Here is a 56346-nt window from a genome sequence, read left to right on the forward strand (position 1 = left end):
CCGAGTGCCGTCAGCGCACCTAATGTAATGAGGCTACGCTCGCGAGGTGAAAGAGCGTTCCGCGTCCAGATATCCTCAAAGAGCACCCGGTTTGTCAGTTCGGCCAGCTTCGGCGCAATGTGTTCAAGCGTTTCACGATCAAGAGATGTATGCATAAGTGTTCTCCTTATTGACTGAAAAGTCAGAATAGAGAAATAATTCCATCCCGAAAATCAACTTATACGCGATCATTAATCCTTAAAGCCGGGACGATTATGGAAAGGAAATTACAGGCGCTCGATCTTGATGCGCTACGCGGCTTTGTTACTGGCATTGATTGCGGTAGTTTTGCGCTCGCGTCAGCCAGACTTTGTCGTTCAACCTCTGCAATAAGCGCACAACTGAAAAAACTGGAGCAGCAGTGTGGCTCTAAGCTGGTAACGAAAAGCGGGCGTCACCTGATACTGACGCATGAAGGTGAAATAATGATGGGCTACGCCCGCCGGTTACTGGCTTTGAATGATGAAGCGCAACGCGCGTTAAAAGGTGAACTCTTAAGTGGGGAAATCCGCATCGGGATGCAGGAGGATTTTGGGGAGTCCCTTATGCCCGGCATTCTGAGTGAATTCAAACACCATTATCCGGAGCTACGGATTATTGCCCGGGTGGCCCGCAATCAGGAACTGCTTAATGCGCTCGACAGCGGCGACCTCGATATGGCACTGCTATGGCGGCCGGAACATGTGCAGCGGAAAGCTGCACTTATCCGCCAGTTTCAACTGGAGTGGATACACCACCCGGAATTTGATATCAGCGCACTACTGAGGCTGGGGGAACCGCTGCCGCTTATCATGTTTGATAGCCCCTGCCTCATGCGTTCACGCGCCACTGACTGCCTGGACCGGGCGGGTATACCCTGGCGAATAGTCTTTATCAGCCATAGTCTTAGTGGTATTTGGGCCGCTGTTCAGGCCGGTCTGGGGGTTACCGTGCGCACGCGGATTGGAATGCCGCATAACCTCTGTGTAGCGGGAAGCATTCTGCCACAACCTGAATCGCTAGGCGTTACCCTGGAACAGGTAAGAAAAAATGAGGCAGAAAATGATGGGCTCGCAAGGCTGGGACAGTTGATGAAAAAAGCACTGCTCAGCATATAGTCGTTTCCATCGGTATAAGTACGCCTGGCGACAATCAATTTACTAAAAAATGTTTTATCGGATAACCATGTCCGCTTTTGGCACGGAGCGGACTGACACGCAAACCAAAGTCCGCTATGAGCGAAAAGCGGACGTGCCCGGTATACCTGGACGCGATTGAGAGCACAACTTTTAACAATCCTTTTAGAAGAAGTAAAAATTGCTAAAGAGATGGGGAGGTTTAATGTGGAAAGATAATTACATGGTTTTAACGATAGCCATAACGAAACCATCCCATCCCTTTTCACCCACGGTCTGTATTGCTGTGGCCTCAAGTCGTTTATCCTCAGAGATCATCTGAATAAATTCGCGTAGACCTTTTACGTTAGGATCTTCACTCTCAGAATCGAGCACACTACCGCCGCGCACTGTGTTATCACCTACGATAACAGTGCCCTGATGCGACAGTCTGATTGCCCATTCCAGATAATGAGGGTTATTCACTTTATCGGCATCGATAAAAATTAAGTCAAAAGGTGCTTCAAGTATGGGTAAGACATCAAGTGCAGCGCCTGTGTACAGCTTAACGCGATCAGTCAGCCCCGCATTTTTTATATTCTGGCGGGCAACCTCTGCATGATGCTCACTGAACTCAATGGTCGTCACAGTTCCATGTTGGGGCACAGCTTTGGCCATCCAGATAGTGCTGTAACCTCCAAGCGTGCCTATTTCAAGAACGCGCACAGCGCGCGACATTTGAATGAATAAGGACAGCATTTTCCCTTGCAAAGCAGACACATCGTGTGGTGGTAGTCCCTGCTCTGAGTTATTAGCAAGAGCGTAATTCAACTCAGGTTCTTCCGGAGCGAGCTTTTCAGAAAACCAGGCATCTACCTGCGCCCATTTATCAGAATCTTGCGAGGGATAATCAGGGATTCGCATATGAAATCTATTCTTCTTAAAAGACCATGTGAGAGTTTAAAAGCTATTTGTTACGGCTGTTATTATGTCCATCCTAGCCTGAAGATTGAAACTTGCAACGACCGCTTCTGGCACAAAGCAGACATTCGCATACAACACATGCAAAATCCCTTAAGGTAACGAGTGGCAACACACAGGCCACCATTCTCATTGAGCGCCCCGAGCCGCTGTGGGCGCTGTTCCAGCAATAAGGTGGCAGCATCCAGATGCCACCGTTGTCATAAATACACTATGCCGCCGTCGCTACGGTGATTGACGCATTACTCCCCCTCTTCCCCCGGCCCTTTCGGTTCCGCCCGTTGGGCGCAGAGCTGGTCGAGCATCCACTGCCCGGCCGGGCCGGGGGGGCGGGTGCGGTTCCAGACGGCATCCACGTTAATCTGCTGCGGCCAGCCGGCGACCGGCAGTTCCCGCAACAGATCATGGCCGAACTGTGCCACCAGCCAGCGCGGCAACTCCGCCCAGCCGAAGCCCTGTTCCGCCATCTCCAGTAACAGCAGGTAGGAAGGGGCAGACCAGACGCGCCCGGTGGCCTGCGGGCGGTCGTTATGCTGCCAGGTGTTGAGGCGCAACTGGCGCAGCGGCCTCAGGTCATTCAGGGTGACCTGCGCCCGCCCCGCCAGCGGGTGCGCATGATGCAGCCAGATGGCGATTTCAGGCTTTATCTGCAACCGCGACAGCGCAATCTCGCCCGGCAGCCGCGGCTGGCTGCGGATCACCCCGAGGTGCGCCCGCCCCTGTTGCAGCAGGGCGATCACATCCTCATCCTCGGCAATCATGCATTCGAACTCAATGTCCGGGAAGCGCTCGGAAAAACGGTTAAGCAGCTGCTCATGGTGGTCAGCCTGCCAGAAGTCCGAGATCGCCATGCTGAGTCGCGGCTCAACGTGGCTGGCGAGCCGTATCGCCAGTTCATCCAGCCGTTGGCTGGCCTGAAGGATCTCCTGCGCCTGCGCCAGTACCCGCTGGCCCGCCCCGGTGAGCCGGGGTTTATGGCCCGAGCGGTCAAACAGGCTGAGGCCGAGATCGATCTCCAGGTTGGCGATCGCCATGCTGATGGTGGACTGGCTTTTGCCCAGCGCCCGCGCCGCTGCAGAAAAGGAGCCGCTTTCAGCCGTTTGCACAAACGCCTGCAGCGCTTCAGGGGAGTAACGCATCGCTCTCTATCGCTTTTTTAGATGGATTCTCATTTTATTCTTGCATAAAAAACGATGAATATGGCCTTCAGATTGATTAACGAGGAAGAAGGGATGAAAACCCGTTCACTGAAAGAGCGCATTTTACACGCGGTAGGCTTTGAGCTGACCGCCATTGTCACCGTGTCGCCGCTGGCGGCCTGGGCGATGGACAAGCCGCTGTTCCATATGGGCGCGCTGGCGGTGGCACTCTCCACCGTCGCGATGCTGTGGAATATGATTTACAACAGCGTGTTTGACCGCTTCTTCCCGCCGGGCGCACCGCGCGGGCTGCTGCTGCGCGCCTGCCATGCGCTGGGGTTTGAGGGCGGTTTTATCGGCATCGGCCTGCCGGTTGCAGCCACCATGCTGTCGATACCACTGTGGGACGCCTTCCTGCTCGAAGTCGCCTTTTTCCTGTTTTTCCTGCCCTATACCATGGCCTGGAACTGGATGTGGGACAAACTGCGCGGTCGCTGGATCGCCAAAGCGCCGTGCCGCGCCTCCTGACAGCCTGCCGGGCGCACGCCCGGCGGGACGTGGCCTGTTCTGCCTGACCGCTTTTTCTGCGCCGGCCTGCCCTTTCTGCTATTACATAGAAACACGCTGCATTTTCAGGGAGTTTCTATGACCATCGCCTGTTTCCACACCGCCGCCAGCAATGTTGCCGTTTTTGATGAGGCAGCACACAGCCTTGCCCTTCCCGCCACCCGCCTCAGCCATCTGGTGATGCCGCACTGGCTGGCGGAGGCGGAGAAAAGCGGCGGCATGACCGCTGACCAGCAGGCGCGGCTGGCGCAACTGCTGCACAGCCTGACGCCCTTTTTTGAGGCGATCCTGATCACCTGTTCCACCCTGGGGCCGGTGGCGGAGGCGTTTTCCGGCAGCGCCTGCCCGGTGCTCAGGACGGATAAGATCGTGGCCGATGCCCTGCGGGCGCGGCCGGGGCGGTCGGTGGTGCTGTGTGCCGCCGAATCGACACTGGCCGCGACCACCGCCCTGTTCTGCCCGCCCGATCTGCCGCCGGAACAGCACCCGGCGGTGCAACTGATCCCCGGTGCCTGGGCGGCGTTTAAAGCGGGCAACCAGGCACGCTATCTCTCCCTGGTAACGGAAGCCGCCCAACAGGCCTATCAGCAGGGGGCGGAAAATGTAGCGCTGGCGCAGGTGTCGATGACGCCTGCGGTGCGCGGGTTCCCGCCCTCGCGCCGCCCGCTGACCAGCCCGCACCTCGCACTGCAACACTGCCTGAACCGCTGATCCCCCTGTTCCACAGAGAAAAAAGATAAGGGAATACCATGTCACTCTGGTTGCTTCATCCGCTGTTACTGCCCTCGCTGGTGGTCGGCCTGACGATCCTGCTGTGGGCGACCGCCCTGCTGCCGGAATTCATCACCGCGCTGCTGTTCTTCACCGTGGCGATGATCGCGAAAATCGCCCCGCCGGAGGTGATCTTCGGCGGCTTTGCCTCGTCCGCCTTCTGGCTGGTGTTCAGCGGCTTTGTGCTGGGCGTGGCGATCCGCAAAACCGGGCTGGCCGACCGGGTGGCGATGGCGCTCTCCGCCCGGCTCACCGGCTCCTGGCTGCGGATGGTGGGCGCGGTGGTGCTGCTGAGTTACGCACTGGCCTTTGTGATGCCCTCCAACATGGGGCGGATTGCGCTGCTGATGCCGGTGGTGGCGGCAATGGGCGCGCGTGCCGGTATCCAGGAGGGCACCCGCGCCTGGCACGGGCTGGCGCTGGCGGTGGGGTTCGGGACATTCCAGCTCTCTGCCACCATTCTGCCTGCCAATGTGCCTAACCTGGTGATGAGCGGCGCGGCAGAGGGGGCGTTCGGCATTCACCTTGAGTACCTCTCCTACCTGCTGCTGCACACGCCGGTGCTGGGTATCCTGAAAGGGCTGATCCTGATCGCGCTGATTTATTGGCTCTTCCCGGGGCAGCCGCAGCCGGTGCGCACCCCCGCCGCACCCACGCCGATGTCCGGCGAAGAGAAGCGGCTCGCCTGGCTGCTGGCCGCGGTGCTGGGCATGTGGGTGACGGAGAGCTGGCACGGCATCGGCCCGGCGTGGGCGGGGCTGGCGGCCGCCTGCATCACGCTGCTGCCGCGGGTCGGGTTTATCAGCGGCGAGGAGTTCTCCACCGGCGTGAATATGCGCACCTGTATTTATGTGGCGGGGATCCTGGGGCTGGCGGTCACGGTGACGCACACCGGCATCGGCAATGCGGTGGGTGAGGCGCTGCTGCACGCCCTGCCGCTCGACCCGGCGCGCCCGTTCACCAGCTTTGTGGCGTTGACAGGCATCACCAGCGCCCTGAATTTCATCATGACCGCCAACGGTGTGCCCGCGCTCTACACCACGCTGGCGCAGAGTTTCGCGGACGCCACCGGCTTCCCGCTGCTGTCGGTGATTATGATTCAGGTACTGGGCTACTCCACGCCGCTGCTGCCCTATCAGGCCTCGCCGATCGTGGTGGCGATGGCGCTGGGCAAAGTGCCGGTGCGCGCAGGCATGGTGCTCTGCCTGGCGCTGGCGGCGGTGACGTTCCTGCTGCTGCTGCCGCTGGACTACGCCTGGTTCCGCCTTTTGGGGCGGCTGTAGGCGGGCACGGCGTCATGAAAAGGCGTTAAGCAGGGCAAACAGGATCAAGGCCAGCCCGCCCCCGGTATCGATGATTTTTTTAAGGAGGCGGGTGTCCCTGTTTACGGCGGAATACAGCAGAAGCCTGCTGGCGGCACAGAGCCAGATCGTCATAATGACGATATGCACGGAGGCGAGGAGCAGATAGTGGCTGACCTCTCCCTGTTTCCCGGCGAATTGCGACACCACGGTCAGGTAGAGAAGAATGGCTTTGGGGTTCAGTACATTTGCCAGATAGGCCGCCTTCACCGACACCTCCGGGCCATTGCGGCCAAACGTGAGACTTCCGGCGTTCAGGCCACTCCTGATCAGTTGCCCTCCCAGCCAGAGCATATACAGCATTCCCGCGACCTTCAGCAGGCTGAAAAACCCGGGCGAGGCCACAAGCAGCGACGTGATGCCCAGCCCGATAAGCAGCGCATGCGTATAGATCCCGAGCGCAGTGCCGGTCAGGGTCGCCACCAGCCCCCGGCGGCCGCCAGAGAGCGCACTGTTCATGGCAAGCGTGAAACTGGCTCCCGGCGAGAGCACTACCGGCAGAATAGCAGGAATAAATCCCGGTAAATTTATGTCCATAACGCAGTCTGTCCCCGTTTGTCACGCTGATGTAGCGGGTGCAGGGAGTGTTGTTGACAGACGGCATGGCGTCAACGTACCGCCGGATAAAACACCCTGTCAGACGCTGAAATTAAAGGCGATGGAGATGCGCGGGCGGGTGGCGTTGACGCGGGTCACGGCGTGTTGCAGCCACGACGGGAACATCACCAGCGTGCCGCTTTTCGGGGTGATGGCGGTGGTCAGCCCGGCGCTCAGGCAGTCGGCGACGCGCATCCGCAGCTCCGGGTTATACATCGACGGCATTACGCCGCGCGGGTCGTGGAACTCCAGTTCGCCGCCGGTGGCCTCCTGCGCCTCGTCACTGTGGCCGTCATCCACCCAGTAAACGCCCGACCAGAACGCGCCGGGGTGGGCATGGAGGGCGTTGGCATCCCCGCTGTGGTTAACGTTCGCCCAGGCGTTGATTTTCCAGTCAAACTCCGGCAAGACCAGCCCGTGCGCCGGGTGCTGGACGGCCGTCAGCTCATAGGCCAGTTCGCGGGCAAACGCCGTCAGCGCCGTGGCCCCGGCCCCCGTCCATTCGGTGAAATCAGCGGCGGATTGCCAGCCGCCCAGGTTACTGTGGCGCACCCCAAGGTTGTCTTCCGTGCGGCGCTGGGCGATCTCCGCTTTCAGCGCCTCGTTGAGTTCCGCCGCGGCCGGGTGGTCAACCAGCGCCAGCGGCGTCACAAACAGGCGCTGGATACGGATATCCTGCGGATTCAGCAGCTTCGGGACAGATGGGGGGGTCACAGAGGACATAGCACAGCTCCAGGCAGGGTTTCAGCGCATAGGTTTAGCGCGTTTATCAGGCCGCGCCAGGCGGCATATTAGGAATAATCTTAGAGAGAATAACAAACTCTGTGTCGCAGGTCTTTGATTTATCGCGCAGGGGCGGAAAAGGCGGGCGCGCCTTGCTTACCGGCGGCGCCCGTTGAGGGGCGATCAGGGCCGGGCCGTGGCCCGGCGGGAGAGCACATACCCGGCCACGGCGCAGGCGGCGATCCCCCAGGGGATGAGCTGCACCTGCGGGGCATCGCTGCCGCTGAGCAGTTGCAGGTTCATGACCATCATGATGAGGGTCACGGACATCCCGATCAGGGCCAACAACGGTGCCCAGAAGGTGCGCCATGCGCTGCCGCCCTGCGCGCCGGTGCGGCGGAAGAAGAGGATCACTGCCGCCGAGACGCCCACCTGCAGCACCATGATGCAGAGGGTGGCGATGGCTGACCCGAAGGCGAAAATGTGCACCATCGGGTCCATATTGGCGCTGCCCATGCCCGCCAGCAGCAACAGCAGGATGACGCTGTGCAGGTGGCTGGCGTTATGCGGTGTGCCGTTGGTGGGGTGGGTGCGGCACAGCTCCTTCCAGATCAGGCCGTCGCGGCTGATGCTGAAAATGTAGCGCGAGATGTTGTTATGGAAAGCCAGCGCCGCGGCAAACAGGCTGGTGATCAGCAGCACGGTCATGGTCTCCACCGCCCACTGGCCGACATAGCGGCGGGTAATATCAAACACGAAATTGCCGGGGTCGCGGCGGGCGATCGCCACCAGATCATCAAAACTGTAGGCCTGCACCAGCGACCAGCTGGTAAAGCAGAAAAAGGCGGTGATGATCACCAGGGCGCAGACCGTGGCGCGCGGCACGGTTTTTTGCGGGTCGCGGCACTCTTCGGCATAGATCGCCGTGGACTCAAAGCCGATAAAGGCGGCAATGGCGAAGATAAAGGCGATCCCCAAATTGCCGTGCAGAAACACCGACGGCTCAAAGGAGGCGAAGGTCAGCGGCCCGCTCTTTTTCACCAGCAGCATGATGTCGGTCAGCAGCACAATCGCCACTTCGGCCAGCATCAGCACCCCCAGCAGTTTTCCGCCGACCTCTACCCGTTTAATCCCCAGCACCCAGGCGATCACCACAAACAGCATACTCATTGCCCACCAGGGCACCTGTGCGCCCAGGTGATTGGCCATAAACAGCGCGCTGAAGAAGCCCAGCATCGCCACTACCGCCGTCTGGATGGAGAAGTAGGCCAGCAGCGCCAGCACTGACGCCGGGCCGCCCCAGTGCTGCCCCAGGCCGGTGGCGATATAGGCGTAAAACGCTCCGGCGCTCTTCACATGGCGGCTCATGGCGATATAGCCCACCGAAAAGAGCATCAGGATCAAACAGGCGGCGATATAGACCACCGGGATGCCCCCGCCGTTGCCGGTAAACATCGCCACCGGCAGGCCGCCGACCACCCCGGTCAGGGGTGAGGCTGCCGCCACCACAAAGAACACCAGGGAGAAGAGGCCCAGGGTGTTTTTGCGTAAACCGCCGCCCGCCTGTGCGCTGCCCGGAACCGCTGCCTTGTCTGCATCAATCACATTGCTCATCGCCGGTGCCTTTTCAGTCAGTGAGAAAATATTCAGGGGCCGCGCCCCTGAGCCAGATCACTCACCGGCATCATTCATCAGCCCCCGCGGCCGGGATAGAAAAAATCGGACAGAAACAGGGTGCAGCGGCCGCACCCTTTTAGGGCGGTCAGTGGTAACAGAGGCGCTCCCGGTACGCCTCGTGGATGATGCGGCGCTGATAGTCCAGCGGCGTGGTGCTGACCAGCTTTTTGAACTCGCGCAGGAAGTGGGACTGGTCACTGAACCCCAGATCCAGCGCCAGATCGGAACAGGCAGGCGACGCCGGCTGGTGGAGGCAGCTCAGCGCCGACTGGCAGCGGATGATGCGGCTGAACGCCTTGGGCGAGAGGCCGGTGTCCTGCCGGAACTGGCGCTGGAGGGTGCGGCTGGTGTAGCCGGTCAGCGCGGCCAGTTGATCCACCCGGATGTTGCCCCGCTGCCCGCGGATGGCGCGCAGGCTCTGCGACGTCACCGCAGAGAGGGGGCGGGTCAGCCGTTGGGTGAAGTAGTGGTTAAACAGCGCCACCTGCCGGGAAAACAGCCCGTTCTCCACGATCTGGTCAAAAGCCGGGCGCGCGCCGGGGATCACGTCGAGAAAGCTGAACTCGCGGTCGGCCAGCTCTTCGGCCATCACATCCAGAAAATCGGGCATCACGCCCGGCGCGAACCGCACGCCAAAGTAGTGGTGGCCCTCTTTCAGCTCGGCGCTGCGTGCCTCCAGCGTGCCGCCGCAGACGCGCGCCATCGGCCGGGTGGTGTCGCAATCAAACAGGATGTCGACACAGCCGTCCGGGATCGCCAGCGTCATGCCGGCGTTGGGGGCCATATCAAACCGGTAGAAGTGGGAAATCGCCGGGTTCTCAGACGCCTTCACCGCATAGTGCCGGGCGGCACTGAGCACAAACCACGGCTGCTCAGGGTGGAGGGCGGGATCGCGGCGGGTCAGCGGGGCAGCAGGCATGGTGAACTCCTCGGGTGGCAGACGGGCACCCGGTAACCATGCAAGGCGGGTGCCACCCGCCGCAGGCCGTGTCGCAAATCTTCAATACAGCGGGTCACCGGCCGCGTTATTGATTACCCCATCGCCGCGCTGACCGGGCGCTGCCCATGACGCCATCCACTGAGAAACAGGGGTAACAGAGATGAAAGACGCTTCGCCTATCGATTTTATCTATCTTTCCGAACCGGACATGATCCGCGCCGGGGTCACCGATATGGCGGCCTGCGTGGACACCATGGAGGAGATGTTCGGCCTGCTCTACCGGGGGGACTACCGCATGGCCGGGCCGAACAATGATTCCCACGGGGCGATGGTGACCTTCCCGGCGCACTCCCCCTTCCCCACCATGCCGAAACCCACCGCCGACCGCCGCCTGATGGCGATGCCCGCCTACCTCGGCGGCAGCTTCTGCACCGCCGGGGTGAAGTGGTACGGCTCAAATATCGAGAACCGCCGGAAAGGGCTGCCGCGCTCGATCCTGATGTTTACCCTGAGTGACGCCGACACCGGCGCGCCGCTGGCCTTTATGTCCGCCAACCTGCTCTCCGCCTACCGTACCGGGGCGGTGCCGGGGGTGGGCGCACGCCACCTGGCGCGCCGGGATGCCAGAGTGATCGGCCTGCTGGGGCCGGGGGTGATGGGGAAAACGGCGGTGGCGGCGTTTATCGCGGTCTGCCCGGAGATCGACACCCTCCAGGTGAAGGGGCGCGGCAGCAAAAGCCTTGACCACTTCCTCTCCTGGGTCAGCCAGACCTACCCGCAGATCACCCGGGTGCGGGTGGTCGACACCCTGGAAGAGGTGGTGCGCGGCGCGGACATCGTCACCTATTGCAGCTCAGGCGAAGTGGGCGACCCGGCCACCTACCCGCTGGTCAGGCGCGAATGGGTGAAGCCGGGCGCGTTCCTTGCCATGCCGGCCCTGTGCAACATCGACGAGGGCATGGAGCAGCCCGACGTGCGCAAAGTGCTGGATAACACCGGCCTGTACCACGCCTGGTATGACGAAGTGCCGAAACCGGCGCACCACACCATCCCGGTGATCGGCGTGCGGTTTATGGACATGCTGGCCGAAGGGAAACTCACCGCGGACCAGCTGGAGGATATCGGCAAAATCGTGGCCGGTGACGCGCCGGGCCGCCAGAACGACGAGGAGATCATCCTGATGTCGGTGGGCGGGATGCCGGTCGAGGATGTGGCCTGGGGCACGGTGGTCTACCGCAATGCCCTGGCGCGGGGCATCGGCGTCACCCTCAATCTGTGGGAAACCCCGGCGTTGCGCTGAGCCTTCCCTTTTACCCGTTACGGCAGTGCGCGGCGCTGCCCTGTTCACTCACTGGAAAACAGCATGAATTCTATTACCAAAGTCACCACCGGCTCTGTGTTTGAGCAAAAAGCGAGCTACTCACGTCTGGTCAAAGTCGATAACTGGATCTACGTCTCCAACACTGCCGGGCGCAACCCCGAGACCAAAACCATCCCGGAGGCGGTCACCGACCAGACGCACCAGGTGTTCGCCAATATCGAAGCCGCGCTGGCGGCCGTGGGCGCCACCCTGGCCGATGTGATCGCCTCGCGGGTGTTTATTCAGGACCCGGCCGATGTGCCGGTGGTGATGGCAATTATCGGTGACAAATTCCACGGCATTAACCCGGCTTCCACCGTGACCTGCCCGCCGCTCGGCTCCACGGTCTACAAGGTGGAAATTGAGGTGACGGCTTACCACGGCGCGTCCCGGGCCAGGGTTGAGGCGATCACCCTGTAATGACCCTGCATCCGCTCCCGGCAACCCGATTTTAAGAGGTGTTTTATGGCTCCAGCAATTACCCCGGTCCGCACCGCTGCCGGGTTCCCCGCGTCCACCGGCGTGGTGGTGATTGGCGGCGGCATCGTCGGCCTGACTGCCGCCCTGACGCTGGCGGAACGCAATATCCCGGTGGTGGTACTGGAAAAAGGCCGCCTGGCGGGGGAGCAGTCCTCACGCAACCTCGGCTGGGTGCGTAAAACCAGCCGCCACGCCGGGGACATCCCCCTGGCGCTGGCCGCCGACCGGCTCTGGGCGGCGCTGCCGGCACGGGTGGGCCATGACATAGGCTACCGGCAGGCCGGGATCATGTTCGTGGCGCGCACACAGGCGCAGATGGCGATGCACGAAGGCTGGCTGAAATCGGTGGAGGCGCTGTCGCTCGATGCCCGTCTGCTCAGCCGGGCAGAGATCGCCGCCCGGGTGCCGGGCGGCCGGGGGCAGTGGGCGGGCGGGATCTATACCCCCTCCGACGGGCGGGCGGAACCGTCGCTGGCGGCCAGCGCCATTGCGGCGGCGGCTATGGCCAGAGGCGTGGTGATTGTGGAGAACTGCGCGGTGCGCACCCTCGCCACCGCGGGCGGGAAAGTCAGCGGTGTGGTCACGGAAAAGGGCGAGATCCGCTGTGAGCAGGTGCTGCTGGCGGGCGGGCTGTGGTCGCGGCGCTTCCTCGGCAACCTCGGCATCGCCCTGCCGACGCTGCCGCTGATCTGCTCCGTGCTGCGCACCAAACCCATGGCGGGGCCGACAGAGATTGCCGTCGGCGCGCCCGATTTCTCTTTCCGCAAGCACAAGGACGGCGGCTTTATCATCACCCAGCGGGGGGCGCTGGATGCCTCCCTGACGCTGGATCACCTGCTGCTGGGGCCGCGTTACCTGCCTCAGCTCCGCGCCCAGCGGGATTTTCTGCGCATTTCGATCGGCAAACCCTTCCTGAAAGATCTGGCGCTGCCGCGCCGCTGGAAGGGCGAAAAACCCTCGCCCTTCGAACGCATCCGCACCCTGGACCCGCAGGCCAACCCGGTGCTTAACCGGGAAGCGATGACCAACCTGATGGCCGCGTGGCCGGCGTTTGAGCGGGCAGAAATTGAAGAGGCGTGGGCCGGTGTGATTGACGTCACCCCAGACTCCAACCCGGTGATCGGCCCGGTCGCCGCCCTGCCCGGCCTGACCCTCGCCACCGGGTTTTCCGGCCACGGCTTCGGCACCTCTCCCGCCGCCGGGCAACTGGCCGCCGATATGCTCTCCGGCCGCCCGCCGCTGATTGACCCGGCGCTCTATCGGTTTGACCGCTTCTGACGCGGTACAGGCGATGCCCACCCCGATGGCCCCGGATGACGCCGCATGGCTGGCCGCATTACAGACGGCAGTGGGCGGGGTTGACAGCGAAACCTGGTTTGTCGGGCACAGCCTTGGTTGCATCACCACATTACGCTACCTGAGCCGGCAAGCGCCCGGTTGCCGCGCTGGCGGCATCATTATGGTGTCCGGCTTCAGTGAGCCGGTGCCTGCCCTGCCTGAGCTGGACGCCTTTACCCGCACCCCGCTGGACAGCGCACAGCTTATCGGCCTGGTGCCGCACCGGGTTGTGGTGGCCTCACTGAATGATGAGATTGTCCCGCCGGCGATCACCCTGCGCCTCAGCCAGCAGTTCCATGCCCCGTTTTACGGCCTGCCGGACAGCGGCCATTTCCTTGACCGGGACGGCTTCAAGACGTTGCCGCTGGTTGCCGGATTATTACGCCAGATGGCCGCACATTAGCGTGCCCCTTTTTTTGCCGACAGAGGTGCCTTGTCTACAGCCAACGGGAAGATAGGGCATCCTTAGCTGTTTTTAGGCACATAGTTTTACATTTTACCTCTTAATTCCCACATTATACCCTGTAGCGGATAAAGCTTGTTTTATCCGCTACAGGGGATAAACTAGGCATTATCCCCTGTAGCGGATAATGAGGCGATTTAATGCACATCACATCACCGGACATGCTGGCACAAGCCATGCAAAGCCAGCGTAAAACCAAAAACCTCAGCCAGCAGGCGACAGCGGCCAGTATCGGGGTAAAACAGGCCACGCTCTCTGCGTTTGAAAATCACCCTGACGGAACCCGGCTGGAGACGCTGTTTAAATTACTGGCTGCGTTGGATCTTGAGTTACACCTGCAACAGCGGGACAGCGGCGCAACTGCCCAATGGGATCAGGAATGGTAAGCCCTACTCTCACTGTGGCGCTTAATGGGCTGGTGGTCGGGCAGCTGGAAAAGCGCAACGGCATGACGTTCTGTTACGACGAAAGCTGGCTGGCGCGCCCAGGTGCGCGGGCTATTTCACTCTCATTGCCGTTGCAGGCTGACCGCTTTGAAGGGGATGTGGTATATAACTTTTTCGATAACCTGCTGCCCGACAATGAGCGTATCCGCAGCCGTATTCAGGCGCGTTTCCGCACGCCGACCCGCCAGCCTTTCGACCTGCTCAGCAGTATCGGCAGTGATTGTGTCGGTGCCATCCAGCTTTACCCTTCCGGCACGTCTATTAACCCAGTCACTGAGATTCATGCCGATCCGCTCAGTGAAACGGAGATTGCCGCGCTGCTGCGGGGTTACCAGAATGCACCGCTGGGCATGGAGGTGGAGAGTGATGACTTCCGTATCTCACTCGCCGGCGCACAGGAAAAGACCGCCTTGCTTTACTACCGGCAGCAATGGCACCGGCCACGCGGCAGCACCCCCACCAGCCACATTTTCAAATTGCCGGTAGGGTATATTGCGGCGAATAACATCGATCTGCGCGAAAGTTGTGAAAACGAGTGGCTCTGCCTGCAACTGGCACGGGCATTTGGTTTTCGCGTGCCCGATGCAGAGATTGCGTATTTCGGTGACCAGAAGGTGTTAATTGTGGAACGCTTTGATCGCCGCTGGTCGCAGGACGGCAGCTGGCTGATGCGCCTGCCACAGGAAGATTTCTGCCAGGCGCTCGGTGTGGCCCCGGCTCTGAAATACGAGGCTGACGGCGGGCCGGGGATTGCCGCAGGCATGAAGCTGCTGCTTGGCTCCCAGCAGGCGATCGCCGATCGCGAAACCTTTTTCCGCACTCAGATTTTGTTCTGGCTGTTGGCAGCCATCGACGGGCACGCCAAAAACTTCAGTATTTTCCTGGAGCCGGGCAGTGCCTATAGGATGACTCCGCTGTATGACATTCTTTCTGCCTACCCACTGATGGCCCCTGCCGGTATTGCCCCGCAAAAAGCGAAAATGGCGATGGCAGTCAGGGGCAAAAACCGCCATTTTCACTGGGCTAACATCCTGCCGCGGCACTATGAGGCGATGGCAAAAAGCGTGGGATTCTCAGCAACACGCGCCGCCGGGCTGCTTGCGGAGATGGCATCGCAGACTGATCAGGTTATTGCGCAGGTAGAAAGCCATCTGCCGGAAGGCTTTCCGGTGCTTATCAGCGACCCGATTTTCAGCGGCCTGAGAAAGCAGGCGCAAAAGATCCTCTGACCATGATCCTGCTTCAGGCTTACGGATCATGCTGGTGAAAACAGCGGGTAACACTCTGGTTATCAGCCTGTTATCTATCGCTAAAACGCCGCAGAACGCGTTTTAAGCCGTTTTGGGGGACGATCCTGTCTTGGGTTGAAAAGGATCGTCCGGCCACGCTGCGTGCGTTCCAGCGCGTTTTAAGAGGCTTTTTTGCGGGTACCGCGCTTTTTAATCTCTGCCTGCAGCTGTTTGATGTTGGCGTTGTCACCGGTGATCACATACCAGTCCAGCCATTTGCGCAGGTCAGCTAACGTGATTTTTTCTGAGGAATCAAAGGCTTCAAGCTTCTGGCGGTACTCTTTCATCAGGCTGATGCAGCGGCGCGCCCATTTCCCTTCCAGATCGGATCCGGCCACGGCATGGGGGCGGCGCGGCAGGCGCGGGCGCAGCGGTTTGGCCGCGCGCTGGCCCGACTCGATCACATAGAAAAATTTGATCGCCGTGACGGATCGCCCGACTTTGACCGGTTCCCAGCTCACAGAGATGTCCGTGTTGGCGTTGATCCGCTCTACCGCCGGCACCAGGACGTCGCGCTTGAAGAAGCGGTACTCTTCGTACTTGCCGACCAGCCCGGTGCGCTCTTTCATCCAGTCGATCTCGAAAGGATCGGTTTCGATGATCCCGTTCTGGCGGGAGTTACGCGCCAGGTTACGGAACTTCACCAGCCAGCTGTAGAGCCGGAACGCGAATGGCGTGTCCAGGCGGGAGACGTGTTCGAAGTCGACCTGCGTAAACTCTTTTTTCAGATCGTAGAGATAGGGCACTACATCGGGTGAGAAGCGGATCGTGACGTCCGCGGTATTGTCTGAGGCATCGTAACGAATCGAAGAAAACCAAAAGCGTTTGACCTTGTCGAGGCGCTTTTTTTTCTCATCCCATTCGTAAGTGATGATCGGTTTACTGCCCAGTGAGTCGGCCGCTTTCTTGAGCTGCTGGTGTGTATGGGAGGGGTGAACACCAAACATCTTTTCAAAATCAGCAGGATAGAGGGTGTAGAGACCATCCGGCTGTACTTTTTTGCTGTCAATCTGGACCAGGGCTAAGTAGAGCAGACGCATCTCATCGAGCGTGGCGCTGTAGGCACCTTCAAGTAACTTGTTATCCTGCGTAACATACAGTTTTTTAACGTCCAGCTTAGCCATGTGCTTTCCGACAGGTGATATTTTAGCAAAATATATCACCTTAAAAACCGAGTTATCAACAGATCCTCAGATCACGTTTAGCCGCAAATCTTATCACGTTTAACCGCAAATCTTATCACGTATGACCGCAAATCCTATCACGTTTAACCGCAAATCCTATCACGTATCGCTTTGCAACCTATTGAATATGCAAGCGAAAAATACCCCTAGAAACAAGAAACAATAGAAACAAGAAACAGAGAAAAAAACAAACTAACGCAGCTTCGCTTTGTTTTTTTAAATCTGAACATTGTGAGATCCATCAAGATCGTCATAATTGCAAAAACAGGCTATTTAGTAAGCATATATACGCTTTTTTATTGTTTTCTAATCAATAATTAGAAAAGTAAGACCGCAAATCTTATCACGTTTGGAAAAGCGGCTTCAGGATCTTCCCGGGCAGCAGGATCGCCATTTGGGTAAGAACACAGATCAGCGGGAGGAAAGGGGTGGAATAGGATTTCCTGCTTACGAACCGCAAAACTTATCACGTATCGGGGCGGCTGCCGCGCGCAGGGAAAAGAGCGACCGCAAAAGTTATCACGTTTCCCGGAAGGAATAGCTCTATTTAACTTATTGAATAGTAATGATTTATAAAGAAAGGCAGAATTTTACCGAAAAGCTATCACGTTTGAACGCCGGGCCATATTCTGCCTGCGCAGGCGTGAAGAAAAGGCACCGCAAATCTTATCACCTTAAGACTAAATCTGATGCTAAACGGATACCTTTTTGGTACTAAAACAACCACTAAACGGCGCTGTTTTCACACTGTTTTGATACCGCGTGCTTTTTCAGAAAAGATTCTGCCCGGGCTTCTGGGAAATCAGCATCCCTTCGTGGGTAAAAAGTTCTTAAAACGTGGCCGGAAAAGCGGCTCAGGCAGCCCCTCTTTACCGGGCATCTCCCGCGCCCGGCGCACGTTCGCCACTTCTGCCGGCAGGGCCGTGATAAAAGCAGCACTTTCCCATTTATTAGCCCCATTATGGGCACCGCAAAACGTATCACGTTTAGTGTGAATGGCCGGTGAAATTCTGGTGCTGGTTTGATGCCGTATCAGTGCTGTTACCATACGTAAAGTATGCCTTTTTAGTACCAGAACAGCACCAGTATGACTGCCTGCGGGTGAGCAGCGCCTTTTCTGTTTATAGAAGCAGGATCGCCCTGCCCTGCCCGCAGAGAACAGAGTTGAATTGTGTTCCGTTTTGATATTCAATTGGTACTAATTCAACACTTATTTAACTCCAGGAAGGTATCATGATCATACTCATCGGCAGCCAGAAAGGCGGGTGCGGGAAGTCAACCACGGCGGCTAACATCTGCGCAGAGCTGGCCCGCCAGGGCAAGGATGTGATTCTGGTCGATGCAGACCGCCAGGGCACCGCCTCTAATTGGGTGACCGATCGTAATGGGCAGGAAAACCTGCCGGTGGTCCACAGCATCCAGAAGTTTGACAATATCCGCGAAACGCTGCTCGACCTGGCGAAACGGTATGAGTATGTGGTGGTGGACTCCGCCGGGCGTGACAGCCGTGAACTGCGTACCGGCATGACGGCCGCCCATGTGTTGCTGGTGCCGTTCCGCCCGTCGCAGCCCGATCTCGATACCCTGCCGAAACTCAATGACATCATTACTCAGGCGCTGGACATCAATGAGTCGCTGCGCCCGTGCGCAATGCTGACCATGGCCCCGACCAACCCGGTGATCAATGAAACGCAGGAAGCCAAAGACTACCTGGCGGACTTCCCTATCCTTAACCTGCTGAATACGGTGATCCGCGATCGCAAAATCTACCGTGACTGCATGTCCGAGGGGAAAGGTGTAGTGGAAATGGATAACGGCAAAGCCAAAGCGGAAATCCAGTGCCTGGTACAGGAGCTGATCTCATGGTAAAACGCCGAGAAGCGCCGGCCATCCCGGTAGAGAAGAAAATCGAGGCTTTTGCCGCGCAGGCCGATCATGTGGCAACCGTGGATACCGCCCATGACAAAGACGCCAAGCGTGATTACAAAGCCATCCGCGTGCCTTTTAATGAATATGAGTTTGCACAGCTCGAAGCGCTGTGTGAAAAAACGCAGCGTTCCAAACTCAATATGATCCGCTACGCGCTGGCGTTTTATGCCGAGCATGGTCAGAACGAACTGACGTAATCTCAATCCGCCCGGATGCGTACCCAAAAAGCACCTGAACGGTGCTTTTTTTATGGGCGCGGCCAGCCTTTTCCGCCTGCCTGTGCACTGTGCACGTGCCCACATTACCCGGGCTGAAGCGGCGCAACAAAACCGGGCACCTGAACACCGGCCCGGCCCGGTTTGCGGGAAGCGGGCATCCTCCAGAAAACCTCCTGATAAAAAAGGCGCTATTCAGACGCCAAAACAACACCTTTTTAGTACCAATAAAGCACCTTTAAGGTGCCGTTTTTATCTGTTTTTAGCCCCTCAGGTTATCCTTTCCCCACCTCACCACCGGGGGGCAAGCCCAGGGTTATCCACAGAAACGGTGGATAACTTCGGGAGAAGCTCTGCTCAACCTACCAGTCGCGGCGCTTATCTCTGATAAAGTGAGCCGACACATTTATTCTGATGCATCAGTAACCCTGAAGGATGCCTGGATCGATAGGGCAGGATAAGCCCCCTGTATGGCCGTTTATCCCCCCTTTGACCCGGCGGGGAGGCGCTATGCTGATGCAGCAACACCGTTAATTTGACCGGAGGAAGTGCTTGGCTTTAATCCGCTTTAAATCGCCCGATCGCATCATGGCGATTTTCCTGCTTATCATTGCGGTTGCCGTGATCTTCGTGGTGGGCTGGTCAATGTGGCAATCCTGGCAGCATACCTTGCAGGATACTGAAAAACAGGCCCGGAACCAGTCGGTCTCTCTCTCCCGCCAGGCGGAAGATACCTTCCTGCAAGTGCAGATCACGCTGGAGGACATTGTGCGCCACAGCGATGACATCTTTGACCACCCGGCGCGCTACCTCGGGCCGCAGGGGTTACTGGGCATCCAGAAAAGCCGGTTGCCGCAACTGCATGGGCTGTTTGTTTATGATGCACAGGGCAACTGGCTGGCGACCTCCGGCCGGCAGATGTACCCGATGGCCAACAATGCTGACCGCGAATACTTTATCTGGCACCGGACGCACAACGATGCGCGCGTGCATGTCGGCCATGTGATCCGCAGCCGCTCCACCAACGATCTGATCATCCCGGTCTCTTTACGGCTGAACGATGACCGGGGGAACTTCCGCGGGGTGGTGCTGGGTACCATCCGGGTCGATTTTTTCCGGCAGTTTTACGGCTATTACGAGATGTCACCCAAAGATATCCTGGGGCTGACCCACCTGGACGCCACGGTGATGTATGTCCGGCCATTCCCGGACACCATCATCAATAAGAGTATGTCCGCCACGCCGCTTTACCGCAGCCTGCTGAAAGCCTCCCCCCAGGGCGGCGGCACCTGGCGGTCACCGATTGACGGCATCATGCGTATTTTCGGGTACGCCCAGCTGGAGAGCTACCCGCTGGTGGTGGCCGTGGGCATTGACCGCGATATGCTGAAAAGCCAGTGGCTTAAAAATAACCTGGCGATCATCTGCCTGAACGTGCTGCTGCTGCTGACTATCTCCCTGTTCGGGATGCTGGTGTTGAGGCAGTTCCGCAAAACCGTGGAGCACCGGCGGGAGCTGATGCAGGCGCAGGATGAGCTGACGCGCGTCAACCTGACGCTACAGGATCTGGCGCTGGTGGACGGCCTGACCGGCCTGGGGAACCGCCGCCAGTTCGATATCTATCTGGAGCAGTGTCTGGCGCGTTCTGCCGTTACCGGCGTGCCGTTGTCGCTGATTATGTGTGACATCGACTTTTTCAAAAGCTACAACGACACCTTCGGCCATGTCGCGGGGGATGAGTGTTTGCGCCGGGTGGCAGACGTGCTGAAATACCTGCCGCGCCGCAGCACCGATGTGGTGGCGCGGTATGGCGGGGAAGAGTTTGCGATGATCCTGCCCGGCACACCGGGCAATGAGGCGGAAAAAGTGGCGGAGCGCATTTTGCAGGCGATCCACAACGCCGCCCTGCCGCACCACGCCTCCCAGCTGCCGGACAAGATCATTACCCTCAGCGCCGGCATCAGCACTGCCGTCGCGGGGGATGACGTCACCACCCTGAAGCAGGCAGCAGACGCGGCGCTCTACGCGGCCAAGCGCGCCGGGCGCGACTGCATCGTCAACGCCTCAACGCTGGGGCTGCGCGCCGCGCCGCAGGAGACAGAGTAACGGCGCTGTTTCCGCAGTATCAAAAAGGCACCGGTCAGGTGCCTTTTTGATTTCTGTAGTTTTCACACTATCCAGAGGCCCCGTAAAACCTGCCCCCTGCCGGTGAAAAGCCGCTCTTGGATAAAAGCCTGACTTCACCCCCGGTGAAAGTTTTCAGCGTGGGTAATAAACGTGTGTAAAGTCACATTCGTTATTTTACCCCTGTCCTATACTCAGGTTGTCTTTATTTGGGGGCAACCATGTCTGCTTATATTATCCGGTTCTTTTTCACCGCCACTGCATTTTTTCTGTCAGCCGATAGCAAGATCCGGGCGTTGCTGAATAATATCTGCTGGTTTAATTCCCTGTCTGATTTAACAACTGAAGAGAAGCGGTTTAATAAAGGCGAAGAGGAAGAGATTATTGCCAACTGGGTGCAATTATGGCGCTGTGCCGGCAAATTATGCCGCCGCAGAGCCTCACCGGCTGCGCCGTCAGCAAAAGCGCGGCACAGCACCCGGTGCCCTGTCCGGTTACGCAGCCATAAGCGTGACGAGCTGGCGTTCTTATTCCGTACCAGCAGTTTGCATCAGTTAGTGATGTGTCATCACGCCGGTGGTGAAGCCGGTGATCATGCCTTTCCCCTTCTCTCCCTTACTGCAAAGCACAATGCGCCCTTTCGCCATTGTGCTTTTTTATTGCCTGAACCTGACCCTATAAGGAGTGGTTATGTTTATTGTTTGTGTCGCAGCCTGTCCGACCGGCGTCGCCCATACCTATATGGCGGCTGAAGCCCTTGAGATGACCGGTAAGCAACGGGGGCATGAGATCAAAGTCGAAACCCAGGGCAGCATGGGCGTGGAGAATGCGATCACTGACGCTGACCTCGCCCGGGCGGAGGGGGTCATCCTGGCGGCGGATGTCGCCATTATCAACAAAGAACGGTTTGACGGCATGATCAAGCTGGAGTGCCGCGTCGCCGATCCAATCAAGTTTGGCGAGGCCATTTTTGACGCTCTGGAGCAGGAGGCTGACCATGGCTAACGTCAAAGGCGGAAGCGCGGCCCCGGCAGGAAGTGACATCAAAACGGCCATTATGACCGGCGTGTCATGGATGCTGCCCTTTGTCATCGCGGGGGCCGTCATCATGGGGATTGCGCGTATCGGTGCCTCGCTGTACGGCATCGATAATATCTGGGATGCCGGGCATGCGCAGGCTGCCAGCCTGGTGGTGCAGATTCTACATAAATTTGATGGCTTTGGGGGCATGGCCCTCTCCCTGATGTTGCCGGTGGTCGCCGGGTATATCAGCTTTGCCCTGGCCAATAAGCCCGGGCTGGCACCGGGTATGGTGGGCGGATTACTGGCAAACAGCCTGGAAACCGGCTTCCTCGGTGCGCTGGCGGCGGGGTTTGTGGCGGGTTATATCGTGCGCGCCCTGGCAACCTTTGTGGTTTTGCCCAAATCACTGGCTTCCGCCGGGCCTATTTTTATCCTGCCCGTGGGGGGAACGCTTCTGACCTGCAGTGTCATGGCCTTTGTCATCGGGTCGCCGCTGGCCGCGCTGAACCAGGGGATGGAAAATGGGCTGCTGGCGATGTCCGGCACCAACAAGGTGATCCTGGCGGCCGTGGTGGGCGGCATGGTGGGGTTCGACCTGGGCGGCCCCGTCAACAAAGCGGCGGTGACCACCGCCATGGCCCTGCTGGCGTCAGGCATTTATGACCCCAATACGGCGGCGCAGGTCGCGATCATTGTGCCGCCTATTGGCCTGGGCCTGGCGACCTTACTGTGGGCCAACCGCTTCCCGCCCTCCTTACGGGAAGCGGGTAAGGCGTCCACGCTGATGGGGCTTATCGGTGTCTCGGAAGGGGCCATTCCGTTTGCCCTCGCAAACCCCAAAATTATTGTGGTCAATGTCGTGGGGTCTGCCGTGGGAGCCGCCCTGGCGGTTGGCCTGGGTGCCGTCAACCGTGCGCCGATTTCAGGTTTTTATGGCTGGCTGGCGGTGGAGAACTGGCCGGTTTATGTGGTGTCCATTGCCGCAGGCGCGGCCATTATTACCGCAGGTTCATTGCTGATATTCCGTGGGGAGACATTGCCGGAAACGAAAAAAGCCCCGGCTGCGCCGAAATTTAAAGCGGGCCGCTGATAACCGGCATTATTTAATTAAGGCAGAGGAAAGAACAGATGTATTTACTTCTGGGGTTTCGCTCGCCCGGAATAAACCCATGACACCCTAAAGGAATACTATGAAAACCGTGCATTTGATTCAGCATACACATTGGGACCGGGAGTGGTATTTCACCGAGAATGATTCGAAAATCCTGCTCTATTATTTTATCCGGGATCTGGTTAACCGGCTGGAGCAGGATACGGCCCTCGGCCCTTTTGTGCTCGATGGGCAAACCGTAGTGCTGGAAGATGGCTTACAGGTCGCGCCGGCGCTGCGTGAGCGGTTGCAGGCCCTGATCCGCCAGGGGCGTATTCTCATCGGCCCCTGGTATACCCAGACCGATTTTTTGGTGGTCGGCGCGGAGTCCATTACCCGCAACCTGCTGCTGGGAAAAGCGGATTGCGACGCATGGGGCGGTTACATGCCGGTCGGCTACGTCCCGGACTCTTTCGGGCAGAGCGCGCAACTTCCGCTGTTTCTGCGCGAGTTCGGCATCGGGTGTGCGGTTATCTGGCGCGGCTGGTGCGAACAGGATGTGCCCTACAGCGAGTTTACCTGGTGTTCACAAAACGGCAGCCGCGTGACCACGGCCGTGCTGCCCTGGGGTTACGGCTGCGCCAAATGGCTGCCCACCGAGGGGGAGCAGGCCGCCCGCCTCCTGCCTGCCATCCTCGAAAAACAGGCGCGCTTTTCCCTGACCGATCATCTGTTGCTGCCCAACGGCAACGATCAGTCCCCCTTCGAATATGGGGTGCCCGCGATGCTGGCGTCGCTGAAGGAGAGCCAGCAGGATTACCAGTTTGCGCGCAGCAGTTTCACTGACTTTTTCAAAGCCTTGCAGGCCACAGGCTGCCCGCTGCCGGAGTGGCATGGGGAGTTGTTGAGCGCGAAATATATGCGCGTCCACCGCGGTATCTTTTCCACCCGCATGGACATCAAGCAGCTTAACGCCCGCCTTGAGCGGTTCGTCAGCCAGGCGCTGGAGCCGCTGCTGGCCGTGGCCGGGCGGCTGGGGCTGCCCTGCCCGCAGCAGGCGGTGGAGAACATCTGGCGCGGGGCGATGAAATCCCAGGCCCATGACAGCATCGGCGGCTGCAATGCCGACCGCGTCAACAGCATGGTCAAGGCGCGCCTGTGCGATGGGCTGGAGAGTGCGCAGCAACTTTTTGAGCTGAATATGGCGATGCTGGCGGAGGGGATCACGGCGCAGCAAACGGGGAAAAAAATCATCGTGTTCAACCCGCTGCCCCATGCGCGGGATGCACATGTCCGCCTGACGCTCTATACGCCCCACGCGGACTTTTGCATTGTGGATGCGGCCGGAACGCCCTGCCGCTGGCAGCTGCTGCATGACGAGCCGCAGGATATGTCACTTATCGTGCAGGAGCTGTCAAACAGCACCACCACCACCTGGTACCGCAAGTGCGACATCCTGCTGGAGGCCGGGGCGCTGCCGGCCTGCGGCTACCAGACCTTTTACCTCCAGGAGGGCCGCGCCGCCGGGTTTGACGCCTCCACAGCGGGGGAAAATGTACTGGAAAACTGCTGGCTGCGGCTGGAGCTTGCGCACGGGCAGCTTGAATTGCTGGATAAACGCACCCAACAGCGCTACCCCGCCGTATTACGGCTGGTGGACGGCGGCGATGCCGGGGATAACTACAACTACTCGCCGCCGCCGGAAGACTGGAAAATCAGCAGCGACGGCTGCCTGACCCAGTGGCACAGCGCGCGCGGGCCGCTGCACGATACCCTGACACTCAACTGGCACATCCCCGCCCCGGCGGATGCGGCCGCCCGTGAGGCCAGGTGCTGTAACGCCGGGCTGCATGCCACCCTGATCCTCTCCCTCCCGCACGACCAGCCCTGGCTGGATGTTGAGGTGGAGGTCAACAACACGCTGCGCGACCACCGTTTGCAGGTCGAAATCCCGGTGGGAGTCACCCAGGCCTTTCATTATGCCGATCAACCCTTTGGCTTAATTCAACGCGAGAACCAGCCTGCCGCATTGCAGCAGTGGCAGGCGGAAAACTGGGCAGAGGCCCCCGCCTCTCTGTGGCCGATGCAGAGCCTGGTGATGCTGCATAACGGAGCGCGCGGCCTCTGCGTCGTCACCGAGGGGTTACGGGAGTATGAGATCCCGGCACAACAGCCGGATACGCTGGCGATCACGCTGTTCCGGAGCGTCGGCTGGCTGGGAAAAGCCGATCTGCCGTGGCGGCCGGGCCGGGCATCCGGGATGGCCTTACCCACGCCGGATTCACAACTTCCCGGCCCTTACCGCGCCCATTTCGCGCTGTTCCCCCTGGCGCAGGCACCGGACGCGCCGTTCTGGCGGGCAGTGGAGCAGTGGCGCACCCCCGCCTGCGGCTACCTCGACACCGGCTGGTCACGCTTTCGTACCAACCCGCATGGGCTTCACTTTCCCGGGCGTTACAGCCTGCTGTCATGGGACTGCGCGCTGCATTTCAGCACGCTTAAAAAAGCGCAGCACAGCAACGCCCTGCTGCTGCGCGGCTGGAACCCCGGCCTCACACCGGTGCCGTGCGGGCAGCCCGCGGCAACCGGCACGCCCCGGCGGGTCACGCTGGCTGAAACCCCTGCCGGTGCCACGGATGACGTTATTCCCCCCGGCACCCCGGTTTCCTGGTTAATCGATTAATTGCGCTGGATGAAAACCTTATGCTGACATTTCCCTTTCGTTGCCCGTTACCCCACGGCCTCCATGCCCGCCCGGCCAGTGCGCTGGCGCGTTGCGCGTCGGGCTTTGCATCGTCCGTTACGCTGGTTAACCGCAGCAAATCGCGGCAGGCCGATGCCAAAAGTGCGCTGGCCCTGATCGGGGCGGATGTCGCCCTGAATGATGACTGCCGGTTACAGATTGACGGCCCGGACGCACAGGCGGCTTATCAGGCGTTGACGCAGTTTATTCTGCATGAACTGGCCGGGGGCGAGGTGCCGCTTACCCAGCAGGAGAGCGGCACCCACCCCGCGCTGCCGGTGTTTCTCGCGCGCACCACCTCCTCTCTCCTGCGCGGCAAAGGAATAAGCCCGGGGCTTGCCCGGGGTGTGCCGGTCACCTTCACCCTTCCCGATCTTCATCTGCTGGCACAGCACGAACCTGCCGCCAGCCAGCAGAGGCAGCAGCAGCAATTGCTGGCGGCGTGGCAAAACGCCTGCGAACAACTCAGGCGTGAGGCGGATGAGGCAGAGGGCGACGCCGCGCAGATCCTGGATGCGCACTGCCGGCTGCTGGAGGATGAGGCCGTCGAAGAGGTGTTGTTCAGTCAGAAAGGCGCGGCTAATGCGCTGGCCGCGCTCGCCTCGGCCATTGACACGCTTTGCCTGCCGTTCCGGCAGAGTGAGAGTGACTATTTGCGGCAGCGCGAACTGGATGTGCAGGATCTGGGCCTGCGGCTGGCCGCGTGCCTCTCCCGCCACCCGCAACTGCAGCTGCCGGTGCTCCGGGAGGCGTCGATTGTTCTTTGCCGGGGCATCCTGACGCCGGGGCAACTGCTGGCGCTGCGCGGCCCCCATCTGCAAGGAATTGTGATGGACGAAGGGGGCGAAACCTCCCATACCGCGATCCTGGCCCGGGCGTTTTCCATCCCGTTGCTGTGCGTCCCCCCTGACATACCACCGCTGATGCATCAGGCCTCTACCCTGCTGCTGGATACGCGCTACGGGGTCGCGATCCCCGGCCCGGATGTTGTGGCCGGGCGGTGGTTCACGCTGGAGTGTGAATAGCAGCAGCGGATGCCGCGCACGGAGGCGGCCGCGTCGCCGGTGCCGCTGATGGCCCCCTCACTGGTTCTGCTGGATGAGGCAATTCCCGATAAATATGAGGCGATTAAACGCCTGACCGATAACCTGGCGCTTCACCAGCGGGCCGTGTCCGGGCCGGAGGCTGAGCGGGCCATCTGGCAGCGAGAGGCGTGCTTTTCGACTGCACTGGGTTTCTCGGTGGCCGTCCCGCACTGCAAATCGGACGCCATTCTCCAGAACAGCCTCTCGGTGTTGCGCCTGGCCGCTCCCCTGCCCTGGGGGGACGGGGTGGATGTCCAACTGGTGATGATGCTCACCCTCAACACGCAGGGGCAGACTGAGCATATGCGTATCTTTTCTGCGCTGGCGCGCAGGCTGATGCACCCCGCCTTCCGGGAGCAGCTGATGCACGCGCCCACGCCGGAGGCGCTGGTGGCGTTCCTTGGCGCTGAGCTGGGTGGCTGAGCCAGCGCCGCCACAGGTTCTGTTGAATTCAGGGAGATAAAAATGAGAAAAGCCGTTCAGCGTTATCTGTCGCTCCTTGCCCTGCTGGCCGGGAGCGCCACGGCGGCTGGGGCAGACACCTACCGCGTCGCCTTTATGCCGGATATCCACTTTCATGATGTATATGGGCAGTTTGCCGACGGTGCTTTTACCGGCCTGAAAAACAGCAAAAGCGGCCGGTCGGCGGTGATCCGCACCATGTACGCCCAGTTGACCTCCACGCGGCTGTTTAATGAAAACTACTTCGCGCTGCGTGCCGCCCTGGATGACGCAGGCCGCAAAGGCATTACGCTGGTGGCGCTGCCGGGGGATTTCAGCGACGACGGGCAGTCGCTGCATCTGCGTGGCCTGGCTGCGCTGCTGCATGAGTATGAGCAGCGCTATGGGATGCGCTTTTTTGCCACACCGGGAAACCATGATCCCAACCGCCCCTTTGATACCCCTGGCGGCGAAGCGGATTTCCTCGGCAAAGGGGGGCAGACCCAACGCATTTTTAGCCGTGGCGCAGAAGCGTGCCGGGGGTATGAGGGCGCGACCGCCGTGATTCACACCGGCGCGGGGCTGCCTACCCTGTGCAGCGAAGAGATGGCCAGCCGGGGTTATGAGTATGTGATGAACGCGATGGGGCCGTTCGGGCTTATGCCCCGCCCCACCGATCTCTACTGGGAAACTCCCTACTCCCGCTACACCCCACACACTTACCGTTATCAGGCGGCGTTGCAGGCCAGTGATTTCCGCCAGCGCCAGTACGAAATTTGCGCCCAGGGCACCGGGGGGAACTATAAGCAGCCGGGGTATGGCCCCTGTTTTACCGTGGCAGACAGCAGTTATCTGGTCGAGCCGGTTCCCGGCCTCTGGTTGCTGGCGGTGGATGCGAACGTCTACCTGCCCCGCGACAAGGCAGATGCCGCCCACCCCGGCGCGGCCGGTAATTTTTCCGGTTCGGGCGAGGCGGGTTATAACAACATGCTGACCCACAAACAGCAGACCATGGCCTGGATGGCTTCGGTCGTGCAGCGTGCCAAAGCGCAAAACAAAACGCTGGTGACATTCAGCCACTTCCCGATGGTGGAGTTTGATAACGGTGCCGCGCCGGAGATAGAGGCGCTGTTTGGCAAAGGGACGTTCCAGCTGGCGCGGGCGCCCCGTGAAGAGACCAGCTATGCGCTGGCGAAAACCGGCATCGGCATTCATGTAGGCGGGCATATGCACTTTAATGATACCGGCGTGCGCCGCTACCCGGACGGCAGCCAACTGGTGAATATCCAGGCACCGTCGCTGGCGGCCTATATCCCGGCCTATAAAATCCTGACTGTCACAAACCGCACAGAGATAGCGGTTCAGACGGTGGTTCTGGAGAGCGTGCCGCGGTTCAATGAGCTGTTTGAACACTATCAGCAAGAGTGGGACACCCTGAACGCCAGCCACTCGCCGCACCTCTGGAACAAGGCGATCCTCAAGGCTGAGAACTACGGGGCGTTTACCCGCTGGCATATCACCGAACTGACGCGCCTGCGTTTTCTGCCTGAAGAATGGCCGTGTGATATCCGCCAGATGCTGTTCAGCCTGAACGGCAAAGAGATGCTGATCCTGAGCCAGCTAAAGGGGGAGATAACCTACCGCGAGATGCTGGGAAACGCGCCGCGCGCCGCCTCCGCGCAATGCACCCCCAACAAGCGGGATATCACCCGGCGCTACAGGCAGGAGAAGCCCGCGGCGTGGGAACAGGCGCAGCAAAAAGCAGAAAATCTGGCGCAACAGGCGGGATTACGGCTGGCGGATTTCGCCCGCTGGACGGGGTTTGACCTGGCCGTGGATTTTTACCGCCTGCGTAATGCGGGTGAACTGGCGCTGCGGGATATCTCCGTGGCCCGGCTGAATCAATACCATCTGTTAACCGGCAGCCTGGCCGCCACCCTGCCGCCGGTGCCCGGCAAGATCAACGAGAAAAGCCCGTTCGACGCCGTGTTCCGCTTGCGGTTCGGCACGCTGTTCAGCGTGATGGAGAAATACCAGCACGGCCGGCCCAGCCGTGATTTCCGGGTCAGCCTGCAAAAGGGAGAGATCACCGCGCAGTAATGGATTAAACCGGCATTAAAGCAGTACCTGAAAGGCACCAAAAAGGCACCAAAAAGGCACCATTAAGGTGCCTTTTTGGTGTCAGTTATCCCTTCACGCACACCACCTGGCGCAGCGTATGCACAATCTCCACCAGCGAAGATTGCGCCGCCATCACCGCATCAATGTCTTTATAGGCCATCGGGATTTCATCGATCACTTCGCTGTCTTTCCGGCACTCGACATGGGCGGTCGCGCGGATCTGGTCTTCAACGCTGAAGCGTTTTTTGGCTGCCGTACGGCTCATGGTGCGCCCGGCCCCGTGGCTGCATGAGCAGAAACTCTCTGCATTCCCCAGGCCCCGGACGATAAAACTCTTCGCGCCCATTGAGCCGGGAATAATCCCCATCTCCCCTTTTTGCGCCGACACCGCGCCCTTGCGCGTCACCAGCACCTCTTCCCCAAAATGTTTCTCACGCTGCACATAATTATGGTGGCAGTTCACCGCCTCCTGCTGGGTGAGAAAAGGCTTAGGGACGACGGTTGACAGCGCCGCCAGCACCCGCGACATCATCACCTCCCGGTTATGGCGGGCGAAATCCTGCGCCCAGCCCACGGCGGCCATATAGTCATCAAAATGGCGGCTGCCCTCTTCGAAATAGGCGAGATCGCGGTCCGGCAGGTTGGCGATATGGCGCTGCATATCCTTCTGCGCCAGCGCAATAAACAGCGTGCCGATGGCATTGCCGACCCCGCGTGACCCGCTGTGCAGCATCACCCAGACCCGCTGCTGCTCATCCAGGCAGACTTCGATAAAGTGGTTGCCGGTGCCGAGCGTGCCGAGGTGCTGGTGGTTATTGGTTTTCAACAGTTGCGGGTAGTTATCCGTCAAACGTTTAAAGCGTGGGGCGAGCCTGGCCCAGTGGCTGTCTACCTCCTGCGGGGTGCGGTCCCAGGCACCTTTATCCCGTTTGGAGCGCGCCGTGGTGCGCCCGTGCGGCACCGCCTGTTCAATGGCGCTGCGCAGCCCGGCGAGGTTGTCCGGCAGGTCGGCTGCCGTCAGCGAGGTGCGCACTGCAATCATCCCGCAGCCGATGTCCACGCCCACCGCCGCCGGGATAATCGCCCCGCGGGTCGGGATCACGCTGCCGATGGTGGAGCCTTTGCCCAGATGCACATCCGGCATCACCGCCAGGTGTTTAAAGATGAACGGCATTTTCGCCGTGTTCTGTAACTGCGCCCGCGCTTCCGGTTCAACGGGCACGCCCTGCGTCCACATTTTTACCGGCGCGCCGCCGGGGGTGGAGAGCAGTTGGATCGGGTCGTGCGGATTCTTGCTCATCGTCATCACTCATCGAAAGGATCAGGTGGCGCACGTTGTGCAGGCCACAGAGTAAGGATAATCCTGAAATGCACAATGGGAGAGGCATCCTGTTGAGATAGCCGCTAAAAGCGCGCAACATGGTATCGAAAAGGCCTTATTTTAGTACCAAAAAGGAGCCTTTTTGATGCATTTTTTACACTTAAAAGGAACTCAGGAATGAAATTGATTTCACATTATCGCCGCACCCTGTTGCTGGCAGCCGGGCTGGCACTGTCCGGCGCGCTCTTTCCCGCCTCAGCGGCGACCAGCACGCTGGCAGCCCGGCTCGCCGATCTGGAGCACAGCGCCAACGGGCGGCTGGGTGTGACCCTCATCGATACCGGCAACCAACAGGCGATCAGCTACCGGGGTGATAAGCGCTTTGCGATGGCAAGCACCTTTAAAGTGCTGCTGGCGGGGGCGGTGTTGCAGCGCAGCGTTGCCCAGCCGGGGTTACTGGAAAAACGTATCCGTTACGATCGCGCCGTGCTCCAGAGCTATTCCCCGGTGACCGGCAAACATCTGGATGACGGCATGACGATAGCGGAACTCTGCGCGGCGGCGATTGAGTGGAGTGACAACACGGCGGCCAACCTGTTGCTGACCGAACTCGGCGGGCCGCAGACCATTACCCGCCTGGCGCGCAGTTTGCACGATGACAAAACGCGCCTTGACCGTTGGGAGCCGGAATTGAACACCGCCATTCCCGGCGACGAACGCGACAGCTCCACGCCGCAGGCGATGGCGCACAACCTGCAAAAACTGGCATTGGGGGATGCCTTGCCGCCCGCGCAACAGCAGCAACTGATCGCCTGGCTGAAAGGCAGCCAGACCGGCGCGAAAACTATCCGGGCCGGGGTGCCGGCAGGCTGGGAAGTCGGGGATAAAACCGGCTCCGGGGAGTACGGCACCACCAACGATCTGGCAATTATCTGGCCACCGCACGGCAAGCCGCTGGTGCTGGCGCTCTACTTCACGCAACAAAAAGCGGATGCGCAGGCCCGCCGGGATGTGCTGGCAACCGCCACCCGCTGGGTGCTGAAAGCACGGGAAGAAACAGCATCAAAATAGCATTAAAAAGGCACCTTAAAGGTGCCTTTTTGGTACTAAAATAAGGTAAAATTACATCATTAAACGATCGGGGTTTCGTGCAAGTGTTGCCATTGCAGCCCGGCCTCTGACTCACAGAAGACCACCGTCGAGCGGCGCAGATGCGCGGCCTGGCCGGGCAGTTGTTGGCGCTCCCGGTAGCTCACCACCGCCCCGCCGGGCCACCCGGCGATCAGGCGCATCGCCTCAATCCCAATCGTCAGCCCCGGCCGTGCGCCGCGTTGCGCTGAGAAAAAAGCCGCCAGCGCCGGTTTATCCAGTTCGCCGCCGCTCAGGGTAATCATCGAAAAATCTTCCGTAAAATAGCCCAGCAGCGCGGGCAGGTCGCCCTCGCCCCGGCCGAGCCACTGTTCAATGGCGATATGCAGGTCAATGACCTGCTGAAAATAGGCGTTCATACATTCTCCTTGGATAACGCAATCCGCTGCACCGTGCCGCGGTTATCAATTCGCAGGGCGCGCAGCAGCGGGAAAAGGGCGCTGACGGCGACCAGACAAAAACAGCTGTGGTAAGCACGCACCGTGCCGAGATGCTGTTGCAGCAGACTGAATAACAGGCTGACCCCCGTCACGCCCAGGCAGAAGCTGAGCTGGCGGTTAATGTTCCACAGGGCGCTGGCCTCCGCCAGCAGAGTATCGGGCACCGTCAAAAAGGCGCTGCTCTGGGCGGTGCTGCTGCACAGGCTGCCGCCCAGCCCCATCAGCGCATAGGCCGCCACTAACAGCGGGTGCTGGCCGGCGTGGTCAATCTGCGCCAGCAGCAGCATCCCCGCGCCTTGCGCCAGGCACCCGGCCACCAGCAGCGGGCGCGGCCCCAGGCGGTTAAACAGCCTGCCGGTGGTGGCTATCGCGATAAACGCGCCCAACGCCCAGGGGACCATCATCGCCCCGGCCTGCGCAGCCGTCATCGCCAAGTCATTCTGCAAAAACAGCATCGCGACCAGGCTCACGCCCATAAACAGGCCGGGGATCGTCTGATAGATCAGCATCGCCATCCGCAGCAGCGGATCATGCAGCAGCGCCGGGGCCAGCAGCGGCCGCGGGTGGGTGCGGCAGTGGCGAAGCCCGGCGGCCAGCAGCAGCGCACCGGCGGCGGCCAGCGCCCAGGGCTGCCAGCGCAGGGCGTGCTGCGCTATCCCGGTCAGGCCAAGCAGCAGCAGCGCCAGGGCCACACTGAAGATGAGCAGGCCGCGTTTATCCAGCGGTGCGCGTTCCCCCGTGGGCGGGGAAGGGCGTAACGTGCAGGCCGCGAGGCACAGCGTCAGCAGCGACAGCGGCAGACTGGCGAAAAAGAGACCGCGCCAGCTGACATGGTCGGCGAGCAGGCCGCCCAGCACCGGGGAGAGGGCAGGGGCCAGCAGCCCCACCAGCATAATAGCGGCAGACAACCGCGCCCGCTGATGGGGCGGGTAAAGGCGGTAGGCCAGCGTCTGCCCGACCGGGATCAGCAGCCCGCCGCCCAGCCCCTGAATAACCCGCCAGCCGATCAGCGACTCAATGTGCGCCGCGCTGCCGGCACCCAGGGTAGCCAGGGAGAACAGGGCCAGCGATAACAGCATGATCCGCTGCGCATCCAGCCGCTGCATCAGCCAGGCGCTGAGCGGGATCACCACCGTCAGCCCCAGCATGTAGCCGTTGCTGACCCAGGCGAGCTGCGCCAGGGAGGCGTGTAACGCCCGCCCGATAGCCGGGTACGCCACCCCGGCGCTGAACAGGGTGATCAGATCGATAAAAAAGCCTGACAGATAGATAACGGCGACAACGGTGCGATAGGGCATGGGGCCTCCTGTAACGGGCGGCCAGTGTAGCGCCGGGCGGGCGGCGGCATAACAGCGCACCCGGCGATCAGAGTGTTAACGGATTTTTGACAATCGCGGCAACCACAGCAAAGATGCCGGGTTATGCTGCAAACTTTTTCCAACGGAAGGATGGACGGATGTTGAATTTGCAACGGCTGGCGATATTTGTGGCGGTGGTTGAGGCGGGGAGCTTTACCACGGCCGCGTTGTCTCTGGGCCAGACCCGCGCCGCAGTAAGCGCCAACCTCAAACAGCTGGAGCAGGAGTTGGGCGTGGCGCTGCTGACGCGCAGCACGCGGCGGCTGGCGCTGACCGAGGCCGGGGGCCGGTTTTATGATCACAGCCGTCAACTGCTGCACGCGGCAGAGGTGGCGCTGGACGCGGTGCGCCGCGACCACCAGGGGCTGGAGGGGACGCTGCATGTCGCCAGCACGCCGGAGTACGGCGCGCACGCGGTGGTGCCGGCGCTGGCGGCGTTTGCCCGCCGTCACCCGCGTTTACGCATCCGCCACAGCGCCTCGTCGCGCCACACCGATCTGATCGCCGCCCGCGTGGATGTGGCTATCCGGCTCGGCAGTCTGCATGACTCCAGCCACCATGCGGCGCTGATTGGCCGCTTTCCGATCCTGCCGGTGGCCTCACCGGAGTATCTGGCGCGCCACCCGGTGCGGGATCTCGCCGGGCTGGCCCGGGCGCACTGGGTGGCCCATGCGCGCCTGCCTTCCCCGCTCAGCTGGCCGGTGACCACGCCGCAGGGCGAGGCCGTGTTGTTCGAGGCAGAGGGCGGGGCGGCCCTGACAGCGGACAGCGCAGCCGCCCTGCTGGCCTTCGCGCTGCAGGGTGCCGGGGTGGCACTGCTGCCGGCATGGCTGGTGCAGCCGCTGATTGAGCAGGGCCGTCTGACCGTGCTGCTGCCCGGTCACCGCTTCCCGGAGCAGGGCATTTCAGCGCTCTACCCGAATACCCGCCACGTCCCGGAAAAAGTCCGGGAGTTTATCGATTTCCTGAAAGGCTGGGTGAAAAGCGAGCAGGTTAAGGCGTAAAAACGGCACCCTATTGGTACTAATAGGGTGCTTTTTTAATACTGGAATGGTGCGGTGAATTATATTTTCCTGCTATCAACGTGTATCCGGATCACAGAGGGTTCGGTCGCGCTGCCCGCTCAACACTGATGTCATTTACCGCGGTTCACAATCCGCTTTGAACTGAAAACCGCTTTGCCGGACCTGCGCTGTGCCGGACGCGGGCATTGGTTTATGCCAATCTGTTCAGGTGGGTAACGTTAAAAGGGAAAAATACTAATCAGTGATTTCTGCCAGCGACTTCTTCTTCAAAGCATAGCGTCGTGGCGAACAGCCAATGAGCCGTCGGAACGCTGTACTGAATGCAGCTTCTGATTCATAGCCCAGTGACAGGGCAATCCTGGAGACAGATTCAGTGCCACGGGTAAGCCGGTCACATGCCAGCATCATCCTCCATCGTGTCAGATACTCAATAGGCGACGCGCCGGATATGCTTTTGAACCTGAGCGCGAACCTGGACCGGGACATCCCGGCCTTTTGCGCAAGTGCCGGCAAGGTCCATCGGCTGCCTGGGCTCGTATGAATGGCGCTAATGGCCGCCGCGATCCTTTCATCACTCAGTGCAAACAGCCAGCCGGCCCCGTTTCCCATGCCGTGAGCGAGATAAAGCCGTAGCGCCTGAACCAGCATCAAATGAGCAAGATGCTGTATCACGAGCCTGGCACCGGGCTGATCTCCGAAAAGCTCTTGTCGCATACGCTCGAGGGCCCACCGCAGACCTTCCTTATCATCCTCGTCACGGAGCCGGATGATGGCCGGCATTGACCCGAGCAGGATGTTGATATGTTCGCCGGCGAATCCGAAGTGACCGCCAAGCATTGTCGTTTCCCCCCCGCCGTTCACTGTCGCGATGCCGCCGTTCCAATCTTCTTCGGGCAGGGTGGTGATGCTGACCGGCACGGCAGCCAGGTCTTGAGCAATCAGGAACCGACGCCCGTTCGGTAACAGGACGCAATCACCGGCCTCCAGCCTTACCGGTGCTTGCCCGCTGTCGACGGCTATCCAGGCGCTGCCGGAGACGAGGGCAAAATATTTGAGGCCAGCATGTTTCTCGAACTGAAGCGCCCATTTCCCACCGAAGTCAAATCCCCCCGCGATGCAGGTTTCCGGCTTCAACAGTGAGAGAACATCGGATAGAGGATCGGTCATTACAGGGACTATCTCGAAAGTAATAGGGATAAACGAGCATAGTTTGTCTCTGCTTTCGTGGCTATCCTTTGTCAAAGCAGCTGCATTCACTCATCAACATCAGAGGACAGTTTCATGATTAAAGTCGTTATCGGTTTCAAGCGCAGGCAAGGGATGGGCATTCAGGAATTCAGGGACTATCGTCGCGACGTTCATGCGCCGATACTTTTTGCAATTCCCGAAGCGAAAAATATCCGCCGCTTTGTGGTTTCCTACCCCGCAGAGGTTGTCCCCGCAGAGGAACCCCGTTTTGATGCAATTGTGGAGGCATGGTTCGACAACAGTGACGACATGAATACACTCTTCCAGTCGGACAATTTTGCCACCAGGGTGGATCCGGACCATGTGAACTTCATCGACTTAACGACCGTGGTCCGGCTCGTAACCGAAGAACTCATCGTTATTGAATAACGAGATAAGATAACAGTAGGTCACGTGTTTTTGCCCACTGCGGGGCATCTGCTTTCGGGCAGAATACCGGGAAGCAGCGTCGGTCAACCGAAGCAGCCGGGTTTGCCATCAGACCTCAGCGACTGATTGAAGACTACATCAGTGGTTCAGTCACGGCTGCCCAGCGCCCTGTATGATGAACAAAAGAAAGCGGTGCTCCTGCGTCTTAGTGATGGGGGAAGCATCAGCGCGATCGTCCGGGAATTTAACACTACACGACAGACCATTCTCAGAGTAAAAGCGGCAATGGAAAACGCAGATGCTCGCGCCTGAGCTGCTCTTTCAGTGAATGTCCGCTTTTCACTCAACGCGGATGATGCCGCTGCATAAATAAAAGGGAATGTGGGCACAGAAGCAGAGATTAACCGCCACATTTAAGGGATAAACCGGGCAGTCGCCCGGTTTATCCGTCATTCAGCATTTCCCAGGACGTAGTGAAACAGAGCCACATTTCTCAAACCTGAGTCAGCCCCCCATCCACACAGATTTCTGCCCCGGCGATATAACTGCTTTCATCACTGGCCAGGAATAATGCAGCATGGGCCACCTCTTCAGGCTTGCCCATTCTTGCCAATGGAATGGTGCTGATTATCCCGCTGCGCAACTCTTCGGAGGCAGCCTGCATCATCTCCGTATCGATAGGGCCAGGCGCGACAACATTGATGCGAATGCCCCGGGCGGAGAGTTCACGTGTCCATGTGCGGGCAAAAGAGCGAAGGGCCGCTTTACTGGCACCGTATACACCATACCCCTGCGTGCCAATCACATCGGTGACAGAGCCTATCAATACGACACTCGCCCCCTCTTTCATCAGAGGAAGTGCTGCCTGGAGCGCAAAAAGTGGAGAGCGCACATTCAGGCTGAAAATCGCATCAAAATGTGCCGGGGTAACCGCATCAATAGTCGCGTATTCCGCCATGCCGGCGTTGATGACCAGGACATCTATCTGGCCAGACTCTGTCCTGATCACGTCAACTATCCGGGTCAGCTCACTGAGCTGGCTGACATCCGCACGCAGCGCCCTGGCGTTGCCTTCCAGTGTGTGGCCGGCGGCCTCCAACTCTTCGTTCCGGCGCGAGGTGAACCAGGTTGTTGCCCCTTCGCCGGCAAATCGCCGGCTGATAGCAAGACCAATGCCTTTTGCGCCGCCCAGTATCAGGGCAACTTTGTTCTCTAACCTATTCATCTGCTGACTCCTGTGAGGATGGAAAACAGATGATATAAATTTTATACTTAATAACAATTACGCACTTTGTTTATACCAGATATCGCGGAGTATATCGCCATGAGTGAGATTGACTGTAATAACCTGAGCGAAGTAGGAAAAACCCGTCCGGTGCTTGAGAACATCACCAATAAATGGTCAATTTTAATTCTCACCGTACTTTGTAGTGAGCCCGTGCGCTTCAATGAACTCCGCCGCCGGCTGGACGGCATTACGCATAAAGCATTGTCTGATGCGCTTAAGCGGCTTGAGCGCAATGGGCTGGTGCATCGGAAAGTACTGCCGACGTCGCCGGTGAGTGTGGAATACAGTCTGACCTCTCTGGCACAGACACTCCAGGGCCCCTTCAGTGCGCTGTATGAATGGGCGCTGACCTATGGGGCTGACATGGAGCAGGCGCAGTTGATGTATGATGCCGCGCATGCGCAAACCTCAGGCGCCTCCGATCAGGTGCGGCATCAGCCGGCAGGGTAGGGCGTGCAAAAGAATTCCACGAAATTCCTCACCTTTGGGCTCTGCAACCCGCGGGAAGGATGCAGAACCCAGGCAGGCTACCGGATTTTCCGCATCGTTTGTCGGCATGCAAAGCGAAGAAGCCGCGCTCATTTCCCGTCAGCCCCTGGCAACGCACCTGCCGGCCAGCGAACTTTGCTGACACTTTGGAGGATGTTAAAGGCAATGTAATGGATGCCGGTTACCTGTGAACCACTGAGAAGTCTTATCTTGCTTCAATAAGCCTTTTAGAGGGCAGCTTTCCCCCTCATTGCAGATTTCTCCACACGTCGGTTGTCCGCTATGTGCCAAAAGCGGACTTTGATAAAAAATCAGGCATTAACCAAGTTTTACTCAGCAACCGATGAGATGCGATTATTTCAAGTTGATGGTGTTATCTCTTCGAACTGTCTGAATGAATCTGTTTCAAAGCGGCAGTTGGTGTAGTAGAAAGAAAATTAAGTACAACTATTCCTCTCGCCATAACGACTGAAACTCAATAGGAAGTTCTTCTTTTTCAAAACCTGTAAACCAATAAATTTTACCGCCCGGCCCTATCATTGGTACTTCTCCCCATCCTTGATAAAACAGCGCCTGGTGCCAGTCTGGCTTTATCAAGCCACGCCGGTTGAGACGCTCTCCATTGCAGGCTGTAGCCCGAATGGAGGGGAAATTAATAAAAAAGCTAAACGGCACTCCTTCATTACGCGCACGTTTCTGTTGAATGGATAGCCAGCGTTTGTTGCGCTGACGAAGCTTTCTTTTAATACGTGTTCTCCTGCAGCAGATTACTAACAATGCCAGTGCATTAGTGCAATCCCGGTAACTAATCTCTTGACGGCACTGCTATTCCAGAATGCTCAGTATTATATCAACGCCAAACAAAATGTCCGCTTTTCGCTCATAGCGGACATTGGCATACGTGTCAGTCCGCTCTATGCCAGAAGCGGACATAGCGCCTTTATTACATTATCCCTCAGGCCGTTTTAGTCGGTTTATCTCCTCTTATTCAGTTGGATTAATCGATTATTTGAATAAGTGCATGCTGGATTTCCTGGCTAATCGCAGGCAAAGGGCTTTGTTAGACTCCTCCCGACTTCAAAATAACCAACAAAGCGGGTGATTCATTTGAAAACGGGGATAATAAAAGAGGGCGCAGCCAACTGGGCTGCTGTACTGTCGCTCAGCCTGAGCGTCATCGGGCTTATCACGGCAGAGCTGCTGCCGATAAGCCTGCTGACCCCTGTCGCATCATCGCTTAACGTCAGTGAAAGTGCGGCAGGCCAGGCCGTCAGCGCCACAGCAATGGTGGCTATGGTGGCAAGCCTTTTCATTGCCGGCGTGACCCGCAACATGGACCGCCGCCGCGTTATGCTGGCACTCAGCCTGCTGTTTGTGGCGTCTAATGTTATTGCAGGCATGGCAGACAGCTATGCGGTTCTGATTGCAGGCAGGGTAGTGTTGGGAATAAGCCTCGGTGGCTTCTGGTCAATGTGCGCTGCCGTCACGATGCGGCTTGTCCCGGAAAGTAACGTGCCGCAGGCGCTGGGGATCATCTTTGGCGGCGCGTCTCTTGCGATGGCGCTTGTCGCCCCACTGGGCACCTGGCTTGGCGGCATATTTGGCTGGCGCGACATCTTCTTTGCCACGGCCGCCGCGGGCTGCATTGCCCTGTTCTGGCAGTTCAGGGTTCTTCCGGCAATGACACCGGCCAGTCAGTCTACACTCAGCACGCTATTCCGCCTGCTGGCCCGGACTGATGTCAGCATGGGTATGCTGGCCATGATGCTGGTCTTCGGCGGTCACTTTGTTTTCTTCACCTATCTGCGCTCTTTCCTTGAAGGCGGAGCTGGCCTGGATGTAAACAGTATATCGCTGGTTTTGCTGGGATTTGGCGTAGCAAATGTCATCGGCAATGCGTTATCAGGTAAGCTTATTAACCGCAGCCTGATGATGGCACTGGCGCTGCCGCCTCTGGTCATGGCACTGCTTGCAGGCGCGCTGTATTTTGTGATTCGTCAGGGCCTGGCCGTGTCTACGCTAGTTGCTCTTTGGGGGTTTGCGCTGGGAGCCGTACCCGTGGCGTGGACAACGTGGCTTACGCGGGCGGTGCCGGATGAAACCGAAAGCGGCGGCGGTCTGCAGGTGGCCGCCATCCAGCTTGCCATTACTGGCGGTGCGGTGGGCGGTGGCGCGCTTTACAGCGTTGAAGGGAGCACCGGGCTGCTGCACGGCAGCGGCATAACACTGGTACTGGCCGCCGTGCTTATCTTCTCGCGGATGAGATCAAAAGCGCAGGCGTGATGCGACAGCATAACGGGGCTTGCTCCCCGTCTGGTCATCAATAAGGCGATGGAGTGAAGGCATGCCTAAAGGAAATCTGGACGATCTCTCACTGTTTATGGTGGTTGTTCGTGAGAAAAGCTTCACGCGCGCCGCCGCTAAGCTGGGTATCTCGCAGTCCACGCTGAGCCATATTATCCGCGGGCTCGAAAGTCGTCTGGATCTGAGGCTGCTTAACCGCACCACCCGCAGCATTTCACCGACTGAAGCGGGTGAACATCTGATTAACCGTCTTGGGCCCCGGCTTGAAGAAATGGAGGCGGAGCTAGCGGCGCTTGAAGACCTGAAAGACAAGCCTTCCGGGCTGGTCAGGATCACCGCTATCGATCATGTGGTTGAAACGCTTATCTGGCCAAAACTTGAGCCCGTGCTCAGGCATCACCCTGACATAAGAGTTGAAATCACCTCAGATTACCGGCTCAGCGATATTGTAGCGGACGGGTATGAAATAGGCGTCCGGCGTGGCGATCAGGTTGCCCGGGATATGATTGCAGTCAGGATGGCACCCGATCAACGCATGATTATTGTCGGTGCGCCCGCCTATTTTCAGCACCACCCGGTGCCGACGTCACCGGAAGAACTCATCAGCCACCGTTGCATTAACCTGCGGCTTTCCACGCACGGTGGCCTGTATGCGTGGGAACTGGAGCGGGACGGTAACGCGGTGCAGGTTCGCGTAGACGGCCAGCTGACCTTTAACCGCGTTCAGCAGATCCTGAATGCGGTGCTGACCGGCTACGGGCTGGCTTACATGCCCGACGATATGGTTATGCCGCATATCAGAACGGGCAGCCTCATTCCCGTCATGGAAGAATGGTCGGCAACGTTTCCGGGGTACCATCTCTATTACCCAAGTCGCAAAAAAGGTTCCGGGGCCGTTTCCGTCGTGATTGATGCCCTTAAGTACCGTTAGTGAACAATGGCTGCCGATGTGGCAGAGCACACCCGGCAGCGGGCCCGGACAGCATGATTCATTCAAATCTGCCATAAGTGTTACCAGGATTACTGCATAGTTTTCACTGAAAAACTCGCCTATTGTTTTAACCTGAATGTGCAACCTGCTGTAAATAAACGCTCTTTTGGCGCGGCACACGTACGCCCACCGCCTGGGTCTGAAACTGAATTCCAGCCAAGTAAAAGAGGCAGTATGCGTATTCGTGAACTGGGAAAAAGCGGCCTTAAGGTGTCCGGACTGAGCTTTGGCTGTATGAACCTGAGCCAGGCCTACGGACCGGCAACGGAAAGAAAAGAAGCCGTCAGAATGATCCGCAGAGCGCATGCGCTGGGCGTGACTTTTTTTGATACCGCCGAGGTGTACGGCGGGCGCGAAAACGAAACGCTGGCCGGGGAAGCGCTGGCCTGGCTGATGGCCAGAAAACCGTGGATTGTCCCGATCCCGGGCACCCGTCGGGAAGCTCACCTGACAGAGAATCTGGGGGCCGCGGACGTCGAATTCACCGCCGGTGATCGGGCAGCCTTTGACGCCCGGCTTGATCAAATAACGTGCGCCGGCGCACGCCTGCCGGACAGTGAACTCGCCCTGATTGATAAAGCGGAATGACCTGATTCAACCCGTCATCCGCACTGAGTAAGGAACAGCTATGAAATTGGCTTATCGCTGCCCTCGCGACACGACAACTGCACAGAGGCTAAAAACGACCAGTATGTTGTTGGTTGCCTCACTTCTGATACTGGCAGGCACCACCCTGGCCGCGCCCGCTACAGCCGCAGCGGGCCATGTGCCCGGCACGCATGGTGCTTCCGGATCCCGTCAGCCCGGCCTGCTTAACGCAAATGATGTGCAGATCCTTTTCGTTGACCTGCAGCCGGAGCTTATCCGCGACAGCCGCACTGTGAAAGCGCCTGCTCTCTCAGCGAACGCGGCCGGGCTGGCCCGCGTGGCAAAACTCACGCATGTGCCCGTGTCTTTTTCCATTGTACCCGTCGGCGGCAAGCCCGGGCATCATCTGCCTGAGCTTGCGCAGTATGCTACGGCAAACAATACCGTTCAGCGCGTGATGGCGGGCACCTTTATGGCACCGCGCCTGGTTTCCCTGCTCGCCTCGCACCCGCGCAAGACGCTGATCGTGGCCGGATATGCGACCGAGGTGGCCGTTCTGCAAACGGTACTGGACGCGTTGAAGGCCGGTTATAGGGTGTTTTTCGTCACTGACGTGACCGGCAGCCGGTCATCACGCACCGAAGAGGCCGCCATGAAACAAATGGAAATGGCAGGTGCCATACCGACGTCCGTGCTCGCCGTGGCCGCCCAGCTTGCCCCCGACTTTTCGCGCAAACCGGGTTCAGACGTGCTGGCGGCGTTTAGCATGCTCAGCCCCCCCTGATAATACGTCCCCTTCAGATACACCGTCAGCCCTGACTGGCCTGAGGCGTTTGCCCGCATGGTGCTGTTTGCGATTGAGCAGCCCGGAGAGATGGACGTCAATGAAATCCTTTTCAGGCCGACCCGGCAGGAGAAATAACCCTGGCTGCAGGCCCGCGTTCGGGTCATGTCATTCCCTAAGACGTCATGCATCAAACAGGAGAGAAAAATGAAATACCGTAAACTGGGTCATTCCGGCACGGCCGTGTCTGAACTGGCGTTGGGCACCATGTATTTTGCCGATGAAACGTCTGAGAAAGAGGCGTTCGCTATTCTTGACGGCTTTACTGAAGCTGGCGGAAACCTGATAGACACCTCCAACGTGTACGTTAACGGTAAATCAGAAGAAGTGGTCGGCCGCTGGCTGGCTGCGCGCTCAGGCGAAGTTGCCGACCGCGTTGTTCTCACCACCAAAGGACGCTTCAGTGCCAGCCCGGACGTCAATGACGCCGGCCTGTCGCGCCGTAACCTTCAGCGCTCCCTGGACGGCTCCCTGAAGCGCCTCGGCGTTGAGCGGGTTGATTTATATCAGCTGCACGCCTCCGACATGGAAACGCCCGTTGAAGAGACGCTTCGTTTTCTGGATGAAGCCGTACGCGGCGGTAAGATCCACTATGTGGGGCTGTCCAACTTCACCGGCTGGCAGCTGCAGCTGATGATGTCCTCGGCGAAAGCAATGGGTGTGGCTGTTCCTGTCTCTATTCAGTCTCAGTACAGCCTGCTGTCCCGTGAAATTGAGTGGGAGATCGTGCCGGCGGCCCTGCATAACAGCGTCAGCCTGTTGCCCTGGTCGCCGCTGGCCGGTGGCTTCCTTGCCGGTAAATATGCGCGTGGCGGAGAGCCTGATGCCGGCATGCGTGCCGGTTCTGACAAGGCGTTGTACAGGTACGTGTCAGGGGAATATGCCGGGTCAGATCGCAACTGGGCAACCATTAATAAGGTCGTCAGCATCGCCCGAGAGATCGGCGCGACGCCCGCTCAGGTGGCACTGCGCTGGCTGGCCGATCGCCCGGCCGTGGCCGCGCCTGTCTGCGGCGCACGCACAATGGAACAGCTGCGCGACAATCTGGGCATGACGGAAATTACCCTCAGCGAAGAGCAAACCCGTTCGCTTGAGGACGTCAGTCGCCCGGTGCCCGGGGGCTATCCTTACGGCGCCTTTGGTCAGTGGCAGCGCGCCCGCTGGATGCAGGACGGCTCACCTGCACCGGAGCAGGTTATTATGCAGGGCTCCGATCACCCACTGGGGTAAAAATAAATCTCACCGGATGTAAGACAGCACCTTATTGGTACCAATAAGGTGCTGTTATGGCGTTAAAAAGGAATCAAAAAGGCCTCTAAAAAGCGCCGCTCAGGGCATTCAGGTGCTGCCGACGAACCCGGCGATCTGGTGCTGCCAGAGGCGGGTGTAGAGGCCGTTCTGCGCCAGCAGCTCCTGGTGGGTGCCCATCTCTACAATCTGCCCCTGGTTCAGCACAATCAGCCGGTCCATCCGGGCGATGGTGGAAAGGCGGTGCGCAATGGCGATCACGGTTTTTCCCGCCATCATCGGTTCCAGGTTCTCCTGCACCGCTGCTTCGACTTCGGAGTCGAGGGCGGAGGTGGCCTCATCCATAATCAGAATCGGCGCGTCTTTGAGCAGCACGCGCGCAATGGCGATGCGCTGGCGCTGGCCGCCGGAGAGCTTGGTGCCGCGCTCGCCCACGTGGGCCGCCAGCCCGGTGCGCCCCTCGGCATCATTCAGCCGCCCGACAAACTCGTCGGCGTGCACCTGCCGCAGCGCCTGCATGATCGCCTCCTCGGTCGCCTCCGGGTTGCCGTACATCAGGTTCTCGCGCAGCGAACGGTTAAGCAGTGAGGTGTCCTGCGAAATCATGCCGATCTGCGCACGCAGGCTCTCCTGGCTGACATCGGCGATGTTCTGGTCATCAATCAGCACCGCGCCGTCGGCGACGTCGTAAAACCGCAGCAGGAGATTGACCAGCGTCGACTTGCCGGCACCGGACGGGCCGATCAGGCCAATCCGCTCGCCGGGGCGGATGGTGAGGTTAAAGTGCTGGATCACCGCGTTGTAGTTGTCATAGCGGAAGCTGACATCCTTGAAGCAGATCTCCCCGCGCGGGATCGCCAGCGGCGGGGCCTGCGGGCGGTCGACGACGTTGATCGGCCGGGAGACCATTTTCACCCCGTCCTGCACCACGCCGATGCCGCCGAATACGCCGTTCACCACCCACATCAACCAGCCGGACATGCTGACAATCCGCAACATCAACCCGATCGCCAGCGCAATCGCCCCGACGCTGATCAACGACTGCGTCCAGAGCCAGAGCGCCAGCCCGGTGGTGGCGACAATCAGCAGCCCGTTCAGCACCGTGATCAGCAGGTCAATGCCGGTGATCAGCCGCCCGGCCTGCTGCGCTTTCTGGGTCTGTTCGCTGATCGCTTTGCGGATGTAGTTCTGCTCCAGCGAGGTGTGGGCGAAGAGTTTGACGGTGGTGATGTTGGTGTAGCTGTCAACGATGCGGCCCACCAGTTGGGAGTAGGCCGCCGAGGATTTCACGCCGCGCTGTTTCAGGCGGGGGATAAAGTAGCAGAGGGTCAGGATGTAACAGAGCAGCCAGGCGGTCAGCGGCAGCATCAGCCGCCAGTCGGCGGTGGCAAACAGAATCATGGAGCTGATGATAAAGATCATCACATGCCAGACGGCATCCACCGCCTGCACGGCGGAATCACGCAGGGCGTTGCCGGTCTGCATAATGCGCTGGGCAATGCGGCCGGAGAAGTCACTCTGGAAGAAGTCGACGCTCTGTTTGATGACGTAGTTGTGGTTCTGCCAGCAGATCAGGCTGCCCATGCCGGGGCTGATCGTCTGGTGGATCAGCATGTCATGCAGCCCGACGCAGAGCGGGCGCAGCACCAGCGCCACCATCGCCATCCAGAGCAGCTCGCCGCCATACTCGTCAAACAGCTCCACGGCTGAGGTATTGCTGACGATGTTGATGATGCGGCTGAGATAGTTAAACAGGATGACCTCAATCAGCGCGCCGATCAGGCCGACAATCATCAGCGCGGTAAAGCTCGGCCAGACCTGGCGCAGGTAATAAAGGTAATAGGACGAGACGTTGTTGGGGGGCGCCTCACTGGGTGCGGCCTGAAAAATGTCGATCAATCTCTCTAAACGTCGATAGAACATAGCGACTCTCACGTGTTAGGTGACTCATAGATGCAGCCGGCTGTCATCAACGGGCTGCCCCACAACATAGTGACCAGGGTCACTCTTCTTTCCCGAATGGAAACGGGTGCTGTGTCTGGCCAAAGGGCATCAAAGGTAACGCTGTGGGTCTTATGCCGGGGTCACCCGGTCACACGCCGCCGTGCCCTGAACCGCACGGTAATAACGTGTTGTGATTATTGTTCTTTTATGGGTTGGTGCTGGACACGTCCGTGACATCTACTAAGATAGTGGTTAGGTTAAAATTTAACCATGTCAGCGCAGGCGGGAAGCGGGAAGGGGAAGGCCGGGGCGCAACGTTCCCTCCGGCCTGAAGAGGAAAGCCTTGTGTTAAGCGTACAGGGAATGTGCAAAAAAGACACTTTTTTGGTACTAAAAAAGTGTAAAACCGATACGGTAATAGTACCGCTCCGCTTCACATTCAGGCAGAAAAGGGAAGGCCACTCACCAGGAAACGGACGGTTAAAAAATCAGCATTCCGTCGCCGCCGTCAGCCTCGCCGATAAAAAAGGCCGGTCAAATGACCGGCCTGTGACGAGTGGAAAACAGGGGCAGGGCGTCAGGCGTGGGCGTCAACTTTAAACACGCGGATTGCCCGTACCAGTTGGTCAGCCTGCTCCTGCATCGACTGGGCTGCGGCCGCGGACTCATTCACCAGCGCGGCGTTCTGCTGGGTCACCTGATCCATCTGGGTGATGGCGGTGTTGATCTCTTCAATGCCGGTGCGCTGTTCTGAGCTGGCGATAGTGATTTCGCCCATGATTTCGGTCACGCTCTTCACGCTCGTCAGCACCTCTTCCATGGTGGTGCCTGCTTTTGCCACCTGCTTGCCGCCCTCATCCACTTTGGAGACGGAGTCTTCAATCAGCTGGGCGATCTCTTTGGCCGCAGACGCAGAACGCTGCGCCAGGCTGCGCACTTCCGAGGCTACCACCGCAAAGCCGCGGCCCTGCTCACCAGCACGCGCCGCTTCCACCGCGGCGTTCAGCGCCAGGATGTTGGTCTGGAAGGCGATGCCGTCGATCACGCTGATGATGTCGACGATTTTCTTCGACGAGCTGTTGATCATGTTCATGGTGCTGACCACCTGCTTCACTGCCTCGCCGCTTTCCGCTGCCACGCGGGAGGCCTGCGCCGCGAGCTGGTTGGCCTGGCGCGCGTTGTCGGCGTTCTGCCGCACGGTGGAAGTCATCTGCTCCATGGCGGAGGCGGTCTCTTCCAGCGAGCTGGCCTGCTGCTCGGTACGCACCGAGAGATCCATGTTACCGGCCGAGATTTCGCTGGAGGCGTTGGCGATCAGGTCAGTGCTGCCGCGCACCTCATTGACGATTTTCAGCAGGTTATCGTTCATGTTTTTCAGTGCCTGCATCAGCTGGCCGGTCTCATCGCGGGAGGTCACGCGGATCACGGTGCGCAGGTCACCGGCTGCCACATTTTCAGCGATGCTGACCGCCTCACGCAGCGGGCTGACAATCGAGCGGGTCAGCAGGTAGCCCAGGATCACCGCCGCCAGGATCGCCAGCGCGGAGAAAATCAGGGTGATGTGGATAGCCGTCGCGCCGTCAGCCAGCGCTTTCACCCCCTCTGACTGCAACTGTGAAGACTGGGAGTCGGCGAATTTTACCGCGCTGTTCAGGAACGTATTCTGCGCCGGGGTGATTTTCAGCAGCACATATTCGGCGGCACCTTCGGCATCACCGGCGCGGATCAGGGCGATCAGCGCCTGTTTCTGTTTCTCAAACGCCTCGGCCGCCTCTTTGACGGCGGCGATTTTCTGCTGGCCGACCAGGGTGGTCTGCAACCGCGCGATCTTATCAATGGCGTCGTTGGTGCTCTGGGTGGCGCTGGCGAGCTGGCCGAAACGTTTTACGTTGTACTGCGGGCGCGGGGTATCGATCACCATGCCGCGCAGGTATTTGATCTGGTCGTTCACGCCGTCGCGCACGTCGAAGGCCAGCCTGACTTTGGTGTAACGGTCATTGACGATGCTGTCCACGCCGCTGTTGATGCTGCCGATTTTCACGGTGGCGGTGGCGCTGACGATGATCAACAGCAGGATAACCAGCCCGAATGCGGCCCCCAGGCGGAGGCCCACTCTCATATTTTTCACTGAAACCATCACTTCTTCCCCTTTAAATAGAATGCGGCAGCGCGGTCATCCCTTCATAAATGCCGGGTCGATCCGGATAACGGCCATGTACGGTGAATCACCGGCAGCACCCCCGGCCATCGCGCGGCAGGGGCTTTTTTTACGCTCGCCGAGGCTCACTAAATCGGCATCTGCCGGAAAAACTTGATGAAAATCTGTGGGTAAGATCACGTCCTGAGAGCCGCGGTGCCAAAAAACCAAGGGGGGAAACGTTAAATTTCAATGGGTTATAAAAAAGAGATAGTATAGTGCGGCTGCCGCTGCCGCGTGGGGGTTACCGGCCTGTACAACCTGGCCTGATGCCGTTTTTAACCGGCAGGGATAAGGCCCTGAAAATCAGGAGGGGAGGCGGGCAGGCATTAAAATGACGAAGGCTCCCACGGGGTGTCGGGAGCCTTCAGGGTACTGCACAATCACAAATTAACATTAACTGACTTAACAAGGTGATACTTCAATTAGCACATCTCGATGAGGTGCACTGTGATAACAGGAATATATGACACCCGATAACTATGTCCTCCTATATAACGCGTAGGAAATACTCCACTATACTTCCGGACCGGATGCTGACCGGATCAGTACACCGCCCTGCGATAGGCATTCTTTATTTCACGGCGTGATGGGGCTGCCGTTGCGTTATATTACCGCGCCGCGAAAGAGACCGCGGCAATAAAGAACCTGATTATCGCGGTAGTTCCCCCTGCGTGCGATGACAAATAGCAGTTACGTGGCCTGAAAGCGTAGTTAATCCGTTGATATTACGGGTTAACTTTCCCATACAACATCACTTCGTGGCCTTTATCGCACAGTCACAGACCTCATACTGTCTGTTGGGTAGCTCATGACAACAACAAGTATAAATAGCGGTACACTGAAAATGTGTACCCTCATCACATGTCATCTCATTGTCACCTTAAATGTAGTATTTACAGCGAGGGTGTCAAGCCCATTTTTTATAAAAAATGGGGATTTTTAGACGGCATAAAATAACATCACAGGCAGGGTGGTGGGAGCGCCTGTTATATAAAAGAAAATCACGGCAGGTGTTTTAATGTCGTCCTTGCGGCAGGTTTTTACAGCCGGTGGGCGGCCCCGCGGCTGCCGGTGAAAATGAGGGGAAATGAGAGGGCGGTGACCCGGGAAATAACCCGTTGAGATAAAATGAGATACCATAAAATCGGGCGGGCCGGCGCATGGCTATACTCTCAGCAGGCATTACATGACGCCCGCTTATTAATAAAGGAGTATGCCATGTCAGCAAAAAATGACTTTTTTAAAAAGCTACAGGAAAATATCGACGAAGAGAGGGCAGCGATTGAAGCCGTTAAAGAGGATATTGCTGTTTTCCAAAGGGAAATTGCCTTTCTTTTTGAAAATATTGAGTTATGGTTCCGTGACACCGGCGTCGAGTGCCACCGGAAAGAGACGTTTCTGACGGCCGGAAATGCGCCTTACGCCCGCTACCAGGTTCAGGAACTGTGCCTGACGAACGGCAAAAAGAGCCTCTATATCGTGCCGCAGGGGCTTTATTATTTTGGTGGGGCCAAAGGCTGCCTGCTGGTCTCCATAGGCAATAACCGCAGTGACAGAAAACTCTTTGAATTACGGATGCAGGACAGCCGCGCAAATTTTGAGAACTGGGCCATTATCGACCATCTGACGCCACACCAGGTTATCCCTTTTAATGAAGAGAACTTTTTCCGGCTTATTTATGACTTCTCCTGAGCCGCTGATTTTCCTGTGGTAAGCCGGACAACGCCGGGCGCGGCGTCAGGGCCGGCGCGCCCGGCACCCTCATTACGCCGTTTTTTCCGCCTCATTGCCCGGCCAGCGAAGCTGCGGGAAAAGCAGCAGGCGGATATTAAACAGGTAGAACATCGGCATAAAGGCGCGCCCGTCCCGCATTGCCAGCATCTCCAGCCGGAACAGCAGCAGATCCAGCTCCTCCCGCAGCGCCGGGTGCGGGGTGGATTGCAAAGACTTCATGCGCCGCTTCAGGTACAGCCCCAGCTCATGGAACATCTGCCCGCTGTCGATGTGGTGCTGCTCCAGCACCTCCCGGTGGCGGGCGTAGAAGTCGTAACAGTAGGCACCCAGCCAGGCTTCCGCAATCAGGTTGCCGCCGGACTCCAGATCCGCATCCGGGTCGAGCCGCTTGCGCGGCAGAATGATGTTCACCTTGTCGAGCGTGCGGGAGATAAACTGCTGGCGCGCCAGCAACGACGAGGCATTGCGCTCGATCTCTTTGATAAACCGCAGCAGGTCGCGCAGCCCTTTGCGCAGCGCGCGTTTGGCCGTCCAGGCCGGGCGCTTGTTGCGGATAATCGCCGTGATGACCGCCGCAAAGAAAATCCCCACCATCGCGGACATCGCCGTGTTTATCACCTTCGGCAGGTCGGGCACAAAGTGGTGGCTCATGCCGATAAACCCCGGCAACTGCGTGGCAACGCTCAGCCCGATCATATTGGTAGAGGGGCGGGCGATCACCAGCCCCAGCGCCATCAGCCCCGGCGTCAGGCAGATGATTAACGCCTCGAAGGTCACCGCCTGCGGGATCAGCAGCGCGATATAGAGCACGCTGATCACCAGCGCGATGATCACCCCTTTGATAAACAGCTTCATCGGCGTCAGCGGGGTATCCGCCCCGGCGAAGAAGGAGCTGAGGATCGCCGCCATCATCGGCGCGGTGGCCCCGTCCGCCCAGCCGCTGCCGATCCAGAACAGGCAGGAACCGAAGGTGGCGAGAAAGGCGGTCAGCGCCGAGAGCATCAACAGCCCTTTATCGATGTGGCGGTGCGCCCGCGCGTTTTTCGCCAGCCGGGTATCACCGGAGAGGTCACTGACCAGCACGCTGACGCTCTGGTACGCCCCGGCAATGCGCACAAAGTCCGCCAGCCGTTCCAGCAGGCCGATCAGCAGAATGCTCTCCTCGGTGCCCAGTGTGTTGTGCTGCCAGGCCTGTTGCAACTCCGCCTGGCAGTGATGCAGCGTCGCCTGGATCGCGGTGACCTCATTAATGGTGTCGCCATCATTCAGCCAGTGTAAAAAGGCTGCGAACGCCTGCGCCACCGGCTCCGGGAAACGGATCTGCTGCTCGCCCAGCAGGTTGAGCCGCACTTCAATCGCCGTCAGCGTCGGGATCAGGTAGGAGAGGTGCTGGTACTGCACGCTCACCAGCCGGATCAGCTTGCGCGCGGCGTCGCCGTCGTAGACGCAGTGGGTGATCAGCGTCTCCACATTCAGCGGGAAATTCGCCATCTGGATCAGGATGTCTTCCCGCTCCAGCGACTTATCTTTCGGCAGCACGGTGATCAGCTCGCTGCAGAGTTTGCGCGCATTCTGGTACCAGACGCTGACGCTCTGCTCCAGCAGGCTGCGCATCGACACCGGAAACACCAGCCGGTGTACCAGGGAGCTGCAAATAATCGCCACGGTGATCTCCTCAATGCGCGAGATCACCGTGTCGGTAATGGCACCCGCTGAGCCGACGCTGGGGAAACCCATGATCGCCGCGCTGTAGCCGGCCAGCATAAACACATAGCTTTTCGGCGTGCGGTCATGCAGGGAGAGGTAGAGGCAGAGCGCCACCCATAACGAGACGCAGAGGCTGAACAGCATCGGGCTCTGCACCGTGATGGGGTAGATAAGGAAGATAAACAGCCCGCCCAGCAGGGTGCCCAACAGGCGGAACACCGATTTGGAGAGGGTAGAGGCGGAATAGAGTTGTGAGGCGACGTAGACCGTGGTGAGCGCCCAGGCCGGTTTTTCAAGGTTGAGTTCGAGAGCAATAAACAGTGCCAGAAAGGCGGCCAGACAGGTTTTGACGGAGAACAGGACTGCGTTTTTTGTAAGCCACTTCATGAAAAGATCGTACCGGTGCACGCTGAGTGGCGCGTATCCTGCCAGAAGGATTTGGCTTGTGCGCGGGAATTTCTACTACAAGGTGTTACCAGATGGGTATTCTGATGTTTATCTTTATTTAACAGAACGTTAAAGCGAGTATTTTTGTGCGGTTTCAGTTTGTGCGGCCGCGTTTCCCCGCGGCGCAGGGTAAAGGGTTGATAGATGCCGGGTGAACGGGGAAAATCGCGGCCACAACAATAAGGAGAACCTGCCAATGGAACATCGTCAGAACGCGTGGCTGACCCGCGCAAAAATCTTCCTGGGCCGCCTGTGGCCACACCCGCTGGTGGTCGCCAAAAAACAGATTGTGCTCGCCAGCCTGGGGGCTGCCTTTGGGCTGGTGGTGACCAGCCTGTTCAGCCGCTGGCTGCTGGGTGAGGTTAACCCCTGGTTTGTGGCCCCGATGGGCGCTTCCGCGGTGCTGCTGTTTGGCGTGCCGAACAGCCCGCTGGCCCAGCCCTGGTCAATCCTCGGCGGCAACGTCTTCTCCGCGCTGATCGGTGTCACCGTCGGGCTGTGGCTGCCCCAGCCGGCCATCGCCTGCGGCGTGGCAGTGGGGCTGGCCATCGCCCTGATGTACGCGCTGCGCTGCCTGCACCCGCCCGGCGGCGCCGTGGCGCTGACGGCGATTGTGGGCGGCGCGGGCATCCACCAGGAGGGGTACTACTATGTCTTCAGCCCGATCCTGATCAACTCCCTGTGCCTGGCGCTGCTGGCCATCGTGTTTAATAACCTGGCCGGGCGGCGCTACCCGCACCCTTTGTCTGCCGCCGAGAGCAAGCCCGCCCCGGTCTCCTTTGATGTGCCGATCACCCGGGACGACCTGCACGACGCGCTGCTGGCCGGGCAGTTTCTCGACATTGATGAAGAGGATTTGCAGGCGCTGTTGCAGCAGGCGGAGCAGATCGCCGTACGCCGCCAACAGACCACGGCAAATTAAGCCACGGGGGCTACGGCCCCTTCTCAGCCCCCAGCTTTTTTTCGGGCGGCAAGCCATTAAAAACGCAGCCGCTTTTTAAATCCTTCTCTCTGTTTTAAATAACCCCTGGCCGGGGGGCTATAATCAATTTGGCTTTATTGCACATTAACTGCCCATTGCCGGAGAGGTTACCTCCCCTCTAACAGGCAGGCCCGGGCGTGTTAAATGCCGGGTAAAATAGGCTTTTTGTGCCCTCTCTTCTCGTATGTAACATTATGATAACAACACCGCAGGCGGTTTAATAAGCAACCAATTGATTATTAAGCCAAAAATCGTAAACAAATCTAAACAAAATAAAGTATTGAGTACCGGGGTAAAAAACCCTATATTGGCCGCGCTTTACCCACAGGTAGTTACTTTTTTAATTCAATTATTCAACCTGGGCGTTACCAATAACCTTGGTTGTAGGAGTGATATGATGACGGATAAAGTCCGTATTGATACTTTAGGTGCTAATTCATTAAACAGTAACAATGAAACTTATTTGGCGCGTCAGGCTGAATTCGAATCGAATGTCAGGAGTTACCCACGTAAATTGCCGCTGGCGATCGCAAAAGCCCAGGGCGTCTGGATCACGGATGTTGAAAACAATCAATACCTTGATTGCCTCGCAGGCGCGGGCACGCTGGCACTTGGCCATAACCACCCTGATGTACTGCAGAGCATCCAAAATGTCATTACCAGCGGCTTGCCGTTACATACACTGGATCTGACCACCCCGCTGAAAGACCAGTTCTCTGAATACCTGCTCTCTGTGCTGCCGGGCGAAGGCAAAGAGTATTGCCTGCAGTTCTGCGGCCCGTCCGGTGCGGACGCCGTTGAAGCCGCCCTGAAGCTGGCGAAAAAGCACACCGGCCGCAGCGGCGTGATCAGCTTCTCCGGCGGTTACCATGGGATGACCCACGGCGCACTGGCCGTGACCGGCAACCTGTCGCCGAAAGAAGCGGTCAACGGCATGATGCCGGAAGTGCAGTTCATGCCTTACCCGCACCAGTACCGCTGCCCGCTGGGCATCGGCGGTGAGGCGGGCGTGAAAGCGCTGACCTACTACTTCGAAAACCTGATCAACGACGTTGAGAGCGGCGTGCGCAAACCGGCGGCGGTGATCCTGGAAGCCGTACAGGGCGAAGGCGGCGTGAACCCGGCACCGGTTGAGTGGCTGCAACGCATCCGCAAGGTGACCGAAGAGCACGGCATCCTGCTGATCATCGACGAAGTGCAGGCAGGCTTCGCGCGTACCGGCAAACTGTTCGCCTTCGAACACGCCGGCATTGAGCCGGACATCATCGTGATGTCCAAAGCCGTGGGCGGCGGCCTGCCGCTGGCCGTGCTGGGTATCAAGAAGAAGTTCGACGCCTGGGCACCGGGCCACCACACCGGCACCTTCCGCGGCAACCAGCTGGCGATGGCGACCGGCCTGACCACCCTGAAGTTCCTCAAAGAGAACCAGGTCGCTGCCAAAGTGGCGGAGCAGGGTGAGTGGCTGAAAGGCAAACTGGCTGAGATGCAGAAACGCTACCCGGTGATCGGCCACGTGCGCGGCCTGGGCCTGATGATCGGCATCGAGATTGTGAAACCTGGCGAAGCGCAGGATCACATGGGCTGCTACCCGGCTGACGGTGAGCTCTCTGCCCTGCTGCAGAAAAAATGCTTCGAAGCCGGGCTGATCCTGGAGCGCGGCGGCCGTCATGGCAGCGTACTGCGCCTGCTGCCTTCCCTGTTGATCACCAACGCTGAGCTGGAGATCTTCCTGGATAAATTCGAACACGCCCTGTTGGCTGCCGGCATTAAACCGGTTTGAGTGGAAAAGAGAACATGACCAACCCAATTCTGGCGGCTTCTGCGCAAAGCACCGAGGCCTACCAGCAGGCTATCGCCCAGAGCAGCGCGGCCGTGGTGAAATGGCTGCAACAGCCTGAGATGTATCAGGGCAAAACCGTGGCGGAACTGCGTGAGCGCATCACGCTGGATTTCAATCCTCAGGGCCTGGGCAACCAGGCCGCGATTGAACGCGCCATTGAGTACTTCCTGAAAGACAGCCTGTCGGTACACCACCCGCAGTGCGTGGCGCACCTGCACTGCCCGAGCCTGGTTGTCAGCCAGGCGGCCGAGGTGCTGATCAACGCCACCAACCAGAGCATGGACTCCTGGGACCAGAGCCCGTCAGCCACCATCATTGAGATGAAGCTGATTGAGTGGCTGCGTACTCAGGTGGGTTACCAGCCGGGCGACGCCGGGGTCTTCACCAGCGGCGGCACCCAGAGCAACCTGATGGGCCTGATGCTGGCGCGTGACGCCTTCTTCGCCCGCCAGGGGCACTCGATCCAGCAGGATGGCCTGGTCGGCAACCTGAAGAAGATCAAAGTGTTCTGCTCTGAGAACGCCCACTTCTCCGTACAGAAGAACATGGCGCTGCTGGGGCTGGGTTACCAGTCCGTGACGCTGGTGAAAACTGACCGCTTTGCGCGCATGGATCTCAACGATCTGAAAGAGAAAGTGGCGCAGGCGCAGGCCAACGGCGAGCAGATCCTGGCGATCGTGGCGACCGCAGGCACCACGGATGCCGGGGCTATCGACCCGCTGCGTGACATCGCCGCGCTGGCCGCCGAGCACCAGATCTGGGTGCACGTCGATGCAGCCTGGGGCGGCGCGCTGCTGCTCTCTGAGCAGTACCGCGACTACCTGGACGGCATCGAGCTGGTGGACTCCATCACCCTGGACTTCCACAAGCAGTTCTTCCAGACCATCAGCTGCGGCGCGTTCCTGCTGAAAGAGGCGCGCCACTACGAGCTGATGCGCTATCAGGCGGCGTACCTGAACTCTGAGTTCGACGAAGCGCAGGGTGTGCCGAACCTGGTCTCCAAGTCGTTGCAGACCACCCGCCGTTTCGACGCCCTGAAACTGTGGATGGGCCTGGAAGCGCTGGGCCAGAAGCAATACGCTGCGATCATCGACCACGGTGTGACCCTGGCGCAGCAGGTGGCGGCCTATGTTGCTGAGCAGCCAAACCTGGAGCTGGTGATGCAGCCTCAGCTGGCGAGCGTGCTGTTCCGCTACCGCCCGGCGTCACTGGCCGGGGCTGACAATGCCGCTATCGCGCTGCTCAACCAGCGCATCGGTGATGCCCTGCTGGACTCCGGCCGTGCTAACGTCGGCGTAACGGAATTTGACGGCGTAACCTGCCTGAAAATGACGTTGCTCAACCCGACGGTCACGCTGGAAGACATCAAAGTGCTGCTGGCGCTGGTGGAAACCACCGCGCAACAACTGCCGACCGCGTAATCCCGGTCAGCTGTTAAAAAAAGCCGGTGCCCCAAAAGGGCACCGGCTTTTTTATTGGCTTGAGATTTTGAGATGAAAATATTGTTATTGACTGCTCTTTTGCTTCTTCTGCTCTTCCACATAGCCGCCATAAATCATTTCTACTTTTCCATTTTCATATTTAAAACGGGAGTCGTCATCGAAAACTAT

At 59.1% G+C, this 56346-nt stretch carries 50 protein-coding genes and 1 pseudogene (1 of these 51 only partly in view); 34 read left to right on the forward strand and 17 right to left on the reverse strand.

What is annotated here, in order from left to right; all coding sequences use genetic code 11:
- Nucleotides 1–155, reverse strand: partial view of a carboxymuconolactone decarboxylase family protein gene (locus CYR32_RS09030; protein WP_101824062.1) — the 5' portion only. Its footprint begins 148 nt before the window's first position; only the first 155 of its 303 coding nucleotides appear in the window; its start codon is at nt 153–155; its stop codon lies off the left edge, out of view.
- Between the two features lie 99 nt (nt 156–254).
- Between CYR32_RS09030 and CYR32_RS09035 the strand changes: the two genes are divergently transcribed.
- Nucleotides 255–1136 carry a LysR substrate-binding domain-containing protein gene (locus tag CYR32_RS09035; RefSeq protein ID WP_101824063.1) on the forward strand — a complete coding sequence of 294 codons (882 nt, stop codon included), beginning with the start codon at nt 255–257 and terminating at the stop codon, nt 1134–1136.
- Between the two features lie 237 nt (nt 1137–1373).
- Here CYR32_RS09035 and CYR32_RS09040 read toward each other — a convergent pair whose 3' ends face one another.
- Both CYR32_RS09040 and CYR32_RS09045 read right to left on the reverse strand, forming a co-directional pair.
- Nucleotides 1374–2057: an O-methyltransferase gene (locus tag CYR32_RS09040; protein WP_101824064.1), complete on the reverse strand. Its 684-nt coding sequence runs from the start codon at nt 2055–2057 to the stop codon at nt 1374–1376.
- A gap of 299 nt (nt 2058–2356) precedes the next feature.
- Nucleotides 2357–3253 (reverse strand): LysR family transcriptional regulator, encoded by an 897-nt coding sequence (locus CYR32_RS09045; protein ID WP_101824065.1) that lies wholly within the window; start codon nt 3251–3253, stop codon nt 2357–2359.
- A 93-nt stretch (nt 3254–3346) separates the two neighbouring features.
- On the opposite strand from CYR32_RS09045, the gene CYR32_RS09050 reads away from it, so the two are divergent.
- The 3 genes from CYR32_RS09050 (at nt 3347) to CYR32_RS09060 (ending at nt 5874) form a co-directional block, all read left to right on the forward strand.
- Entirely contained in the window at nt 3347–3781 is a 435-nt protein-coding gene (locus CYR32_RS09050) for a multidrug/biocide efflux PACE transporter (RefSeq protein WP_101824066.1), read from the forward strand.
- 117 nt (nt 3782–3898) lie between these two features.
- A complete protein-coding gene (locus CYR32_RS09055) occupies nt 3899–4531 on the forward strand; it encodes a glutamate racemase (RefSeq protein WP_101824067.1) in 633 nt (210 codons plus the stop codon).
- 38 nt (nt 4532–4569) lie between these two features.
- Nucleotides 4570–5874, forward strand: a complete 1305-nt coding sequence (locus CYR32_RS09060; RefSeq protein ID WP_101824068.1) for an SLC13 family permease — start codon at nt 4570–4572, stop codon at nt 5872–5874.
- 12 nt (nt 5875–5886) lie between these two features.
- On the opposite strand, the gene CYR32_RS09065 is transcribed toward CYR32_RS09060, so the two are convergent.
- The 4 genes from CYR32_RS09065 to CYR32_RS09080 form a co-directional block, all read right to left on the reverse strand.
- A complete protein-coding gene (locus CYR32_RS09065; RefSeq protein ID WP_101824069.1) occupies nt 5887–6489 on the reverse strand; it encodes a LysE family translocator in 603 nt (200 codons plus the stop codon).
- Nucleotides 6490–6588: 99 nt separating this feature from the next.
- Entirely contained in the window at nt 6589–7272 is a 684-nt protein-coding gene (locus tag CYR32_RS09070) for a TIGR02466 family protein (protein ID WP_101824070.1), read from the reverse strand.
- A 183-nt stretch (nt 7273–7455) separates the two neighbouring features.
- A complete protein-coding gene (locus tag CYR32_RS09075) occupies nt 7456–8886 on the reverse strand; it encodes an APC family permease (RefSeq protein WP_101824071.1) in 1431 nt (476 codons plus the stop codon).
- 148 nt (nt 8887–9034) lie between these two features.
- Entirely contained in the window at nt 9035–9868 is an 834-nt protein-coding gene (locus CYR32_RS09080) for a helix-turn-helix domain-containing protein (RefSeq protein ID WP_101824072.1), read from the reverse strand.
- Between the two features lie 181 nt (nt 9869–10049).
- On the opposite strand from CYR32_RS09080, the gene CYR32_RS09085 reads away from it, so the two are divergent.
- The 6 genes from CYR32_RS09085 to CYR32_RS09110 all read left to right on the forward strand — a co-directional run bounded on the left by CYR32_RS09085 (nt 10050) and on the right by CYR32_RS09110 (nt 15205).
- Complete coding sequence (locus CYR32_RS09085; protein ID WP_101824073.1) at nt 10050–11189, forward strand: ornithine cyclodeaminase family protein; 1140 nt, start codon at nt 10050–10052, stop codon at nt 11187–11189.
- Between the two features lie 63 nt (nt 11190–11252).
- Nucleotides 11253–11669: a RidA family protein gene (locus CYR32_RS09090; RefSeq protein WP_101824074.1), complete on the forward strand. Its 417-nt coding sequence runs from the start codon at nt 11253–11255 to the stop codon at nt 11667–11669.
- 45 nt (nt 11670–11714) lie between these two features.
- Entirely contained in the window at nt 11715–13007 is a 1293-nt protein-coding gene (locus CYR32_RS09095; RefSeq protein WP_101824075.1) for an NAD(P)/FAD-dependent oxidoreductase, read from the forward strand.
- A complete protein-coding gene (locus tag CYR32_RS09100) occupies nt 12994–13470 on the forward strand; it encodes an RBBP9/YdeN family alpha/beta hydrolase (protein ID WP_146000682.1) in 477 nt (158 codons plus the stop codon). Before CYR32_RS09095 ends, CYR32_RS09100 begins: the two co-directional genes overlap by 14 nt.
- Before the next feature lie 200 nt (nt 13471–13670).
- Nucleotides 13671–13916, forward strand: coding sequence for a helix-turn-helix domain-containing protein (locus CYR32_RS09105; RefSeq protein WP_101824077.1), 246 nt, complete (start codon nt 13671–13673; stop codon nt 13914–13916).
- Entirely contained in the window at nt 13910–15205 is a 1296-nt protein-coding gene (locus CYR32_RS09110) for a type II toxin-antitoxin system HipA family toxin (protein ID WP_101824078.1), read from the forward strand. Before CYR32_RS09105 ends, CYR32_RS09110 begins: the two co-directional genes overlap by 7 nt.
- A gap of 179 nt (nt 15206–15384) precedes the next feature.
- On the opposite strand, the gene CYR32_RS09115 is transcribed toward CYR32_RS09110, so the two are convergent.
- A complete protein-coding gene (locus tag CYR32_RS09115; RefSeq protein WP_101824079.1) occupies nt 15385–16389 on the reverse strand; it encodes a replication initiation protein in 1005 nt (334 codons plus the stop codon).
- Nucleotides 16390–17682: 1293 nt separating this feature from the next.
- Here CYR32_RS09115 and CYR32_RS09120 point away from each other — a divergent pair.
- From CYR32_RS09120 to CYR32_RS09155, 10 genes are all read left to right on the forward strand, one after another.
- Nucleotides 17683–18318, forward strand: coding sequence for an AAA family ATPase (locus CYR32_RS09120; RefSeq protein WP_101824080.1), 636 nt, complete (start codon nt 17683–17685; stop codon nt 18316–18318).
- Nucleotides 18312–18575 carry a hypothetical protein gene (locus tag CYR32_RS09125; protein ID WP_101824081.1) on the forward strand — a complete coding sequence of 88 codons (264 nt, stop codon included), beginning with the start codon at nt 18312–18314 and terminating at the stop codon, nt 18573–18575. The genes CYR32_RS09120 and CYR32_RS09125 overlap by 7 nt, the downstream gene beginning before the upstream one ends.
- Nucleotides 18576–19145: 570 nt before the next feature.
- On the forward strand, nt 19146–20699 hold the full coding sequence (locus CYR32_RS09130; RefSeq protein WP_241523794.1) for a sensor domain-containing diguanylate cyclase: 1554 nt from the start codon (nt 19146–19148) through the stop codon (nt 20697–20699).
- A 239-nt stretch (nt 20700–20938) separates the two neighbouring features.
- A complete protein-coding gene (locus tag CYR32_RS21390) occupies nt 20939–21469 on the forward strand; it encodes a hypothetical protein (RefSeq protein ID WP_146000683.1) in 531 nt (176 codons plus the stop codon).
- Nucleotides 21408–21722 carry a PTS fructose transporter subunit IIB gene (locus tag CYR32_RS09135; protein WP_101824082.1) on the forward strand — a complete coding sequence of 105 codons (315 nt, stop codon included), beginning with the start codon at nt 21408–21410 and terminating at the stop codon, nt 21720–21722. The genes CYR32_RS21390 and CYR32_RS09135 overlap by 62 nt, the downstream gene beginning before the upstream one ends.
- Nucleotides 21715–22830 carry a PTS fructose transporter subunit IIC gene (locus CYR32_RS09140; RefSeq protein WP_101824083.1) on the forward strand — a complete coding sequence of 372 codons (1116 nt, stop codon included), beginning with the start codon at nt 21715–21717 and terminating at the stop codon, nt 22828–22830. The genes CYR32_RS09135 and CYR32_RS09140 overlap by 8 nt, the downstream gene beginning before the upstream one ends.
- 100 nt (nt 22831–22930) lie before the next feature.
- Nucleotides 22931–25513: a glycoside hydrolase family 38 N-terminal domain-containing protein gene (locus CYR32_RS09145; protein WP_101824084.1), complete on the forward strand. Its 2583-nt coding sequence runs from the start codon at nt 22931–22933 to the stop codon at nt 25511–25513.
- A 20-nt stretch (nt 25514–25533) separates the two neighbouring features.
- Nucleotides 25534–26598, forward strand: a complete 1065-nt coding sequence (locus tag CYR32_RS09150) for an HPr family phosphocarrier protein (protein WP_241523795.1) — start codon at nt 25534–25536, stop codon at nt 26596–26598.
- Between the two features lie 9 nt (nt 26599–26607).
- Complete coding sequence (locus tag CYR32_RS21840; RefSeq protein ID WP_241523796.1) at nt 26608–27081, forward strand: PTS sugar transporter subunit IIA; 474 nt, start codon at nt 26608–26610, stop codon at nt 27079–27081.
- A 42-nt stretch (nt 27082–27123) separates the two neighbouring features.
- Nucleotides 27124–29199 (forward strand): metallophosphoesterase family protein, encoded by a 2076-nt coding sequence (locus CYR32_RS09155; RefSeq protein WP_101824085.1) that lies wholly within the window; start codon nt 27124–27126, stop codon nt 29197–29199.
- Between the two features lie 85 nt (nt 29200–29284).
- On the opposite strand, the gene CYR32_RS09160 is transcribed toward CYR32_RS09155, so the two are convergent.
- On the reverse strand, nt 29285–30520 hold the full coding sequence (locus CYR32_RS09160; protein ID WP_101824086.1) for an RtcB family protein: 1236 nt from the start codon (nt 30518–30520) through the stop codon (nt 29285–29287).
- A gap of 198 nt (nt 30521–30718) precedes the next feature.
- Here CYR32_RS09160 and bla point away from each other — a divergent pair, with 198 nt between their 5' ends.
- On the forward strand, nt 30719–31612 hold the full coding sequence (bla, locus tag CYR32_RS09165; protein ID WP_101824087.1) for a class A beta-lactamase: 894 nt from the start codon (nt 30719–30721) through the stop codon (nt 31610–31612).
- A 59-nt stretch (nt 31613–31671) separates the two neighbouring features.
- Here the strand turns inward: bla and CYR32_RS09170 are convergent, their stop codons facing one another.
- Nucleotides 31672–32049, reverse strand: a complete 378-nt coding sequence (locus tag CYR32_RS09170) for a DUF4440 domain-containing protein (RefSeq protein WP_101824088.1) — start codon at nt 32047–32049, stop codon at nt 31672–31674.
- Complete coding sequence (locus CYR32_RS09175) at nt 32046–33428, reverse strand: MFS transporter (protein ID WP_101824089.1); 1383 nt, start codon at nt 33426–33428, stop codon at nt 32046–32048. Before CYR32_RS09175 ends, CYR32_RS09170 begins: the two co-directional genes overlap by 4 nt.
- Before the next feature lie 158 nt (nt 33429–33586).
- Between CYR32_RS09175 and CYR32_RS09180 the strand changes: the two genes are divergently transcribed.
- The gene (locus CYR32_RS09180; RefSeq protein WP_101824090.1) at nt 33587–34492 is read left to right on the forward strand and encodes a LysR family transcriptional regulator; all 906 of its coding nucleotides are present in this window, start codon (nt 33587–33589) and stop codon (nt 34490–34492) included.
- Between the two features lie 255 nt (nt 34493–34747).
- On the opposite strand, the gene CYR32_RS09185 is transcribed toward CYR32_RS09180, so the two are convergent.
- The gene (locus CYR32_RS09185; protein WP_101824112.1) at nt 34748–35680 is read right to left on the reverse strand and encodes an AraC family transcriptional regulator; all 933 of its coding nucleotides are present in this window, start codon (nt 35678–35680) and stop codon (nt 34748–34750) included.
- Nucleotides 35681–35794: 114 nt separating this feature from the next.
- Between CYR32_RS09185 and CYR32_RS09190 the strand changes: the two genes are divergently transcribed.
- Nucleotides 35795–36130 (forward strand): EthD domain-containing protein, encoded by a 336-nt coding sequence (locus CYR32_RS09190; protein WP_101824091.1) that lies wholly within the window; start codon nt 35795–35797, stop codon nt 36128–36130.
- A gap of 192 nt (nt 36131–36322) precedes the next feature.
- On the forward strand, nt 36323–36442 hold the full coding sequence (locus tag CYR32_RS22085; protein WP_420912829.1) for a helix-turn-helix domain-containing protein: 120 nt from the start codon (nt 36323–36325) through the stop codon (nt 36440–36442).
- A gap of 181 nt (nt 36443–36623) precedes the next feature.
- Here the strand turns inward: CYR32_RS22085 and CYR32_RS09200 are convergent, their stop codons facing one another.
- A complete protein-coding gene (locus tag CYR32_RS09200) occupies nt 36624–37355 on the reverse strand; it encodes an SDR family NAD(P)-dependent oxidoreductase (protein ID WP_101824092.1) in 732 nt (243 codons plus the stop codon).
- A 99-nt stretch (nt 37356–37454) separates the two neighbouring features.
- Here CYR32_RS09200 and CYR32_RS09205 point away from each other — a divergent pair, with 99 nt between their 5' ends.
- Nucleotides 37455–37868: a winged helix-turn-helix transcriptional regulator gene (locus tag CYR32_RS09205; protein ID WP_101824093.1), complete on the forward strand. Its 414-nt coding sequence runs from the start codon at nt 37455–37457 to the stop codon at nt 37866–37868.
- Between the two features lie 486 nt (nt 37869–38354).
- Here CYR32_RS09205 and CYR32_RS21395 read toward each other — a convergent pair whose 3' ends face one another.
- Complete coding sequence (locus CYR32_RS21395; RefSeq protein WP_146000684.1) at nt 38355–38684, reverse strand: hypothetical protein; 330 nt, start codon at nt 38682–38684, stop codon at nt 38355–38357.
- A 321-nt stretch (nt 38685–39005) separates the two neighbouring features.
- Here CYR32_RS21395 and CYR32_RS09210 point away from each other — a divergent pair, with 321 nt between their 5' ends.
- The 5 genes and pseudogenes from CYR32_RS09210 to CYR32_RS09235 all read left to right on the forward strand — a co-directional run bounded on the left by CYR32_RS09210 (nt 39006) and on the right by CYR32_RS09235 (nt 43864).
- Complete coding sequence (locus tag CYR32_RS09210; protein WP_101824094.1) at nt 39006–40190, forward strand: MFS transporter; 1185 nt, start codon at nt 39006–39008, stop codon at nt 40188–40190.
- A gap of 61 nt (nt 40191–40251) precedes the next feature.
- Entirely contained in the window at nt 40252–41142 is an 891-nt protein-coding gene (locus CYR32_RS09215; protein WP_101824095.1) for a LysR family transcriptional regulator, read from the forward strand.
- 234 nt (nt 41143–41376) lie between these two features.
- A pseudogene (locus CYR32_RS21845) lies at nt 41377–41586 on the forward strand (aldo/keto reductase); the annotation flags it as partial.
- Between the two features lie 244 nt (nt 41587–41830).
- A complete protein-coding gene (locus CYR32_RS09225) occupies nt 41831–42574 on the forward strand; it encodes an isochorismatase family protein (RefSeq protein WP_101824097.1) in 744 nt (247 codons plus the stop codon).
- 207 nt (nt 42575–42781) lie between these two features.
- A complete protein-coding gene (locus CYR32_RS09235) occupies nt 42782–43864 on the forward strand; it encodes an aldo/keto reductase (RefSeq protein ID WP_101824098.1) in 1083 nt (360 codons plus the stop codon).
- A 108-nt stretch (nt 43865–43972) separates the two neighbouring features.
- Here CYR32_RS09235 and CYR32_RS09240 read toward each other — a convergent pair whose 3' ends face one another.
- A complete protein-coding gene (locus tag CYR32_RS09240) occupies nt 43973–45805 on the reverse strand; it encodes an ABC transporter ATP-binding protein (RefSeq protein ID WP_101824099.1) in 1833 nt (610 codons plus the stop codon).
- A 598-nt stretch (nt 45806–46403) separates the two neighbouring features.
- Nucleotides 46404–47963, reverse strand: a complete 1560-nt coding sequence (locus tag CYR32_RS09245) for a methyl-accepting chemotaxis protein (RefSeq protein ID WP_101824100.1) — start codon at nt 47961–47963, stop codon at nt 46404–46406.
- 1281 nt (nt 47964–49244) lie between these two features.
- Here CYR32_RS09245 and CYR32_RS09250 point away from each other — a divergent pair.
- A complete protein-coding gene (locus tag CYR32_RS09250; RefSeq protein WP_101824101.1) occupies nt 49245–49718 on the forward strand; it encodes a hypothetical protein in 474 nt (157 codons plus the stop codon).
- Between the two features lie 72 nt (nt 49719–49790).
- Here CYR32_RS09250 and CYR32_RS09255 read toward each other — a convergent pair whose 3' ends face one another.
- Entirely contained in the window at nt 49791–51854 is a 2064-nt protein-coding gene (locus CYR32_RS09255; RefSeq protein WP_101824102.1) for an FUSC family protein, read from the reverse strand.
- Nucleotides 51855–52110: 256 nt separating this feature from the next.
- On the opposite strand from CYR32_RS09255, the gene CYR32_RS09260 reads away from it, so the two are divergent.
- The 3 genes from CYR32_RS09260 (at nt 52111) to CYR32_RS09270 (ending at nt 56157) form a co-directional block, all read left to right on the forward strand.
- Nucleotides 52111–52836 (forward strand): HPP family protein, encoded by a 726-nt coding sequence (locus CYR32_RS09260; RefSeq protein WP_101824103.1) that lies wholly within the window; start codon nt 52111–52113, stop codon nt 52834–52836.
- A gap of 457 nt (nt 52837–53293) precedes the next feature.
- Entirely contained in the window at nt 53294–54676 is a 1383-nt protein-coding gene (locus CYR32_RS09265) for a diaminobutyrate--2-oxoglutarate transaminase (protein WP_101824113.1), read from the forward strand.
- 14 nt (nt 54677–54690) lie between these two features.
- Nucleotides 54691–56157 (forward strand): pyridoxal phosphate-dependent decarboxylase family protein, encoded by a 1467-nt coding sequence (locus CYR32_RS09270; protein WP_101824104.1) that lies wholly within the window; start codon nt 54691–54693, stop codon nt 56155–56157.
- Nucleotides 56158–56346: the final 189 nt, after the last annotated feature.

The sequence above is a fragment of the Chimaeribacter coloradensis genome, assembly GCF_002858715.1.
GTDB classification, from domain to species: domain Bacteria; phylum Pseudomonadota; class Gammaproteobacteria; order Enterobacterales; family Enterobacteriaceae; genus Chimaeribacter; species Chimaeribacter coloradensis.

Bases quoted from the DNA above. Each gene is read 5' to 3' on its own strand.
- CYR32_RS09200 (WP_101824092.1), bottom strand. From the start codon at position 37,355: ATGAATAGGTTAGAGAACAAAGTTGCCCTGATACTGGGCGGCGCAAAA.
- CYR32_RS09140 (WP_101824083.1), top strand. From the start codon at position 21,715: ATGGCTAACGTCAAAGGCGGAAGCGCGGCCCCGGCAGGAAGTGACATC.
- CYR32_RS09090 (WP_101824074.1), top strand. From the start codon at position 11,253: ATGAATTCTATTACCAAAGTCACCACCGGCTCTGTGTTTGAGCAAAAA.
- CYR32_RS09045 (WP_101824065.1), bottom strand. From the start codon at position 3,253: ATGCGTTACTCCCCTGAAGCGCTGCAGGCGTTTGTGCAAACGGCTGAA.
- CYR32_RS09190 (WP_101824091.1), top strand. From the start codon at position 35,795: ATGATTAAAGTCGTTATCGGTTTCAAGCGCAGGCAAGGGATGGGCATT.
- CYR32_RS09120 (WP_101824080.1), top strand. From the start codon at position 17,683: ATGATCATACTCATCGGCAGCCAGAAAGGCGGGTGCGGGAAGTCAACC.
- CYR32_RS09255 (WP_101824102.1), bottom strand. From the start codon at position 51,854: ATGAAGTGGCTTACAAAAAACGCAGTCCTGTTCTCCGTCAAAACCTGT.
- CYR32_RS09105 (WP_101824077.1), top strand. From the start codon at position 13,671: ATGCACATCACATCACCGGACATGCTGGCACAAGCCATGCAAAGCCAG.
- CYR32_RS09085 (WP_101824073.1), top strand. From the start codon at position 10,050: ATGAAAGACGCTTCGCCTATCGATTTTATCTATCTTTCCGAACCGGAC.
- CYR32_RS09205 (WP_101824093.1), top strand. From the start codon at position 37,455: ATGAGTGAGATTGACTGTAATAACCTGAGCGAAGTAGGAAAAACCCGT.
- CYR32_RS09110 (WP_101824078.1), top strand. From the start codon at position 13,910: ATGGTAAGCCCTACTCTCACTGTGGCGCTTAATGGGCTGGTGGTCGGG.
- CYR32_RS09260 (WP_101824103.1), top strand. From the start codon at position 52,111: ATGGAACATCGTCAGAACGCGTGGCTGACCCGCGCAAAAATCTTCCTG.
- CYR32_RS09150 (WP_241523795.1), top strand. From the start codon at position 25,534: ATGCTGACATTTCCCTTTCGTTGCCCGTTACCCCACGGCCTCCATGCC.
- CYR32_RS09075 (WP_101824071.1), bottom strand. From the start codon at position 8,886: ATGAGCAATGTGATTGATGCAGACAAGGCAGCGGTTCCGGGCAGCGCA.
- CYR32_RS09060 (WP_101824068.1), top strand. From the start codon at position 4,570: ATGTCACTCTGGTTGCTTCATCCGCTGTTACTGCCCTCGCTGGTGGTC.
- bla (WP_101824087.1), top strand. From the start codon at position 30,719: ATGAAATTGATTTCACATTATCGCCGCACCCTGTTGCTGGCAGCCGGG.
- CYR32_RS21390 (WP_146000683.1), top strand. From the start codon at position 20,939: ATGTCTGCTTATATTATCCGGTTCTTTTTCACCGCCACTGCATTTTTT.
- CYR32_RS09235 (WP_101824098.1), top strand. From the start codon at position 42,782: ATGAAATACCGTAAACTGGGTCATTCCGGCACGGCCGTGTCTGAACTG.
- CYR32_RS09250 (WP_101824101.1), top strand. From the start codon at position 49,245: ATGTCAGCAAAAAATGACTTTTTTAAAAAGCTACAGGAAAATATCGAC.
- CYR32_RS09040 (WP_101824064.1), bottom strand. From the start codon at position 2,057: ATGCGAATCCCTGATTATCCCTCGCAAGATTCTGATAAATGGGCGCAG.
- CYR32_RS09160 (WP_101824086.1), bottom strand. From the start codon at position 30,520: ATGAGCAAGAATCCGCACGACCCGATCCAACTGCTCTCCACCCCCGGC.
- CYR32_RS09155 (WP_101824085.1), top strand. From the start codon at position 27,124: ATGAGAAAAGCCGTTCAGCGTTATCTGTCGCTCCTTGCCCTGCTGGCC.
- CYR32_RS09095 (WP_101824075.1), top strand. From the start codon at position 11,715: ATGGCTCCAGCAATTACCCCGGTCCGCACCGCTGCCGGGTTCCCCGCG.
- CYR32_RS09185 (WP_101824112.1), bottom strand. From the start codon at position 35,680: ATGACCGATCCTCTATCCGATGTTCTCTCACTGTTGAAGCCGGAAACC.
- CYR32_RS09175 (WP_101824089.1), bottom strand. From the start codon at position 33,428: ATGCCCTATCGCACCGTTGTCGCCGTTATCTATCTGTCAGGCTTTTTT.
- CYR32_RS09080 (WP_101824072.1), bottom strand. From the start codon at position 9,868: ATGCCTGCTGCCCCGCTGACCCGCCGCGATCCCGCCCTCCACCCTGAG.
- CYR32_RS09245 (WP_101824100.1), bottom strand. From the start codon at position 47,963: ATGGTTTCAGTGAAAAATATGAGAGTGGGCCTCCGCCTGGGGGCCGCA.
- CYR32_RS09070 (WP_101824070.1), bottom strand. From the start codon at position 7,272: ATGTCCTCTGTGACCCCCCCATCTGTCCCGAAGCTGCTGAATCCGCAG.
- CYR32_RS09135 (WP_101824082.1), top strand. From the start codon at position 21,408: ATGTTTATTGTTTGTGTCGCAGCCTGTCCGACCGGCGTCGCCCATACC.
- CYR32_RS09270 (WP_101824104.1), top strand. From the start codon at position 54,691: ATGACCAACCCAATTCTGGCGGCTTCTGCGCAAAGCACCGAGGCCTAC.
- CYR32_RS09035 (WP_101824063.1), top strand. From the start codon at position 255: ATGGAAAGGAAATTACAGGCGCTCGATCTTGATGCGCTACGCGGCTTT.
- CYR32_RS09265 (WP_101824113.1), top strand. From the start codon at position 53,294: ATGACGGATAAAGTCCGTATTGATACTTTAGGTGCTAATTCATTAAAC.
- CYR32_RS09180 (WP_101824090.1), top strand. From the start codon at position 33,587: ATGTTGAATTTGCAACGGCTGGCGATATTTGTGGCGGTGGTTGAGGCG.
- CYR32_RS21840 (WP_241523796.1), top strand. From the start codon at position 26,608: ATGCCGCGCACGGAGGCGGCCGCGTCGCCGGTGCCGCTGATGGCCCCC.
- CYR32_RS09055 (WP_101824067.1), top strand. From the start codon at position 3,899: ATGACCATCGCCTGTTTCCACACCGCCGCCAGCAATGTTGCCGTTTTT.
- CYR32_RS09215 (WP_101824095.1), top strand. From the start codon at position 40,252: ATGCCTAAAGGAAATCTGGACGATCTCTCACTGTTTATGGTGGTTGTT.
- CYR32_RS09240 (WP_101824099.1), bottom strand. From the start codon at position 45,805: ATGTTCTATCGACGTTTAGAGAGATTGATCGACATTTTTCAGGCCGCA.
- CYR32_RS09115 (WP_101824079.1), bottom strand. From the start codon at position 16,389: ATGGCTAAGCTGGACGTTAAAAAACTGTATGTTACGCAGGATAACAAG.
- CYR32_RS09225 (WP_101824097.1), top strand. From the start codon at position 41,831: ATGAAATTGGCTTATCGCTGCCCTCGCGACACGACAACTGCACAGAGG.
- CYR32_RS09065 (WP_101824069.1), bottom strand. From the start codon at position 6,489: ATGGACATAAATTTACCGGGATTTATTCCTGCTATTCTGCCGGTAGTG.
- CYR32_RS09145 (WP_101824084.1), top strand. From the start codon at position 22,931: ATGAAAACCGTGCATTTGATTCAGCATACACATTGGGACCGGGAGTGG.
- CYR32_RS09170 (WP_101824088.1), bottom strand. From the start codon at position 32,049: ATGAACGCCTATTTTCAGCAGGTCATTGACCTGCATATCGCCATTGAA.
- CYR32_RS09050 (WP_101824066.1), top strand. From the start codon at position 3,347: ATGAAAACCCGTTCACTGAAAGAGCGCATTTTACACGCGGTAGGCTTT.
- CYR32_RS09125 (WP_101824081.1), top strand. From the start codon at position 18,312: ATGGTAAAACGCCGAGAAGCGCCGGCCATCCCGGTAGAGAAGAAAATC.